The organism is Methylomonas aurea (assembly GCF_024505045.1).
In the GTDB taxonomy this organism is placed as follows: Bacteria; Pseudomonadota; Gammaproteobacteria; order Methylococcales; family Methylomonadaceae; genus Methylomonas; species Methylomonas aurea.
Genome location: NZ_JANIBM010000013.1, coordinates 57,672 through 106,918, shown reverse-complemented (window position 1 = coordinate 106,918; position 49,247 = coordinate 57,672). Strand labels below are relative to the sequence as shown.

Here is a 49,247-nt window from a genome sequence, read left to right as displayed (position 1 = left end):
GCCGTGCCGGCAAGCGGCTTACCGGCACGGCCGCAGCGATTATGCCACGTTATCGGCCGGTTTCGCCGTAACGGTTCAAACGCCGGAACTATTCCGACCGGACGTCTTGGCGACATCCGTTGCCGCCGGCAAGCCTCGCCCGATAAGACCTGCCAGCCGGACCAGCACCAGTTGCGGCGCTTGCGCCGCGAAGTTCGCAGCCTAGCCGCCCGCGCCCGCTACCCGCCGCAGAGGGTGCGATCCGTGCCGGATCAAGCCACCTCCTGCTCCGCCGCCCGGCGCTGGCCGTTCGGCAGCATGCCGTACAGTCCCAGTTTATGCCGCAGCACGTTGCGGCTGATATCCAGCATCCGCGCGGTCTGCACCTGGTTCTGTTCGCAGTATTCGAAAGCGGAACGGATTACCGTCTCTTCGATGATTTCGAATAACTTGGCCGGCGCCTGGTCGAACAGCCGCTGTAACGAAGTTTCCAGAGACACGGTCGATACCGCCTGGCTTTGCTCCGCTACCCGGACTCCGGACAATTTGAAGTCCTCCGGACGCAGGCAATTGCCGGGGCATACCAACAAGGCGCGGTGCACCGCGTTTTCCAGCTCGCGGATATTGCCCGGCCAATCGTAATTCAACAGCGCCAGTTCGGTGGCCGGCGACATTTTCACGTCGCCGTAACCGAGGCGGTCGGCATAAATTTTCAGGAAATGCCGGGTCAACGGCAGGATATCGCCCGGCCGCTCGCGCAGCGGCGCGAGATGGATCGCCGCGACGTTGAAGCGATAGTACAAGTCGGCGCGGAAATGTTGCGCGGCGACGGCTTCCTCCAGATTGACGTTGGTAGCGGCGATGATGCGGACATCGACCGGCACCGGGTGGCGCGATCCGACTTTGACCACCTCCCGTTCCTGCAACACCCGCAGCAACTTGGCCTGCAGGCCCAACGGCAAATCGCCGACCTCGTCCAGAAACAGGCTGCCTTTGTTCGCGGTTTCGAACCAACCCATTTTGGTCGCCAAGGCGCCGGTAAACGCGCCTTTTTCATGGCCGAACAATTCGCTTTCGATCAGATTTTCGCTCAACGCCGCGCAGTTCAACGCGCCGAACGCTTCCCGGCTGCGCCGGCTCAAGGCATGGATATGCCTGGCCACCAACTCCTTGCCGGTGCCGGTCTCACCGATGATCAGCACCGTGGCGTCGCTGGGCGCGATTCGCTCGATCTGCTCCAACAGGCGGCGGGAAACCGGGTCTTCGAATACCAATGCGCTTGCCCGCACCGACAGCGCCAACGAGCGCGATTGTTGTTCGTCAAAAGCCAATAAGGTCATAACATCCCCTTGATAACGGCGAATAACGATTTAGCCGCTAAGAATTCATACCGAATGGACGGTTTGGCCGAAAAGCCAACGCCCCCAATTACCAACAACTCCCTATTCGATCCGTCAAATCCCGAATGCGACGGACCTCGATCGATTTCAGGCTACCCTGCGCCGCACACTAAAACTGGCTGGACGATAACCGTTTGCCCGGAATAGCCAGCGGAGCGGAATCGCCAATCGAGCCCTGTTCCGCGCCGCTTACTAACGGTAGTGAATGTTACCGTTCCAGCCAGGCAGCGATGAAACGTTAAATTTCGAAAAGCTAATCGAATCTGCCGATAAGATTTCCGCGGTTTTTCCGGTTTACCTCATAACCGGGTTGAACCCGCCCAGCCTTCTTCACCCGCTGTTGCACTGCCAGCAGCCGGTAAACAGTCCCGATTCAAATCTGATGCCAGACGAACACGCCCAACCTGTCCACGCCAACTTGCAACGGGTTGGCGGGCAGCCTGTCAGCCATGCTTTTCCTATTGAGAATCATCGTGTTAGCAAACGCCGCCGCAGAATAACCAGCCAAACCATCCGGTTTGGCACAGCTTGTGCGATACAGCTCACAGTTGCCCCGAATTTCGAAGCGGATCTTGCATCCGCGCCACGAACAGCCGGGACGTTTTTTCTGAACGAGGAACCACGATGAGTACGCCTTTCGCAACAATCAAACATCTGGATGCCGAGAGCTGGACCGACGCCGAAATACCGTCATTGAAACCGGCGGCGAATTCGCTGTTGGATGGCTTGGCACATACCCCGCTGGCCAGCGCCTTGCAAAACTTCAAGTACCAGGGCAATACCCGCGACCACAAGCTAACGGACTTTCTGGCGATCGGCCTGATATCGGTCCTGGTACACACCACGCTGCTGGAACAATTCCAGGGCGCCTCGCTGGAACAGGAGTTCGTCGAACCGGTGAAAGAACCGCCCAAAGTGCAAATCACGCTGAGCCGGCCGCGCCCGGTCGTACCGCCGCCACCGGTCGTGCGCGAACCGCCCAAACCCAAAGTCGTGCCGTTGAAGCCGCCCAAGGTCAAACCCAAACCGGTGAAACAGGAGGCCGAACCGGCGCCGATTCCGGACCCGACGCCGGGCCCGGTCAGCGATTCCGCGCCGCCGGCCCCGCCTGCGCCACCGGCGCCGGTGGTCGAGGAAAAAATTACGCCGCCCACCGCCGGCGCCGACTATCTGCACAACCCGCCGCCGGAATATCCGGATATTGCCCAGGAACGCGGCTGGGAAGGCAAGGTGCTGATGAAGGTGCACGTCCAAGCCGACGGCAAACCCGACAACATCACGGTGATCAAAACCAGCGGCCAAAAAGTGCTGGACGACGCCGCGGTCAAGACCGTTTCCAAATGGTCGTTCGTACCCGCCAAACGCGGGGATACCCCGGTCGCCGGTTACGTGACCGTTCCGATTACTTTCAACTTATCTTGAGGTGTATACATGTCTGATATTGCAACCAACGTCATCGTCGATGGCACATTAAACACGCTGATCGGCGCCTCGGTCGTCACCTGGGCGCTGATTCTGGTCAAAGGAGTGCAACACCTGCGCATCTCCTACCACAACCGCAACTTCAGTAAACGCTTTTGGAGCGCCGCCGATATTCAGGCCGCGTCGCAATTGCCAGACCAGCACGGCCCGGCCGCCCGCGTCGCCGGCATCGGCTTCTCGACCTTGATCGAAACCGATAGCGGCGCCTCGACCCACGATCTGGAACATACCTGGGACCGCCAGGAATTGCTGGACCGCCGCCTGCGCCAGCAAATGCAGAAGGAGCGCGGCTCGTTGGAAAGCGGCCTGGCGGTATTGGCCACCATCGGCAGCATCTCGCCCTTCGTCGGCTTGTTCGGCACGGTCTGGGGCATCATGGGCGCGCTGACCAACATCAGTAAAAGCGGCTCAGCCAGCCTGGAAGTGGTGGCCGGCCCGATCGGCGAAGCCTTGATCGCCACCGCAGTCGGGATCGCGGTCGCGGTGCCCGCCGTCGTCGGCTACAACTTCTTTATCCGCCGTAACAAAGTGATCTGGGCCTTTCTCGACGACTTCGCCATCGACTTCGTGCATCTGGCGTTGAAACACGGCTTCGTCATCGAACGCTCCGGCAGCAAATCCGCCAATGCGGCGGCGGCACGCCTGACCGAAATCAGCGCGGCAAAAAAACCGGCACCGAAGCCGCTGCATGACGAACTGATCGCGAAGGAGGCGCACGCTTAATGGCTTTCAATACTAAAGACGACGGCGGCGACGACGTCATGGGCGAAATCAACGTCACGCCGCTGGTGGACGTAATGCTGGTGCTGTTGGTGGTATTCATCGTCACCGCCCCGCTGCTGACCAACGCGGTACATGTCAACCTGCCGAAAACCGCGGAAACCGCACCGCCGGAAGAAAAGGCCGCCACCTATCTGAGCGTGGATGCCCAAGGCAAGGTGTTTATCGACAAGCAGGAATTCGCCGTCGATGCCGTCGAAACCGAGTTGAAGAACCGCAAGGCGGCCGATCCGGAACTGGCGCTGAATCTGAACGCCGACGACGGCGTGCAATACGGCATCGTCGCCAAAGTGATGGCCGCCATCGAACGGGCCGGCGTCACCAAACTGGCCGTGCTGACCGCACCGTCCAACTAACCCAAGCCAACCCGGCCCGGCAACGAGCCGGGTTTAGTTGTTACCCAATCAAGGAGAACCCAATGGCGCGCAAAACCGCCGACGACTTCCATCCGGAAGCCCTGAAACTATTCGACCAGTACGTGCACGGCGACATTTCCCGGCGCGATTTTTTATCCTCGGTCCCCAAATACGCCCTGCTCGGCCTGACCGCCGAAGCCTTGCTGGAGGCGCTGAATCCGCGCTTCGCCGAAGCCAAACAAATCGCCGACAACGACCCGCGCGTCAAAACCAGTTATCTGGAGATTCCGTCGCCGCACGGTAACGGCAAAGTTCGCGGCTTGCTGGCTGAGCCGGCCAATGCCAAAGGCAAACTGCCCCTAGTGCTGGTAATCCACGAAAACCGCGGCCTGAATCCGCACATAGAAGATATCGCCCGCCGCCTGGCAGTCGACAATTTCATCGCTTTCGCCCCGGACGCGCTATACACGCTGGGCGGCTATCCGGGCGACGAAGACAAGGCCCGCGAATTATTCCAGAAGCTGGATAAAACCAAGACCCAAAACGATTTCCTGGCCGCGGCGCAAGCCCTGAAAAAATTGCCGGCCGGCAACGGCAAACTCGGCGCGGTGGGCTTTTGCTACGGCGGCGGGATCGTCAACTTCCTGGCGACGCGATTACCCGATCTGGCAGCCGGCGTACCGTTCTACGGCGCGCAGCCGCCGGCCGAAGAAGCCGCCAAAATCAAGGCGCCGCTGCTGATCCATTACGCGGGGGTCGACGACCGCATCAACGCCGGTTGGCCGGCCTACGAAGCGGCATTGCAAAAAGCCGGCGTCAATTACGAAGCCCATACCTATCCGGGCGTGCAACACGGCTTCAACAACGACACCACGCCGCGTTACGACGCCGCAACGGCCAAACTGGCTTGGGACCGAACCATAGCTTTCTTCAACGCTTATTTGCGCGACAGCTAACGCGCGGAGGTTAACCGTGAAAGTGGAAGTACATGTCTGGGATTGGCCGTTACGGCTGTTCCATTGGTTGTTGGTGGCGGCCGTGGTCGGCGCCTACTGGACCGGCAAAGTCGGCGGCGAATGGACCGACTGGCACGGCCGTTTCGGCAGCGCGGTACTGGGCTTGGTCGTGTTCCGGCTGGTCTGGGGCTTTGTCGGCAGCACCCACGCCCGCTTCGCCAATTTCTTTCCGACCTTTTCCCGAATCGCCGCCTACATCCGCGGCGAATGGCTCGGTGCCGGCCACAACCCGCTCGGCGCTCTGGCGGTATTTGCCTTGCTGGCGGTGTTGGCCATACTCGCCGGCACCGGCTTGTTCGCCAACGACGATATCGCCTTCGAAGGCCCGTTGTTCGATCTGATCGACAAGGATCTCAGCGACAAGCTCAGCGGCTGGCATTTGCGCAGCGTCAACGTGCTGCTGATCCTGGTCGGCATCCACGTCGCGGCAATTTTGTTTTACCAGCACGTGAAGAAAGCCGGCCTGATCGGCGCGATGCTGACCGGCAAAAAGCAGTTGCCCAGGTCGTTGGCCCCGGCGGACGCCAAACCGGCCGGACCGATCCGCTTGATCGCCAGCATCGCCGTGGCGCTGTCGGTGGTCTGGGGCGTTTGGGGCGGCGAACCGTTGCAGGCCCTGGCCAAACTGGCCGGTGTGCAGAACGTACAGGCCGGCAACAAACTCTGAGCAACCGCGGTTTGCCGGCCACCGGCCGCCGGCGAACCCGCTTGGCAAGCAACCCTGGCCGGACATTTTCATCAATAAAGGAGCAAACCCAATGAAAACCCAATTGGCAATCGCACTGGCGTTAGGCGCGGTTACGACGGCGGCCTTGGCCGGGCCGATCGAGGAACAAATCCGTTTCCGCCAGTCCGCCTATTCCTTCCTGGGCTGGAACACCGCGAAAATCAAAGCCCAAGCCGCCGACCACCCGGAAACCTTCAATAAAGACCAAGTCATCGCCGCCGCGAACGCGATTGCCGCGGTGGCCAATTCCAATTTACTGGAGCTATACGGCCCCGGCACCGACCAAGGCACCGGCTGGAAACCGACCCGCTTGAAACCGGAATACTTTCAAAAACAAGCCGAAGTAAAAGAGCTGGAAGCCACGTTCATTAAAGAAGCCAACGAATTGCAGAAAGTAGCCGAAGACGGCGACGTCGGCGAAATCAAGGCCCAATTCGGCAAACTCTCCGCCAGTTGCAAAGGCTGCCACGATTTGGTCAGAGTCCGCGAATAAGCCGTTTCGAAAAACGACGCAGCCACTCCAACCCAAAAGCCAACCGGTGGCTTGCCGCCGGTTGGCTTTTTTATGCCGGTAGCGCTGGTTTTGATAAAGGCGAATTGCTCACGCCGGTTCGGCGGGTAAAGTCGGTTGCCGATGTTGCTTTACCATTGGCGGTCCTTGCCGGCTGGCTCGACTTTACTAGCCACGAGGTTCTTACGACCCAAAGCCGCCCTTGAGCTTCAGCATCAGTCAATGTCTCGAGGGTGGCTTAAAGCAGTCGTTTAGCTCTAACTTGTGGTGGAAAGCGTACTGAGTTTCCGTAAATTCGATAACCCCAACAGACCGGTGCCGAATAACCAAGCTGCGGCTGGAAGCGGAACTGCCGCAACATCGCCGTCGCGGACGGCCCAGGCATACAATCGAGGTGATTGGAGGTTCTTAAACGAACTCCATTGGCTGCCGTCGTTAAAGTCGAACGTCCACGCGGTACTATTACCCAAGCCGAACAGATATTCTGTCCCGGCCCAATAGTATTGCTGGATATTGCCGAACAAGGCGTAATCGCTGTCGTGCTGGGTGCCGATCGGTTTCAAGGCCATGCCGCCCAGTTCCTCGTAAAACAAGTGTCCCATTTCGCTGCCCAGAATGCCGGTACCACCAGTCGAACCGCTAACGCCCACAGGCAAGCGCCAGTCGTCGTAACCACCGTAATTCAAGCTACCGGCCCAAGCCATCGCGCCGAACCAAGTCATGCCACCGCTACCGGCGTAGAAATCGGCGGCGGATAAGTTGTAAACGCCATCGTTACCGTCGTAGACATTCGGCTTGTTGAGCACGACGCCGTTGTTGGCGGCGATGATGCCTTGCACATAAGCGACGGTATCGCCGGACACATCGACCAGGGTTTTAAACAGATTGGCGTTCGCTACCCAGGTAATGTCGCGGTCGGTGTCGTAAACCATCGTGCCGTTGGCGCGGGATTCGAGGGCGGCTTGCACTGATAATGTTATAGAACCAAAATAAAGCAATTGTGGTTAATCGATATTTGTTAATTGGCATTTTCGTCCTCTCCTCTGCGGAAATGATTTATGAACTTGGTATGACTGTTCTCAAAAGTCTCTGCCCTATTTTACTCCCAGCGATTCAAGCTTATTATTCAAAGTCCCAGTGTTTTTCGACACAAAGCATCGCAACGCTCAAAAAACGTATTCGCGGCAGCCCTACAGGTTTCTACTGCTCCATAGTAGGCACATTGGAAATTAGTACACTGTGTGCCACACATCCCGCTAACGCATTTGGTGGTAATAGATCTTGCGGTGGGATTTTGATCTTCCTTATCAGTCGCGTATTTTGAGTGGGGGCGTTCGGCGTCCGGATATGTAGTAAGATAATAACCCCAGGAGTTATCGCTTGGAATGCTGCATTGCGGATTTGTCGGAGCCTGTAATTCATTAAAATCCTCAGAAAGGGGATTTGCAAAACAATTCTTGATCGCTTCTGCACCCGACGCCTCCCAAGCAGCATTGCCATGGGAGTAAGCATCTTGTAATGTGTGCATCCACCGACCGATTTCCTTAATAGCCCCAGCCCGGTCTCCTACCCTTGCTTGGTTAATAGCGTAGTTAAACGTATGCTGGTAATAGTTATAGCATTTAGTAAACGCGTCCATATGAGACTGTCCATCTAATCGATCACAATGTTTTTTTGGCTCGTAATTGCGATTTCCGAGGTAATTACCCGGCGTATCTCGCCAGTCTATACTTTCGGCAGATACTGCAAGTTCGTTGGCGATTGGAAACAGCCCCGTTTGCTGTACGCATTCCTTGGTGATTGAACCGTGATTTCCATCACCAGCCTTAGATATGGTGGCAACGTCGAATGCAGTAACTCTTTCCGAAAATAGAGCAAAAATTACAATTACGATAAAATTCAACTTGATAATAGTACAACAAAGCAATTTATTAACCATTTTGTTATCCTCTTTATCTAAATATCCTTAGATGAAGTGAGCAGGCGCCCGCGTAATATGAAACTCAGAACACTGGGTTTCATGTCGTTTAAACCAAACTACGGCCTTCTTCGTATGATTACAGTTATTAGAATTGGGTTGGTGCATGGTTAACTTGCGGAGCGTAAGTCCTCTTCACATCCACTTTCTGTAAGCTGAATAACTAGTGTCGTACGTGTGATAATTGCTCGAATCATCTGGCCTTCTTCATCTTTATCCGGGCTACAGTCAAAGTCGTGGTCGTTATCGAAACGAATGCCATTTTCGTTCTTGAACGATACATACCAATGATCGGTATTGGCGTTGATACCGGTTCGATAAATTACTTCCCAAGGCCCAGCCTCTTCATTAGGATTCAATTGTACAATCAATTGAATCCAGTCGCCGTATCCATTGCAATGCTGGAATTGGACGTCACGAATTATTGACCCGTAACTGTTAATAAGCGTTATCATGCACTTTCTTTCAGTGGACATAGTTTTTCCTCATTATGGACACAGCTATTATTCAAGAGCGAATAATCGTTATTAACCAAAAAATCAAATGTATTTTGAATTCGCTGTTTGGTTTTTAGAACTTTGAAAGCCGACCAAGCCAATAGTCTTTCTATTAACCAATGCAGCCACTCCAATACCCATTAAATACAAAAGAAAAATATTGGGTTCAGGAACGGAGTTAACGCCATCAGATGTTATTCCCATTGTTCCTCTTGCAATATTAAAATTGCTTCTCTCCCTTATTTCGGAAGTCGATGACATTGAAACGTTGATTCCATTTGCGCTTGCACCTCCTAATAACAATAATCCATTAACATTATTAAATTGAAGCCATGCTTTGGTCGGCGTAACCAAACTAATATCAGAGTCAAACCACAGATCGGCGGAAACGCCAATTGCTGGTATAAGATTCATTAAGTCACCAGCACTCCAAGAAACTCCGGCGAAGTTGATATTGCTGCTGATTATCCCAGAGGAAGAATAACCATACCATTCATGCGTGGTAATAAGCCCACCTAATGAAGTGCCACTGGCAAAATATTGAGAGTTTGTATCTAGCGCGGTATCGTAAGTAATCTGATAATTGAACGGCACAATGCCAGACTGGCCAAATACCGTGTTTCCTGCCGTATCATAAGTACCTAAAAAATTTAGCGTAACACTGGCCGAATATACCGGAGGTGACATAAATAAAGCAAGAAAACATATTGCGAGTTGATTTTGTTTTACGGATTCACAAAAAGTCATACTATCCTCCGAACGTTATAATTTTTCTAAACCATAACGAAATTATGAATTTCGTTATGGGCTTTAAGCATGCTGAAAACTCTAACCATTTGGTGAATTAACCGCCTCCCCCAAATGCAGGATGACAAGCCGATAAAATCTTGTTAGCCACCAAAGACCTACGCTAGAATCGGTTCGCGCAACACATCCTTCGCAACCCGATAATACGAACAACAAAGGGGGCGGTATGAGCATCGAGACCGAGTACGACAAATTGGTGGGGCTGATTTACGAAGCGGCCCTGGAACCTGAACGCTGGCAGGCGGTTTTATTGGGCTTTTCCGACTGGTTTGGCGCGGCCGGCACCACGTTGTGGGTGCACGATTTTGCTAGCCGGGGTGTGCATACCGAGCTCGGCGGCGAGAGCTTCCGCTTTGTGCGCTTCGATCCCGCTTATCTTGCCAGTTACGCCGACTATTACACACTGACCAACGTCTGGACCGAAAACGAAGCGCTGTTGCGGGAAGGCGCGGTAGTCACGTCGTCAATGCTCTACGACGACAACCGTTTGCCGGAAACCGAGTACTTCGGCGACTGGCTGCGACCGCAAAATTTGTTCTATTCCCTGGGCGGGATTGTCGCCAAAAACGGCACGCTCGCCGTTAAACTTGCCGCGTTGCGTGCTAAATACAAAGGCCCCTATACCAACGAAGACCTGAGTTGGTACGCTCGCCTGCTACCGCATCTAAAACGCGCCTGCGAACTGAACCAGCGCCTGGCCGGCGAGCGGTTGGCGTTCGAAAACCAGCAAACGGTCAACGGCACCGCTCAAGCCGTGTCGGGTTTGTGTATTTTGGGCTTGTCGGCCAACGGTCGCTTGATTTACGTTAATCAGCGCGGCGAATCCTGGTTGCGCGAGGGCAATTGTCTGACCTTGCACCACGGCGGCCTGCACGCCTTGGATGCCGACAAGGACGCTGTTTTACAAGCGGCGTTGAGAAATGCGGTAAGCAGCCGCAAGCCGCAACACCTCAATCTGGGTGCGGGCAACGGTTACGCCCATTGCTGTCTGACGGTGATTCCGGCTCCGAGTTTGGGCAATCCCTTGCTGCACGAACAGCAAGTGGCCTTAATCGTGTTGATAGCGGCCAACGCGCAGCAACGGGTGGCGACGGCACGGCAATTGATTGAACTGTTCGGGCTGACGGCGGCGGAAGCGCGGTTTGCCCGTGCTTTGGCGCAAGGCGAGGACGTCGATACTTACGCCAACGCCGAGGGTTTGAAAAAATCCACGGTACGCAGCCATTTGAAAACGGCGATGGAAAAAACCGGCACCAATTCGCAACGGGATTTATTGCGGCTGGTGTTGTCGGTGCCGGCGATTAGGGATAAAGCGAACATGTAGAAGGCTTCTGACATACCACACAACTGTGACCAACAAGCCACTTGTGTTTTCATGAGGAAAAATTTCGGCGTCGAATACCTGCTCAAGACCAAATTCCAGACATTCGAAATAGATAATTTTAAGGGCACTGAAAGACAGCAAATGGCCGGGTCGAGCCGACGACAATGCAAAGTTGCTTGCCAAAAAGCGGTCGTTCGCTGACGTGAGCGACGAGAAATTAGGCGAGCATCGTCACCGACCGGTTTTGGCCGATACCCGCCCCACTAACCGAAACATCGCGTGAATAGAACCAAGCAAAACGCTAGCCGATCAATCAGCAGTCGTTCCGCGAACCAACCCAATAAATGCCGGGTCAGCCAGTGGTGCATTGCGGAGGTATATTAGCCGCGACAGGATAAACAAGATGCGGGGTATCCGGCCCCGCCGGAGCGATAAACAGCCATCGCCCAGCGAGCAACGACCGTTGGCATAAGGCCGGCGAGCGGCCGCCGAGAAATGTTACTGCTCGGTTTTCGGCAGATTGGCGTCGTTTAGCAAGCGGTCGTTGCCGGCGCCGGCGGCCTCCGCTTCGCCCTCTTGCACCGCTTTGCGGAAGCCCTTGATCGCATCGCCCAAATCTGAACCGACGTCTTTCAGACGCTTGGTGCCGAATACCAGTACCACAATTGCCAGCACTACCAATAAGTGCGGAACGCTAAAACCCATGTCGAATCTCCCATCCAGTTATATCGATTGAGGCGGCATGTCGCCGCCGGCTAATAAGGCCAAGCCGCCGGCGGCAGCCTGGCTGGTTGAATTTAATCCGCCGCTTCGGTTGCCAGCGTTGCCGGCACCGGCCCGGCCGCCCGGACCTTAGCGGTACGGCGTTTTTTCGGGGCGAAGGTCTTTTTCAGCCGTTTCCAGCCGATTACCAGCGAACTGGCGCCCAACACCACACCGAACCCGACCCAGGTCAGCATCCACACGTCCCAAATCGGCCGGTAATACAGCCAACCAAAGTCCCAGTGGTGCAGGCCGGAATACAACCAGCGGTAAAGCCGGCGGCTGCTGTCCAGTTTGGCCAATATGCGGCCGTCTTGCGGATCGAGGTAAACCCGCGTGCCGGCCTTATCTTGGAATTGCGCCAACACTACCGGCAGCGGCTTGTCCACCTGGGTTTGATGGTGGCGCGGGTAGTAATAGCTGTCGTAGTCGTCCAACACCGTCAACTCGACCGAGTCACCGGCACCGTCCAGGCGTTGCAACGCGGCGGCCAGGGTGGCTTCGCTGAAGCGCGGACCGACACCGTCGGGGGTTTGCGGCAGCCGTTGACCGTCGCGGGCGTTGGCCAGCAATACCGTGTCGTTACCGAGGCGGCGCCAGTTGATTTCGACGATATCGGTCCGCCGCGCAGTCTCGGGTAACGGGCCGGGCCGCCAGTCGAACATCACAGTCGGTAACTCGCCGCCCAGGTAACGACTGGCTTCGGCCTTGGCAACCGTGCCTTCCGAGAACAATTTACCGGGATTGGTATCGATGAAACCGCTCACTGCCCAACCCAGCATAAAGCTGCCGCCGATCAAGCCGGTCCAGAAATGCCATTTGAACCAGAATTCCCGGTAGGGTTGGGTTCGGCCTTGGGAATAGGTCGGCTTGCCGCCGAATCCCGGCCGCCAACGCAGCCAGCCGATGATCAGGCCGGTGATGCAGGCGATCGTCGCCGCCAAACCGGACCACAATTGCACGTCGTGGCGGATATGGCCGAGGCCGATCGCTTCCAGCGGTTTGAACAGGTGTATCCAATTGCCGACCCAATACAAGCCGCGATTGAACCGGGTCGAGGCGTGCAACACCTCGCCGGTCCGCGCCGAAATCAGCAATTCTTCGCCGCCGTCGCCGGCTATTTTGTGGAACGGCCGCAACGCACCCTGGTTACGCAGAATGATCGGACTGTCGACGCTTTCCAGATAACTCAACTTGACGTCCCGCTCCGGCTGTTCGGCTGCAAACCAGTGTCGGGCAATTTGCAGTGCCTGTTCGGCGGAGATTTCGCGCAAGGTTCCGTCTACGGCCGAGAACGCAAACCGGTTGCCCTGGGTATCTTCTATCAACCACAGAGGGTCGCCAGCCGCGCGTACCAGCCGCGCATCGGCAATGTTAACCGGCAATTCCTCGGCGGTTTTGGCTTTGGCCGTGGCAGTGCCGGCCTCGCCGCCCGCTGCTGCCGCGGCTTTCAACTTGGCGACCGCCGCCTTGCGCGGCCCGACGCTGTTGGCCCAGACTTCGCCCAGACTCAGCCAGCCCGACTGCGGTTGCAGCGTTTCCGCATGCGCCAGTTGTTGCGCCTTGGTCTGCGTCATCGGCGTCGTATACATAATGGACAGGCCGGACACGAACCAGACGAACATAAACAACGCCAATACCACGCCCAGCCAACGGTGGGTTTCGTATAGCAACCAATTCAACGACTTCTTCATACTGCCTCGCTTATTTGCTTTATCGAAAAATTTCGCCGCCGGCTGCGGCGAAGCGCTGCGGCGGTCGGGTCAGAGGCCGGCTGAACGACATCCTTGTCCAAGGGGGTTGGTGCGCTTCCAGCTCCGGCCTCTGACCGGACGGCCCGACGCCGGCGTTTGGCTCAAGACCGGGCGTTTGCCGCGGCGGCCTTGACGATCTCCAGCGCCTTGGCCACATTCTCGGCCGGCTTCAAATCGCCGACCTTGCCCAGCACCTTGCCGTCCGCGCCGACCACAAACGTGGTGCGGGCGATCGAACCATGGTCGACGACGGTCCCGCGGCTATCCAAGCGACCGACGGTGGATTGGTCCACCGCCAAACCGTAAGCGTTGGCGATTTTGCCGTCCGGGTCGGAGGCCACCGGAAATTTGCCGGCACAGGTGTTCGGGTCGGCGGAAAATTGGTTCAGCCGCTCGATACCGTCCAGCGAGACGCCGACGATGGAGGCGCCGGCCGCGGTAAATTCGGCGTAATGTTCGGCAAAGGCCCGAGCCTGCACGCTGCAACCGCGGCCGAACGCCGTCGGATAGAAATACACCACGACCGGGCCTTTCGCCCGAGCCTGGCGCAGCGAGTAATGCAGCGGTTTGCCGGCATACGAAGCCTGAGCGTCGATATCCGGTGCGAAATCGTGTAGTTCCAAATCGGCCAGGGCCGAAAACGCCGCCGTCAAACACAACAGGCTGGCGCCGATAAAGCGTTTCATGTCCACTCCGTAAAAAGGATGGGCGGGATGCGTCGGCCTAGCCATGGCCTACAATCCCGACACATAGTCGACCAAGGCCTCGATCTCGTCGTCGGCCAGGGCTTTGGCTACTTTGTTCATCACCGCCTCCGTACTATTCTTGCGTTCGCCCAGTTTCCAATTCAGCAATTGCCGGCGCAGATACAATTTGTTCTGGCCGCCGATCACCGGATATACCACCCCGTTTTCCAATCTGCCCTTGCCGTTCCTGCCGTGGCAGGATTCGCAGGACGGCAGTTCCCGGGCCGGATCGCCGCTTTCGAACAAACTCTGCGCGCGCGGGTTCTCATGCTCCATCCGGCCGTGCATGGTCGGCTGCCCGGCGAAATAGGCGGCGATATCCGCCATATCCGCCGGCGTCAAATCGGCGGCCATTTTCACCATGATTTCGTGCCGGCGCGCCCCGCTTTGAAAATCCTGCAACTGTTTGACCAGATATGCGGCAAATTGCCCGGCATGTTTCGGAATCCGCGAATCTTCGGCGTTACCGTCGTGGCCGTGGCATTCCTGGCAACGTTCGCTGTCGGATTTGAGCTTGCCTGCCACCGGATCGCCGGCCCCGGCGTGCTGTGCCGCGGCTTCGGTAGCGCCGTCCGCCGCCAGACCGGGAGCGGCGGCAATCATTGCCAGAGTGCCCAGCGCCAGCCAGGCCCGCTTCCGCCAACACCGTCCTGTACGGCGCCGGCTGCCAACGGCAGACGCCGATTTAGCGCGGCGAACCACCCGCACCCTTGGTAAATAAGCCACCACCGGTTACGGTTTGTGCTCGGCCAGGATCTTTACCACCTCCAAGGCCTTGGCAACGTTTTCCTCGGGTTTCAGGCCGCCGAAACTGGCCGCGATCTTGCCATCCGGCCCGACCACGAAGGTGGTGCGTTCGGCAAAGCCGTGGCCGATTTCGGCGCCGCGCGTATCCTGTTTGCCGGGCGCCGCTTCGCGTACCGACACGTCGTAGGACCGAGCAATGCTGCCGTCGGCATCGGACGCGACCGGAAACTTGCTCGCGCAATAATTCGGATCGGCCGAGAAGTCGTTCAAACGCTCTATGCTGTCCAGCGAGACACCGACGATGGAGGCGCCGGCGGCGGCGAATTTATCGTGGTTTACGGCAAAGGTATGCGCCTGCAGATTGCAGCCGCCGGTATAGGCCGACGGGTAGAAATAGACCACGACCGGACCGTTCCGCAGCGTGTCTTTTAACGAATACGCAAACGCCTTGCCGGCCAAAGAAGCCTGTGCCGAAAAATCCGGCGCCGGATGGCCCTCCGGCAACGCCGCCAGCACCGGCAAGGAAACGGCGAACGGCAACAGCGCCTTGAATACGGTTTTTTTCATCGGTTCAACCTTGTTTACAACGGTTTATATTTATCGTGGCAGGCGCCGCGACATTGTTTGGAAAAGTCGTTCGCAGCCACGGCGGCGCCATCCAGGTCGCCGGCAGCCAAAGCGCTTTGTATCGATTGCGCCTTGCCTTGGTATTCCTGCGAGTTATGTACCGCGTCCGGCGCATCGCCCCGTTTCTGGAAAAAGCCCTCGACCAGTTTGAACTGCTCCTGCAACTCCTTGGCCTGGGTCGCGGCGGTCGCCGCATCCTTGGCGGCGATATTGTTTTGCACGCTTTGAATTTTGGTTTCGACATCGTTCATCAACTCTTCGAAATCGAATTCGGCTTCGGCGTATACCCCACCGCAAATCAAGCTCAGGGCCAGGGCAAAAGCCCACTTTTGGGTTCCCATGCTAAAAATCAGTCTCCTCGTTAATCCTCGAAAAAAATCCGCAACCCGGATTCGGTTTATTTAGGTAAATGCAATGCATGTGCCAGCTTGTGCAAAAAACTCGAATTAGCGCCCGGCCCTATTAACCGTTGTTTTAACGGGATTTTTACCGGGCTTGCCCGGCACATCGCCACACCCGAACTGCCTGCGAGACGGCACCTGGTGGCTGGCCAACATCCCGGCAGCACCCCCTGTTGCTGCGCTAGCAAATGCGAACCGCAACTGAAAATGCGCAAGCGGCCGCCAATACGGCAAAAAAAAAGCGGGCAAGACTTTCGCCTTGCCCGCCCAGTGTCTAACACCACGAGTACGGAGATATCTATAGATCGATTTGCCGGCTCCCCGCGCCGGCAGGCGTCTTACTTTTCAACTGCGCGTCCCTGGGCAACCGTTCCGTCGTTTGCCGGCGGCGCGACCGAGGTTCAAGGAGATAATCCCGCGGCCGCCGCTTGCTTCCCTGCCCAGCGATGAAAAATTTAAAGTCAAAACCCGATAAACCCTGCAATGCCGGGTTATTTGGCCCGCGTCGAGATGCCGCGGGACAACAGCGGAATTTTATAGGCCGATCCGCGGCCGACCACATACAGCACGTTCTTGTTCGGACCGGAGAACGCCAGATTTTGCGGTTTCTTCGGGATCGGAATCACTCCCAGCGCATCGCCTTTGTCGCTGAAAATTTCGACACCGGCATTCGAAGCCACGTACAAACGGCCTTCGTCGTCCAGCGCCAGACCGTCGGCCCCGCCGGACCACTTGCCGTCCTCGCCTTGTTGCCAGCCGGCCAGTTTGGCGAAATTACGCCGATTCTGGATCGTGCCGTCGGCGGCGATATCGTAGGCCAGCACGTGCTCGCCGGCCGTATTGGCGAGGTAAAGCACCTTCTCGTCCTTGCTCAATTGAATCCCGTTCGGCCGTTCGATGTCGTTGGCCAGTTGCTTCAATTCGCCGCCCGGACTGATGTAATACACGCCGGGGCGACTGGGCGGCGGGTTAGGGTTGTCCTTACTGGGCCGGGTGCCGCTATCGGTGAAATAAATCGCGCCGTTATTGGCACGCACCAGATCGTTGGGGCGCTGGAACGGCGTACCTTGATAGTCGGCGGCCAGCGTCTGTTTTTTATCGGCCGGGTAAACCACGCCGACTTGGGTTTTCAGGGTCTGCACCGCAACGATACTGCCGTCCGGCGCCAAGGCCAGGCCGTTGGCGCCGTTGGATTTGTCCAAAAAGGTCGAGACCGTATCGTCCGGCGCAATCCGGATAATCTTGTTGGCGTTGGTTTCGGTAAACAGCAAACTGCCGTCGCTGTATCCGAGCGGCCCTTCCGTGCCGTTGAAGCCGTCCCTGATTTCGTCGACCAGCACGCCGCCGGCCGCCACTCCAAGAATAGGCGGCGTATAAACATTTTCGGTTCCCGCAGCCGCCGAACTCAGCAGCGCGCCGATACTGAACGCCAGCAAACGCTTGGCTAACATATTCGTCTCCTCTTTCCTGCTTAAAACGTGTCGGTAAATTCGTTATCGAAACGGCCCTCACCTCCCCGGTCCGACCGGGAAGATGAGGCACGCGCCGCAGAGCTGTTACGCGATCAGCTCTTTGATCACCTTGCCGTACACCACGGTCGGACGCTCGGAGCGGCCGTTGTGGAAGTAAGTGGTTTTCAGATGGTCCAGGCCCATCAGTTGCAACACCGTAGCATGCAGGTCGTAGGTATCGACCGCTTTGCTCTTGTCGGCGACCTGCAAACCGATTTCGTCGGTCTCGCCGTGGGTGTAACCGGCATTGACGCCGCCGCCGGCCAGCCATTGGGTGTAACCCCAAGGGTTGTGGTCGCGGCCGTTGCCGCTTTGGCCGTAGGAGGTGCGGCCGAACTCGGAGGTCCACACCACCAGCGTGGTATCGAGCAGCCCTCTTTGTTTCAGGTCGGTCAACAGGCCGGCAATCGGTTTGTCCACCGCATAGGCGTGTTTCTTGTGGTTTTCCTCCAAGTGGGTATGGCCGTCCCAGTTGCGGCTGTCGCCGGCCACTTCCTGCGGGCCGGAAATGACCTGGATGAAACGCACGCCGCGTTCGACCAAGCGCCGCGCCCGCAGCAACACTTCGCCGTAGCTTTTGCTGCCTTCGTCGTTAATGCCATAGAGGGCTTTGGTTGCATCGGATTCCTTTTTCAGATCGACGGCTTCCGGTGCGGTGCGCTGCATCCGGTCGGCCAATTCGTAAGCCTGCAAGCGGGCTTCCAGTTCCGAATCGCCGGGATATCTGGCGTCTTCCAGTTCGTTCAAGCGCTTCAACAAATCCAGGGTTTTGCGCTGTTCGGAGGCCGAAGTCAACTCCGGGCGCTCCAGATACAGAATCGGCGATTCGCCGGGACGGAACGCGGTGCCCTGGTACACGGCCGGCAAGAAACCGGAGCTCCAGTTGATCGAACCGCCGGTCGGTTCCTTCTTGTCGTTGTACAACACGACATAGGCCGGCAAATCCGGATTGGCGGTGCCCAATGCGTATTTGATCCAGGCGCCTAGCGACGGCCGGCCCGGATTCAAGTCGCCGGTGTTCAGTTTCAGAATCGAAATGTTATGGGTCGCGCCTATCGTCACGCTGGACTTGATGAAGGCCAGCTCGTCGGCGTGTTGCGCCAGATTCGGCAACAGGTCGGAGAACCAGGCGCCGCTTTGGCCGTATTGCTTCCAGGTACGGTTGGTGGCGAACAATTTACCGGTACCGCCGCGCACCCCTTCCTTGATGCCTTCCATGAACGATTTCGGAATATCCTGGCCATGCATTTTCACCAATTGCGGTTTGTAATCGTACAGGTCGATGGTGGACGGCGCGCCGTCCATATGCAGCCAGATCACCGATTTCACTTTCGGCGCGAAATGCGGCGCTTTCGGCGCCAGCGGGTCGACGATACCGGCGCCGGCGGCCAGCTCGGAAGCCATCGCGCCGGAAAATCCGTTCAATCCGGGCAGCATGCCGCTCAACGCCAGACCGCCCAGGCCGTAACCGCTCTTGATTAAAAAGTCTCTACGAGATTTGTTGTTCATTGTCTGTTTCCTAATATTCAGTAAGTGTTCGCTTAGAAGCGGTAGACGAATTCGTTGGAGTTCGCCACTGCGTGCACCAGGTCGACGAAGGCCGACGAACGCACCGGGTCCAGTTTCTCCGCATCCTTCACGCCGACCGGCACGCTGGCGGTGAATTTGCCTTCCGCAACTTTCTGCTTGATCACTTTTTCCTGCTCTTCCAGGAAACCTTCCAGGGTTTCTTTCTCCTCGTCGGTCGGGCTGCGGGCGAACAGAATCTGGTACAGGCGTTCCAATTGGTCGGATTCGTCGGCGCCGGCTTCGTTGATTACGCGCCCGGCCAGGGACTGCGACCAACCGAATACGGTATCGCTGTTGAACAGGGCCAACGATTGCAACGGCGTCGTCGTCACGTCGCGCTTGCTGTGGACTTGCTGCGCGGAGGCCATGTCGAAGGTATCCAGCATCGGATACGGCACGCTGCGTTTGGTGAACACGTACAGGCTTCTGCGGTTGGTTTCCTTGGTTGTCTTGTCGACCGGCCATTTATCGCCGGCATTCAAACCTTTAGGGACTTCCGGGAATACCGGCGGTCCGCCGACGGTATCTTCCAGCTTCGCCGCGGCCACCAGCAACGAATCGCGGATTTGCTCGGCTTCCAGGCGTTGGCGCGGGAATACGGCCAGTAACTTGTTGTCCGGATCGGCTTTGGCCACGTCTTCACGCGGTTTGGAGTCCTGGCGGTAGACGCTGGACAGCAGGATTTCCTTATGCAGTTTTTTCACGCTCCAATTTTGTTTGATGAAATTGGACGCCAGATAATCCAGCAATTCCGGGTTGGTCGGTTTGGTGCCGGCTTTACCGAAGTCGCTGACGGTTTCGACGATGCCTTTGCCGAAATACTGGCCCCACACCCGGTTCACGAACACTCTAGCGGTCAACGGGTTGGTCGGGCTGGCGATCCATTTCGCCAACGCGGCGCGGCGGCCGGACGATACGGCGGTCGGCTTGATGTCCGGTTGCTCGCTGGAAATTGCGGCCGGGAAGCCGGGTTGCACTTCCTCCAACGGTTTATCGAACTGGCCGGCGAAGCGGATGTGAGTCGGCGGTTGCTGCGGATGGCCCAGCTCCGACACCGCGGAGATGTAGACGGAACCTTTAACGGGCTTCAATTTTTCCCATTTTTTCAGTTCTTTATTGATTTCCTTAAACTCTTGGGCTTTTTTCTCGTAGCTCGGATCGTAGCTGTAGGCGCCTTTAGCCGAGTTATCCTGATAGAAGGCCAACGCCGCCGCCGCTTCGTCTTCGTTGGAATCGTAACGGTGGTTGATCCAGCGATCTTCCGGGGTCCATTGGCTTTCCGGCTTGTTCAGCGCGGCCTGGGTAGCCAGCGAGAACCGCTCGTAGTTGTATTTCCGCGCCTTGTCCTTGACCGGATCGATCAATGCCTGGCGTTTGGCCTTGATTTCCTTGACCGCCTCTTCCCATTTGGCGTTGGCTTTCACCCATTCTTGTTCGGTTTCGCCTTTGACCGGCACCGGAATCTTGTCCACCGCATTGACGTTGGCGAAGAACGATTGCAGTTGGTAATACTCCTTCATCGAAATCTTGTCGAACTTATGGTTGTGGCAACGGGCGCAACCCACGGTTTGCGCCAGAAACACTTCGCCGACGGTATCGGTGATATCGGTCTGGTTCTGGAATTTTTTCTGGACCAGGTCGCGCGAGTTGCTGTCGTCGGGATAGCTTCTAATGAAGCCGGTGGCGATCAACGCATCGGTATTGCCCGGAAACAGTTCGTCGCCGGCCAATTGTTCCTGTACGAACTGTGCATACGGCTTGTCTTCGTTGAACGACTTGACGACGTAATCGCGGTAACGCCACATATTGTCGCGGTTTTCGTCGTTGGTGAATCCGGAGCTGTCGGCATAGCGGGCCAAATCCAGCCAGCGCCGCGCCTGACGCTCGCCGTATTTCGGCGACGCCAGCAAACGGTCGGCCAGTTTTTCGTAAGCGTTGTCGGATTTGTCGTTGACGAAGGCTTCGACTTCCTCCGGAGTCGGAATCACGCCCCAAGCGTCCAGCGTCGCCCGGCGAATGAAGGCGGCGCGCTCGACTTCCGGCGACGGCGCCAATTCTTTAGCCTCTAACGGCGCCAACACAAAAGCGTCGATCGGGGTTCTGACCCAATCCTTGTTTTTGACGGCTGGCGCTTCCGGCGATTTCAGCGGCTGGTAGGCCCAATGTTTCGACTTCGAAGCGCCGGACTCGGCAGCGCCGGCTTCGGCCTTGGCCGGCTCGGCGGCTTTTTCTTCTGCCGCGAATGCTTGGCTGGGTAACGCTAACGTCACCCCCCAAAGCAGCGCGGAAACCAATTTCAACCTCATAAGATTCCTCCAAAATTTAACAATGTCGCTTCGGCTCCGCACCGGCCGGAAAACTTGGCGTTTTCCGGTCTCTGCCGGGACGGATGCCGCTTGGGTTTCTTCAATCCTTAATTATTTTTTCGGTTCCGGCGGCACGATCTTGGCCAGCTTGCCGCCTTCTTCCTCGTAGTTTTGGGCGCCGACTGCACCGACCACCTTGAAGCCTTTGCTTGCCAACAAATCGGCCGCGGCGCCGGCTCTACCGGCATGGTTGGAAACGGTGACGATGCTTCTGTCCTTAGGAATGAAACCCAGGCTGTTCTCGATTTCGCTGGCTTGAATGCTCAAATACACCGGAAACCCGCCTTTGGCCGTCAATTCGTCCGGCCGGCGTACGTCGATAATGGTTAATTGCTCCGGCTTGGCCAGCAATTGGTCGAATTGGGCACGATTCAATTTCGGCGTTTTATATTTGTATTCGGCCGCGGCTGGCGCCTCCGGCTTTTTTTCATGATGGTCGTGGCTTGCCGCAAACGCGACCGGACCGTTAAGCAACAAGGCCAAAATCGCAAGCTGGATGGTTTTATTCATGTTCTGTTTCTTCCTAATTTATAAATTTCCCGCGCTGACGCACGATTGAACGATTGCTACGCTTTAGAAATTGCAACTTGCGTGCCACGAAAACCGCAAACCGCCGCCCGAAAGATATTTTTATTAGTCATTGATTTATTTATTGTTTTTTGTCAATTGCGGTCAACTTTCCGGTAATGGAACATTGTTTACCGGCAAGCTCGCATTTGGGCTGATGCAAATTCAGCAGCCGCACAACAGGGCCTGCTGTTGGACTAACAGCGGCGGCCGTCTGGCGAAGCGCGCTTGCTCAATCGAAGAACTCTGGCGCGGGACGCAAAAAAAACGGGCCTGGTTTTACCCAGGCCCGTACGGAGGCACCACGAGAAATCGGTTTAGAACTTACCGTTCAGAGTCAGGCCGAACCATTGCGGAATACCCGGCTGCCAACTGTTCCAGGTTTTGGCGAACGGCGTCTGGTTGTTGAAGATGTTTTTCGCCACCAGCGACACGTCGAACGCGCGGTCCTTGCGGCCGATACCGATCGACAAGTCGGTCGTGGTGTTGGCCGGAATCACGCTGTAATCCGACAACAAGGTATCGGATTTGTAGCTACTGGTGAACGCGGTGGTAAAGCTGGTGTGAAACTCCTGGTTGCTGCCCAAAATTTCCACCGGATACCTGAATTCCGGACTGACGCTAAACGTGAACTTGGCCGCACCGGGCAACGTTTGTCCGGTCAGATCCCGGTAAGGGGCCGCCAAATTGTTCCACTCCGCGGCTTTACCGGCATTTTTGAAATCGGTATAGAAGGCTTCGTTATACGAACCGGAGAAATTGACCGTCGTGAACGGAATGGTATCGACCAACGAACCGTCCACCTCGACGCCGTAGGCACGGACGCCTTTGGCGTTGCCGGTAATCGAGGTATAGGTGTCCTGGCCCAACGCCGCGGTCTGGTAGATATCGATAACCTGAACCGCTTGCTGGTAATTGCTGATTTCGGTCCAGAAAAAGTCGGTGTTCAAGGTCAATGCCCGGTTGAACAAGAGCGATTTCAAACCGATTTCGAACGAGTTGGTTTTTTCCGGCTCGACCAGGTAAGCCACGCTGTTGACGGTCTGCGACAGGCCGGCCTTTTCGTTGTAACCCCAGGACAGGTAACCGGTATAGTCCTCGTTGAATTTATAGGTCGGCCGTACTTGATAGCTGGGCTGGGTGGATTTAAAGATTCGACCCGGCTCGCGCGCCCACAACAAGCCCATCTGGCCGGCCCGCAAGCCTTTCGCATCGCCGACCTGGCGCCGCTGCGCCGCCGTCAGACCGGCATAAGTCGCGACGCCGAAGTATTTCAAGGCCACCGCATCGGCGCGCGCCACTTGTACCGGGTCCAGCGCGGCACTGGCGGTCAACGCGCCGGTCGCGGTCACGGTATCGAAACCGCCCAGGTTGATGCCATTGACCGAGTACGGATTCAGTGCGGCACCGGAACCTTGGTTGGTAATGAACTTATCGGTCTCCTGGCGCCGGTTTTCGATGTTGAAACGCACCCCGGTTTCCAGCGTCAGCGGCTCGGTAATGTGCCACTTGGCATTCAGGAAGGCGGATGCGGTCTTGTTATGGATGTAATAAGGGTTATCGGTATGCAACTCGTTCAACGAATCCATCATCAACTGCCGGCCGGCCGAATCGGCATCCAGCCGGCCGTAAGCGCCGGCTCCGGCCAGCCAGGCGCCGGCGTCGCGGCCGAAACCGACCCGGTTGCCCTTGATCATTTTCCGGTCGTTGAAATAGGCGCCGGCGACGTAATCGACCAGATTGCCCCAGTTGGAAGTAAATTTGATCTCCTGGCTCAATTGCCGGAATTCGGGCACCGCGCCGCCGCCGTTTTTCTGCACGTCGAATGGGGTCGAATCGCCGTCGTTACGAGCCTGGAATTCGAAATCGCGGTAAGCGGTGATCGACGTGAACTTACCGATCCCGGCGTCCCAGTTGGCTTCCACCGAGCCGCCCTTGCTGGCGGTGATCAAGGCGTATTGCGCATCCTGGTTGAACGCGTTCTCGCCGTTGCCGAACAGGTAGTTATTTTGGTAGCTATATTCGGGCTTACCCTCTCGGAACCAGCGCCGTGCCAAACGGGTGCCGGCGTCGTTGTTCAGGTTGGTCGGCAGGCCGTTGGCCGAGATGCGCGGCGTCGGCGTAAAGAAGTTGTTGCCGTTATTGAATTCCTCGCCGCGCGGATTGGCGTCGAAACGGATCAGGGTACTGAAGGTCTCGGTCGGCGTCAGCAAAAACTGGATCCGGCCGGACACGCGGTCGCGGTTGTACCAGGTCTGGTCGGTGTTATACAGGTTTTTGGTCGCGCCCTCGCCTTTGTTGACGTGGAATGCGCCGCGCCAGGCCAGAAAGTTGTCGATTACCGCCCCGCCCAAGGCGGCGTCGCCGATGTAGGTATTGAACTGGCCGTAGGTGGCCGAATAGGTCGCTTCCCGGTTGAAGGTGGGCCGCCGGGTGTTGATATTGACCCGGCCCAAGCTGACGTTCTTGCCGCCGTCGGTGCCTTGCGGACCGCGTTCGACCTGAATCGAATCGATGTCGTAATGGTCGAAGCTGGATAGCGGGTTATAGGCGTACGGCACGTTGTCAACGATGGTGCCGACGCTGGGGTCCATCGCGTCGGTTTGCGCCTGCTGGCCGACGCCGCGCATCGACAAGCTGCTGGTGCGGGCGTTGCCGTAGTTCCATTTGACGTTGCCGGCGCGTTTCAAAATATCGCCCAAATCCATCGCCAATTCCTTATGCAACTCCTCGCCGGTCCGGACCGAAGTCGAGTTCGGGATGTCCTTCAGCTTTTGCAGGCGGGGCCGGGCCTTAACCACCACCTCGCCCAAATCTTTGGCCTTGTCATCTTCTTTCTCGGCCACCTGCAATTCGGCGTCCGCGGCTTCCGCGCCGGGTTCGGCCGCTGCCGCGCCGCCCGCCGCTACGGCAGCGCCGGCACCCGCCGCCGTGCCTTTCCTGATCAATTCCAATTCCCTGGCTTTTGCCGCCGCCAATTCCTGGCGCAAACGTTGGTTCTCGAGCTCCAAATCGCTGGCCACCTTGCTATTGCCGGCGCTTCGTTTGCTAGTTTTCTTGGCCGGCGCCGCCTGGGCGTCGGCCGCCGCTAGCAGCGAAGCGCCGGCGATTGCCACCGCCACGCAGGCCGATAGGGTTCTGCGCCGGCTGACGGTTTTCGGAACGCCCGCATCCGCTCCGAGCGTTTGCGGCTCTGCGCTTGTCGAATAATCTTTCACTGTTTCACCCGATTTAATTGTCCAAATTAGAGATAGGCATCCATGCAGCAACGGCCGCGATGAAATGTGCCCTGCATCACCTTTTGCAATGCACATGCCATCGTTCGGCCAACCAACGGATGGGTAATGGCCAGCGGTACCGCAATCGGGATGCAACCTCGCTGTTTATAAGCGTTTAACGCGGATTTACCTTTTTTAACCGGCGGCAGGCTAACGCGCGCACTGGCGCCGCTTTTTTTGCGGAAAATTGTTGAAGCAGGGGCAGCCGGTGTTGACGCCATGCTGGTCGTGCAGCAGCGCCGCACGGCAAAATTTTCGCGGCAAACCGACCCGAAGCGGCGAGCCTCACCTTAGATGGGCTGCACCTGGGATTGCCCGGCACTAACCGATTGGCTTGCAAATTGCTGGACCGGTAACGAACACTCAAACCACTCCACCAGGCAAACCATTAGGCTTATGACTAAACACCCCGTTGCCCAACATCAGGCACCCAAATTCCGCCGCCTTCGGCAGCGCCAACGAAACGCGGTATTGGCGCTGGCCGGCACGCTTTACGCGTCCGGCGCCCTGGCCGCACCCAGCGTCTATCCGACCGGCGTCACCCGCTACGATCCGGCCAAGGCCTACAATAGCTACGTGTTGTTCACCGGCGGCGACAACGTCGCGCATTTGATCGACATGAACGGCAACTCGGTACACGAATGGAAAGACGCCGCCAGCCACAGCACGCTGCTCGATCCGGCTTTAACCGGAGGCAAACTCGGCCATGTTCTGGTCACATTGGAATTGACCGACGGCAAAGGCACCGATTTGATCCCCGGCCAGATCAACCGCCGCGTCAGCAAAACCATAGGCGAGCTCGATTGGGACGGCAACGTGGTCTGGCGTTTCGGCGACAAGGCGCCGGGCGGCGCGGCGCAGCAACACCACGATTGGGCGCGGCTGCCGAACGGTAATACCGCGGTACTGGCGAACTGGGTGCATCCGGTCAAAGGCTTCAAACCGACACCGGTGATCGACGATGTGGTTTACGAGGTGAATCCGGCCGGCGAAGTGGTTTGGAAATGGGTGGCATCGGCGCATCTGAACGAGTTCGGCTTCAGCCCGGCGGAATTGAAACTGGTGCGCAATTCGGCGATCGCCGACGTATTCCACACCAACAATCTGAAACCGGTCGGGCCCAACCGTTGGTACGCCGCCGGCGACAAACGCTTCGCGCCGGACAACCTGCTGTTCGACGCCCGCAACGCCAATTTCATCGCCATCATCGACCGCCACAGCGGCAAAATCGTTTGGCGCCTGGGTCCGCACTATCCGGCGACCAGCGAAGAAAACCATCCGCGCAACGTGCCGAGGCCGGTCGATCAAATCAGCGGCCAGCACGACGCCCACATCATCCCGGAAGGTTTGCCGGGCGCCGGTAACCTGCTGCTATTCGACAACCAGGGCGTGGCCGGTTATCCGCCGGCGGTGGTACCCAGAACCGGCGGCTCCCGGATTCTGGAGATCGATCCGATCCAAAACCAAATCGTCTGGCAATACACCGCGGAAGATTCGGGCAGTCCGGCTTGGTCGTTCCGCAGCACCAATATCAGCTCGGCGCGGAGGCTGCCGAACGGCAATACCTTGATCGACGAAGGTCAGAGCGGTCGTTTTTTTCAAGTCAGCAAGGACGGCGAAATCGTCTGGGAATACGTCAACCCGTATCCGAAACCCGGCAAGGACAGCCTAACCGGCAAACCGACCAGCAGTCCGGCGGTTTACCGGGCACAGCCGGTGCCGTATGCCTGGGTGCCGGCCGGGACGCCGCATAGCGAAAACCCGGTCACGCTGCCGGAAGCAGCCAAGGCCAAACCGGCCGCTTGATAACAACTGGTGGATTTCGGAGTGTTCGGTCGGGTTTTTTGGCGGCTGGGTTCCCGCCAATCGATCCACGGAACGGAGAGCCCTAGACCGAACACTCCGAAATCCACCCTCAACCCGCATTATTTTTGGAGAACACATGTTGCACACGATCCGCAAACCGCACGCCCCGGTACTGGCTATCCTGCTGGGCTTAAGTTCGGCCGTAACCGGCGCCGCCGAACTGGACCCGAAAGCGATCTCGATCAAACTGCCCGAGCAAATCAATTGGGTTGCCAATCCCAGCGGTTCCGAGACGGCCGTGCTGGTCGGCGACCCGGCCAAACCCGGTCTGTACGTGGTATTGAACAAATGGAAGGCCCACCACAACAGCAAGCCGCATTCGCATCCTAACGACCGCTTCATTACCGTCATTTCCGGCACCTGGTGGGTGGGGACCGGCAGCGATTACAACCCGGACGATCTGAAGCCGGTGCCGGCCGGCAGCTTCGTCACCCATTACGGCAACGAAATCCACTACGACGGCGCCAAAGACGAAGACACCATCCTGCAAATCGTCGGCATAGGCCCGGCAACATCGGTGCCGGCGCCGGCCAAATAGTTGCTTCGGCAGCATTCGCAAGCGCCGCCGAGAATGAATCAACCTGCGCCGCCATCGACAAGCTCGAACTGCTGCCTCGCCAGCAACGCCGCAACAGAATATGCGCCGACAAAAACATATTCCGAGCACTGTTATTTAAATAACCAATAAAATCAGACCATTAGCCCTGGCATGCAATTTGTGTATTGCATTAAGACGCTAACGCAACGGTCTGGCTTACTTTTGGCAAACCGGTACGTTATCGACGTCGAATTCACTTAATGCTATCCAATCGAATAACGGGGGACTTTCCTATGAAAAAAATCGCGATTATCAGCGCCTTACTATTAACCAGCACCGGCGTATTTGCCGAACAGCATGCCGCCGAAGCGTTGAAACATTCCGAACACGCCGTGACTCACGGCCAGGCCGGCCACGCCGACCAGTTGGTGGAACACGCCGGCAAGGCGTTGGACCACGCCAAACAAGCCGAAGGTGTAGCCAGCGGTGCGGCGAAAAGCCATGTATCGGCCGGCATCAAATCGCTGGAAGAATCCATCGCCCACGGTAAACAAAACCACGCCGACGTCGCCACCAAACACGCCGAGGAAGCGGTAGGCCATTTCAAAGCCAGCAACGGTTAAAGCGATTGCGCAAGCCGAACGCCGGGGCGTTTTTGCCGCTCCGGCCTTCGGCCGCCCGGTTCAGGAGTTGCCGCGACGCAAAACTTAAACCTCACCTCGGCGCGGATTGCGCCATATATCCCCTCGCCGAAGCAACACCCGCTCAGAAAATCGGCAGACTGACCTCCAGACTACGCTCGGCCAGCCAAACGCAGGCCAGCGCCGCTATCGCCGCCGAACCCCAGCGCAGCGCCGACTGCGAATAAACCGCAAAGCGGCCGGCATAAACCACCAGCGGCAAAACCGCCGCCACCGCGGCCAATTGCCCGGCTTCGACGCCAAGGTTGAAACCCAACAGCGCGACCAGTTGCGAGCCGCGTGCGCTACCCATATCCAACAGCACGCTGGCGATACCCATGCCGTGAATCCAACCGAAGCCGAATGCCAGCCAGGCCCGACGCCGAGACAGCAGCGGATAGATATTGTTCAGCGCCGCCAACGCCACCGATGCGGCGATGGCGGATTCCACCCAACGCGCCGGCAAGGCGATGACGTGCAATGCGGTCAGGCTCAAGGTCAAAGAATGCGCCAGCGTAAATGCGGTCACCACGGTGGCGGCGTCCCAGGCCGCCATGCGCCAACTGCCGACGGCGCGCCAGCCGGTGCGATCCCAGGCCAGTCCGGCCGGCAGCAACAAGCTTAATAGAAACAACAGATGGTCGTAGCCGATCAGGATATGCCGCATCCCCTCGCCGGCAAAATTCGCCAACACCGGCCAAATGCCGGTTTGGCCAGCCATATCGAAATCGATGCGGTGTGCGTCCGGCCCGAACACGGCCGGCCGCTCGCTGCCGGCCCAACTGAACAGGCTGCGGTGCTGGGCGTCCAGATCGAAAAACAAGCGGTAATCCACTGACCAGGGCCCGGCCGGGTCCGGGCAGGCCAGCGCAAAATTCAGCACGGCATAGTTGCCGTCGCTATGGCTATCGACCTGCAATGACCCCGGCTGCAACGTGCAGGGCTGGCCGGCGCTGGCGACGGTCAGACGCTGCAAGGCGTAAGCGAACACGGCATCGCCCAGCTCGCGCAATTCGCCCCAGGTGATGGCGCCGTCGCCGTTCGCATCCAGGCCCAAGGCATAATCCAGGTCGCGCAAGGCAATATCCCAGCGGCCTTGCCAGTGCCCACTGTCCAGACTCAAATAACTGTCGCTGGCTTTATGAGCCATGGCCGGGGCGCAGCAGCACAACCATAAGCAGAGTGCGGCCCAGTGCTTCATACCCCCTCCTCGCCGAAACGGGCGATCAACGGTTGCAAACGGCTGTCCTGCACACCGCTGGCGGCCAGGAAATCCAACACCGGCCGCAACTCGGTCCGGCTTTTGCCGGCGGCTAGCGCCGCTTCCAGCAAGATCCTGGCGTCGCGCGGCTCGCGTTGAATCCGCCAATTGGCTTGCGCCAAGTTGTACGCCGCCTCGGCCTCATTGCACAGCTGCAATCGGAAGCGGGCTTCGTCGGCTTGGTGGCGGTTGTCGCCGCGCAGCCGCAACGCGGCAAACCGGGCCTGCAACGCTTCGCTATGGGCATCGCTATCCCACTGCGGCAAATGGCGTTCGGCCAGCGCCAGCCGTAATAACAAAGGGTCGGCGCGGGTGCGGTCGGCTAATAAGCCGACCACCTCGGCGTAACGCTGCCGATCCAACAGAAAATCGGCATAAGCGGCCAGCAGATAGCCGTCAGCCGCAGCCGCCGCCAACGCTTGCCGGTAATGGCGCTCGGCGGCGGCGACATCGCCGCGGCGTTCGGCGATTTCGGCCAACGTTACCAAAGCCCATTGCCGGTCGGTTGCGGCAGCCCCGGAAGCATGCTCGAGCGCCTGCTGCAACTGCCGGTAGGCCGTCTCGCTCTGCCCGGCCAGACTCAACACCGAATTGATGCAAACGGCGCCGACCAGCGCTGCGGCGGTTTTTGCCAACGGCAGACAACTGCCGGCGGCCGCGGCATAGTCGCCCTGCACTTCCAGAATCGCCGCCCGGGTCAACCAGGCCTGCGCCAGACGCGGCTGGACCGCCAAGGCCCGCTGCAACAACGCCAGCGCCGGCGCGAATTCGTGCCGGTTTTGCAGCAAGGTGGCTTGCAGCGTCAACACTTCGGGATCGGCAGCTGGCCGCAGCAGCCAAGGCTGCAGGGCCGCTTCAGCGTAGCCGAAATAGCGCGGATCGGCTTCGGCCCGGCCCAACTCGATATAACGCCGGACCAGTTGCAGCACCGGCGGCAACGCCTGCGGCTCGGCGGCAGCTTGCTGGCGCAAGGTGCGCAGTTCCAGCCAGTGGCTGCCGCGCGCCGGCAAGGTCTCGATCACCTGGCCGGCGTCGGCCGGCAGGTAGGCTTCAGCCCAAGCGGCCGGCAGCGCCGACGCCAATCCGATAAACAAAGTTACCCATCTCCAACTATTTGCCATGATTGATCTCCGGATCGATGCGGCGGCGGCCAGGCCGCCACCGCAGTTGCAGCTAAGGCTCAGTTGCTCGGACAATTGCCGGGTAAGTCAGTAACTGCATTGAAGCAGCCGGCCTCGCCCGGATCGACATGCCGGCTTTGCCGGCCGCTGTTGGCGAAGGCGACGTAAGGAAAGCTTTCCTGGTAGATGCGGTCGTTGCCGTTGACGCCGTCGGCGATGCGGTTGTTGGGAAAGCTGTTGAAGGACGGATTCAATACTCCGGCCACGGCCTGGGCGGCGATGTCGGTGACGTCATCCGAGACCCGGCGGCCGTTGGGGAAACCGGCATTGTCGCCGGCCAGAAAGCCCATGCGTTGCCGTGCCGCGGCGACGGTCGGGCCGATGCCGGTGTTCAGCCGCAACAGGTCGGCCAAGGGTCCGCTCTGCCCGGCCGCACAGCCGGGGCAAATCGGCGCGGCATAGAACACCAGCGGCGCCAGATCCAGCCGCGGCGGCGCCGGAATCGGTACCGCGCCGGCATAGGCTGCGTTCAGCACCCGCGCCAATAGCGGATCGAGCAGGTAATTGGCGAATGCCGCGTCGTTTTTCGGATCGCTCATGCTGAATTTGTCTTTGTCGCCGGTGCCGATCAACAATTCGTTGATCAACGGGTTACCCATGCGCTGGATCTGGGTATAGGCGTTCGCCAACTTGGGTTTGCCGCCCGGCTTGTCGGCATAGGCCTTGGTGCGCGGCCGCGATGTGGTGGCATAGGTACCGATCACGGCCAGCGCATCGCCGGCGGCATGCAGCTTGCCGTCCTGGGTCAGAAGCGCGATCGGCAGTTCGATCGCAATCGAGTTGACATTGAAGCCGGCCACGTCGTCCGGGGCGTAATTCTTGCCGTTGTCGGCCGCCTGCGCGTCGGAGAACACGCCGGGAATGCCGGAGCCGAAGGCATCGCCGCGAAAATTGAAAGTATCGAACGCCGCACCCAGGTCGATGTAGAACGGATCGTCCACCGTGCCGGCAAACACCCGGACGCCGCCGGCCAAATCGTAGATGCCCTGCCGGGCCAGGTCGGTGTAATTCGGCATCGTCCGCGGCCCGACGTTGGACGGCACCGCAAACAGTTTCTGCTGCCGGCTCAGATCGATGACCTGGCGGTTGGCGCCCTTGCCTTTGATCAAGGTCACGCTGTAGCTTTGGCGCAAGCCCAGGCCCTCGGAACCGGGACCGTCCAACGCGGTGATCGCCGGCGGCACCAGCGGACTGCCCGGCGCCACCGGAGCCGGCGAATTGGCCGGCGCGAAAATGCCGTTGCCGGCACCGACGAAGCCGGTGAACACGCCGGGCAACCGGTTTTCGGATTTAAAACGAAATTGCAGCGTGACGTCTTCTTCGGCATCGAAGTTGTTGTCGACTTTCATCTCGTAGAGAATTTCCGGATCGAACGGAAAGTAATTCGGGCCGTTGCTGGGCTCCAGCAGCGGATCGACGTTGAGTATCATCGTCACTTTGCTCGGATCGTCGTAGCTGACGAAAGCGTACCAGTCGGTAATGTCGGCCTTGCTGTCCAGCGCCGTTAACGGCGCCTCGCGGTGGTTGGCGCTTTCGGCAGCCGGCAATCCGGCTAGATTGAGAATGGCGCCGGCAAGTAAGGCCAGCGGCCAGCGCTTGCTGGGGGCTGTCGGTTGGATAGGCTGTTTCATAATCGGTCTCCTGTCGGATAAGTAAGCGGTTACAAACTCCGCATCAGGCAATACGCGCCGGCACGCGATTCGGATGCAACGCGGCGGAAATTTTTTCGGCGCCGGCGTCCGGCTGGCCGCACAGGTAGCCCGGCCCGCGTTTCGGTTTGGCGTAGCGGCCGCCCAGCAAAAACAGGCCGGACAACGCCAGCAGCATCAGGGTCGGCGGTTCCGGAACCGTGGCCGCCTGCGCAGTATCGACGTTCACAACATGGAATTCCCAGGCGGCGGTGCGGTTGGCTTCGACCGGATCGTTGTTGCTGTCGAACAGGCTGCCTGCGCAGAACCGTCCGTTGGAACAGCCGAAAGCAGCGGTGAAGTTCGGGTCGGCGTCGCGCAAGAAGCCGTCGGCCAACGCCGTGCTGACCGAGAAATTGTCGTATTGGGTCAAGGTCGCGAGGTAGTCGCCGGCGGCAAGATTCAAGGCCAGGTAACTGTCGAACTCGCCGTAGTTAAAAAGGGTGCCGTTGGAAACCTGGCTGTCTCCGGGGAAACCGTCGTCCTGTTCCGCCAATTGGTTGCCGGCGCTGTCCCACAGACTCAGGATCGGATCGAAGCCGCCGCCGAGCCAGGACGAGGTGAATAAGGTGACGACGCCCGGTGCGCCGACCGTGAAGTTGAACCGCAACACGTCGTTGTCGTTGACGAAACTGCCGTTGAAGTCGAAGTCGGCGGCAGCGGCAGGCCCGGCGCTCAGACTCGCGGCGATCGCCGCCGCGCAAAGAATTGTTTTCATGATTTGGCACTCCAGAATTAGTGGTTGGCAAGCGCAAGCCCCAACAGCGGCACGGCGTGCGACGGCCGTTCGAATGGCTTGCAATCACCAATACGCAGCAAATCCGGCCGCGGATGCAGCTCGGCGAAAAAAAACTTCAGCCACAATCCGGAAACGACCGGCTCCGCGCTGCGACTATTTTTGGAAGCCCTTGTCTTTCAACAGCTTGAGCCGACAGGACCAAGCAGCGGGTTTGCCAGGCAAACGGAACCTGCTTTATAGTGGCCGACAAAAACCCGACCGCTCCCCATAGCCTTGTGCCCTAACCGCCCACTCCCAGTTGCCGACCGCATCGGTTGAATATGCTCACCAGTTCGCACATTTCAGCGCCAATCCACTCCTGCCCTGCATCCGCGGCGGCGTTTGCCGCGTATTTACCGTAACGGAGCAAGCGGCGATGGCGGACAGCGATTGGAACCCAGCAGACGAAGACCAGCCGGCGCAGGCGTCGCGCCGAACGACAGCGGCCGACGAAGCGCAATTGCAGGGCTGGGTCGCCGCCATCGTCGATCAAGACCAGTCGGCATTGGAACGACTCTACGATTGCCTGGTCGATCAGGTCTACGGATTGGCGTTGCGGATAACCGGACGGGTGCAGTGCGCGGAGGAAGTGGCGCAGGATACGTTCTGGCAGGTCTGGCGGCAGGCGCCGCGTTTCGACCCGACGCGCGGTTCGGTCAAGGCCTGGGTCATGACCATGGCCCGCAGCCGGGCGCTGGATGCGTTAAGGCAACGCGATACCCAGCAGACCGAATTGGCGGAAGAAGCCCTGGCCGCCGTCGCCGCGCCGGCGGGACAAATGCCGACCGATCTGCTCGGTGCGGTGCAACAAGGGCACATCTTGCACGCGGCCTTGGCGCAGTTGGAACCGGTGCCGCGGCAGTTGCTGGCGTTGGCGTTCTTTAGAGGGCTGAGCCACGACGAAATCGCCGAGAACTGCGGTTTGCCGTTGGGCACGGTCAAATCGCATATCCGGCGCGGATTACAGAGCATGCAGCATTTACTGACAGCCGATTTCGGCGAGGTTGATCGAACCGATGATTGAACAACAACCGCCTGTACCGGGCCCGGAAGACGACGAGCTGGCGCCGCTAACAAACCTGTTGGCGGAACATATCGCGCCGATTGCGCCGGCCGGCGAGCGCCGCAGCGCGATGCGCCGCGGGCTGCTGGCGCAAGTGGCGGCATCCGTCGCCAAACAGGCCGGCCTGACCACGGTACGGGCCAAGGACGGCGTCTGGCAAACCTTGAAAACCGGCATCCGGGTCAAACCGTTGTGGGACGGCGGCAGCCTGGGCCGCTCCGTGTTGATCGAGTTTGCCGCCGGCGCCAGCCTGATCCCGCACCGGCATAACAGTCTGGAGGAAGGCATCGTGCTGCGCGGCGATTTGGCGATGGGCGATTTGCGGCTGGGGCCGCTGGATTACCATGCCGCCGCGGCCGGCAGCCGCCACGGCGCGATCCGCTCCGAGCAAGGCGCACTGGCCTATCTGCGCGGCACCTCGCTAGGCGATAGCCGCGAGGTGTTGAAAGAAGTGTTGAGCGGTTTGCTGCCGTTCGGCCCCGGCCCGTCGCTGACGGCCCATGCTGCCGATATGCAGGATTGGCCGGAAATCCTGCCCGGCGTCCGCAAGAAAACCTTGTGGATCGAGGGCGGACGCGAGTCGTGCTTTTACCGGCTGGAGGCCGGCGCCCGCTGTCCGGAGCACGGCCACGATACCGAAGAGGAATGCATGATGCTGGCCGGCGATTTGTTTATCGACGACCTGCTGCTGCGCGCCGGCGACTACCAACTGGCCCCGGCCGGCAGCGTCCACCGCGAGGTTTACACCGATGTCGGCGCTACGTTGTTCGTGCGCGGCGCCCGCAGCGATTGATCCGGGCTTAGCCGATATTCTGGCTGTTCAGATAATCTTCGTAACTGCCGCTGAAATCGACGATGCCGGTCGGGGTTAACTCGATGATCCGGGTTGCCAGCGACGAGACGAATTCGCGGTCGTGGCTGACGAAAATCAAGGTGCCGGGATAGTTTTCCAAAGCCGCATTCAAGGATTCGATCGATTCCATATCCAAATGGTTGGTCGGCTCGTCCAGCACCATCACATTGTTTTTTTGCAGGATCAATTTGCCGAACAGCATCCGGCCCTGTTCGCCGCCGGAAATCACTTTCACGGATTTGTTGATCTCATCGTTGGAAAACAACAAGCGCCCCAGCGTGCCGCGAATCGTTTGGTCGTCGTCGGATTCCTTGCGCCACTGGCCCATCCATTCGATCAGCGACATGTCCTCGGCAAAATCCTCGGCGTGGTCTTGGGCGAAATAACCCACTTCGGCGTTCTCGGACCATTTCACTTCACCGCTGTCAGGCGTCAAATCGCCGACCAAGGTCTTCAATAAAGTGGATTTACCGATACCGTTCGGCCCGATCACCGCCACCCGTTCGCCGACCGCGATCATCATGTTCAGATTTTTGAACAATGGCTCTTCGCCATAACCCTTGGCCAAATCCTTGACTTCCAGTGCCAATCGGTACAACTTTTTGGCCTGATCGAAGCGAATAAACGGATTGACCCGGCTGGACGGCTTGACTTCGTCGAGTTTGATTTTCTCCAATTGCCGAGCCCTTGAGGTGGCCTGCTTGGCTTTGGAGGCATTGGCCGAAAAGCGGGCGACGAAGGTTTGCAATTCGGCGATCTGGGCTTTTTTCTTGGCATTGCTGGCCAGCAATTGCTCGCGCACCTGGGTCACCGCAGTCATGTAATCGTCGTAATTACCCGGGTACACCCGCAATTCGCCGTAATCCATATCGGCCATATGGGTGCAGACGCTGTTCAAGAAGTGGCGGTCGTGGGAAATGATCACCATGGTGCAGTCGCGCTGGTTCAGGATGTTCTCCAGCCAGCGGATGGTGTTGATGTCCAGGTTGTTGGTCGGCTCGTCCAACAGCATGATGTCGGGATTGGAGAACAAGGCTTGCGCCAGCAACACCCGCAATTTCCAACCCGGCGCCACCGCGCTCATCGGGCCGTTGTGCTGTTCCAGCGGAATATCCAGGCCCAGCAGCAACTCGCCGGCCCTGGCTTCCGCGGTGTAGCCGTTGTATTCGGCAAACACCGCTTCCAGCTCGGCGGCGCGCATGTAGTCGTCTTCGCTGGCTTCCAGGTTGGCATAGATCGCATCGCGCTCGGACATCGCCGCCCACATTTCGGCGTGGCCCATCATCACCACATCCAGCACGCGTTGGTCTTCGTAGGCGAACTGGTTCTGGCGCAAGATGCCGAGGCGCTCGTTGGCGTCGATGCTGACGTTGCCGGACGATGGTTCCAGATCGCCGCTCAGGATTTTCATGAATGTCGACTTGCCGCAGCCGTTGGCGCCGATCAGGCCGTAGCGGTTGCCGTTGCCGAACTTGACGGAAACGTTTTCGAACAGGGGCTTGGCCCCGAATTGCATGGTGATATTGGCTGTAGAAATCAAGGGAATGTCCGTAAATGGTCAACAGAATGGCGACTGAGCGCCAGAGATGCGCTTGCGCGCCGGCAGCGGCAAAACAAAGCGGCGATTTTACCAGAGTTTGGCTGAGACCGATTTGCAATGGCCGCGAAACGACGGCCCGGCGCCTGTTACAATCGACGCCCAACATTAAGCCGCAATCCGCTTTAACAACCTGCAACAGCCCAACCCGGCGAGGCCATGACCGAATCCAGCTACCCCATTCTGTACAGTTTTCGCCGCTGCCCGTATGCGATGCGCGCCCGCTTGGCGATCGCCGCAACCGGCATTTGCGTTGTGATCCGCGAAATCGAACTGCGCGCCAAACCGGCGGAAATGCTGGCGATCTCGGCCAAGGGCACGGTACCGGTGTTGCTGCTGCCGGACGGCCAGGTCATCGACGAAAGCCTGGACATCATGCAGTGGGCCTTGGCGCAGAACGATCCGCTAGGCTGGTTGCCCGCTTCGGATAAACCCGACGCCGAGCGGCTGATCGCAAGCAACGACGGCGATTTCAAATACTGGCTGGACCGCTACAAATACGCCGACCGTTATCCAGAACATCCGGTCGAGTACTATCGGCAACAGGGCGAACGTTTCCTGGTCGAACTGGAGCAGCGCCTGCAACGCAACGCCGGTTTCTGCGGCGAGGGTTTCGGTCTGGCCGACGCCGCAATCCTACCGTTCATCAGACAGTTCGCCGCGGTGGACGCCGCCTGGTTCGCCGCGTCGCCCTACCCGGCGTTGCGCGCAGCGTTACAACAATTCGTCGAATCCGAGCTATTCGGCAAGGCCATGGAAAAATACCCGGTCTGGCAAGCAACGGATGCGGCCAACTTTTTCGGAGCCCATCCCGACAGGAGCAGCCTATGCTGAAAATCTATAGAAAAGTCGTCGTCATCGATTCGAATCCGACCGACCCGCGGCTACCGCCGCCGCCCAAATCGTTATCGCAGCGACTGACCGGATTATTGGCGATTCCGGCCATGGTCGCCGGTGCCATCGTCGGCACCTTGGTATTTTCGGCGCTGTTTGCCATTCTGCTGATTCCGTTGTCGATCTTGGGCTTCAAAGTCTGGCGCGCCTGGCGCACTGCCCAACGCCAGCAGGCCGAGCAAACCCTGGACGCCGAGTACACCGTCATCTCCAGCGAGCGCGACGACAACCGCCCCGGCCGCTAACCATCCCGCAAAAAAAGGCCTCTAACCTTGCGGGAAGAGGCCACGTAAGATGCAGAGCATTTACAACGAGGAGGTACTACGAAAATCGGGAAACGCTTAAATCCGGACCGGTTTGGCAACGCTCAGGTTGCTGGCCAACGATGCCGCGCCGAACAGCAATGTCGACAGCACGAACTCGCCCGACATGAAGCTGAAAATACCGGTGGTGAAAAACAGACCGGTAACGATGTCTTTGAATTTTGACTGGTTCATTTTTCCGCCTTGACTGAATTAAGTCGAATCGTTGAAGTTGGGTTAACTATAAACTTTTAATTTTTATTTACAATAAGCCTGTTTATAGATGATTTGTTTCTTTATGAGAAACAAAAGTCAGCACCGAACCGCCCGCCACGATATCGGGCGGAAAATGACTGAGAATTTTTCAGGCAATCCTTTAGCCACAACATTCAGGAGTACGCCGTCATGAGCCACCATTTAAACCTGCTCCGCGCGATATTTCAGGACCCGGTCAGCGGCAACTTGCACTGGCGCGATATCGAATCGCTGCTGCGCCACTTGGGCGCCAGCGTCCAACCCAGCCACGGCGCGCGCTTCCATGTGGTGTTGAACAAAGTCGAAGGTTTTCTGCACCACCCGCACCATAGCGGCGTTTGCAGCAAACAAGAGATCAAACACCTGCGCGAATACCTGAGCCATGCCGGCATCAGCGTGGCACAATACGAAGCGGACCGGCACAAATCCGGTTAAGCGTCGGTTGCCGCGTTCATTTCAAGGATGCCTCCACTAACAGCGCGTAAGCGATGAGACTATTCGGAAAGTTGTGCCGGCTGGCGCTATTCCTGACGCCGGTGTTAATCGCGCTGGCGATTTACGCTGCACTGGACGCCAAACCGCTGTTGCAAAGCCGCGCCGAATTGACGCCGGAGCAAATCGGCCGCGCCCGGCAATTGTTCCACCAGAACGATCCGCGCCGATTGCGCTCCGGCACGGTGGCCCGCCTCAGCCTGGAGCAAGCCGATCTGGACCTGGCTTTGAACTATTGGGCCAACCAATTCGCCGGCGCCAGCGCCAGCTTGCAGCTGGAACAAAATCGGGCCCGGATCGACGCTACCTGGCCATTGCCGGCCAATCCGTTCGGCGGCTACTTGAATCTGCGGCTGCAACTGCGACAGAAAATAGGCTTGCCGCAGATCGAATCGGCTCGCCTCGGCTCGCTCAGGATACCGGGGCCGCTCGCCGAACTGGCGGTCAAAGCCGCAGTCGCCGGACTGCCGTTGCCGATCGACCTGAAACTCGTCGCCGGCGTCGTTCAACATGTGCAGTTCCTGCCGCAACGCGCCAGCGTGTATTACCGCTGGCAAGCCGATTTGCCGGGCAAATTGCGCCGCGCCCTGCTGGCCGACGCCGAAGCCCAAATCCTGGAGCCGTACCAACGCCGACTGGCCGAACTGAGCCGAAACACACCGGACCGCGCCAGCCTGACGGCATTGACCCAGCCGCTGTTTCAACTGGCGCAACGTCAAAGCCGGACCGGCGACCCTATCGCCGAAAACCGCGCGGCAATTCTGGTGCTGACGCTTTATGTCAACGGCATTCCGTTAGCCAAAGCGGTACCTCAGGCAGCACTTTGGCCGCGTCCGGTCCGACACACGCTACTGCTGAACGGCCGCGACGATTTGACCAAGCACTATTTGGTGTCGGCGATGCTGGCGGCCTACTCCGGCACGCCGCTGGCCGATGCGGTGGGTCTATACAAAGAAATCCAGGACTCGCGCGGCGGCAGCGGCTTTTCGTTTCCCGACCTGGCCGCCGACCGCGCCGGCACCCGAATGGGCGAAGCGGCCGTGGCCGACCGCAGCCAAGCCGTGCGCCTGCAGCAACGTCTGGCCCAGGCCGGCGAAGCGGAGCTGATGCCAGCCACCGCCGACTTGGTCGAATCGATGACCGAAGCCGAGTTCACGCAGCGCTTCGGCGGCGTCGACGGCGCCGTCTACCGGCAAACCCTGGAAACCATCGAACGCCGCATCGCCGAACTGGCGCTGTTCCGGGATTGAAGTGGGAACAATTCGGGCAACAAAAAAGGCGGGCCCTTACGGCACCCGCCTTTAACTAGAGTTTAAGCCGATTCGGCTTTGCCGCCCGGACTTAAACCCTAGGCATCGCCCGCAGTTTTTCGACGACTTTGTCGCCGAATTCCTGAGTGCTGATCATCGTCACGCCACTGCCCGGCTTGGACAGGTCGGCGGTGGAATAACCGTCGCCGAACACGCCCTGCATCGCCGCCCAGACGTTTTTGGCTTCGTCGGCCATATCGAAGCTGTTTTCCAGCATCATCGCCACCGAACCGATCATCGAATACGGGTTGGCGATGTTCTTGCCGGCAATGTCCGGCGCCGAACCGTGCGACGGCTCGTAATAGGCTTTGTCCGGACCGATACAGGCCGACGGCATTAAGCCCAGCGAGCCCAAAATACCGCCGCCCTGGTCGCTCAAAATGTCGCCGAACATGTTTTCCATCACCATCACGTCGAACTGGGTCGGTTTCAGGCACAACGCGGTGGCGGCGGCGTCGACCAGGTAGTTGACGACCTGCACGTCCGGATAGTCCTTCGCCACTTCTTCCATCACCTCGTTCCACAATACGCTGGACATCAGCACGTTACTTTTATGGATGTTGTGCAGCAATTTGCGGCGTTTTTGCGCCAGTTTGAAGGCCTCGTGCATGATGCGGCGAATTTGCTCTTCGTCGTATTCCAGGGTTTCGCGGACATAGCGCTGGCCTTGCTCGTTAACCCCGCGCTCCTTGTTACCGAAATACAAGCCGCCGACCAGTTCGCGCACCATGATCAAATCGATGCCTTCGCCGATCACTTCCGGTTTCAACGGCGAGAAATGCGCCAGCGATTTGGGCAAGGACACCGGGCGGAAGTTGGCGTAGGTGTTGTAACGGCGGCGCATCGGCAGCAAGGCGCCGCGCTCGGGTTGTTTTTCGACCGGGATTTTTTTCGATTCCTCATGGCTCAAGCCGATCGGGCCTTTCAGAATCGCGTCGGCCTGATCGCAGATGTCGATGGTGGCTTGCGGGAATGCGTCGCCGGTTGCGAAGTAAGCGCAGGCGCCGAACAGGGCCGGCAGCAATTCGAATTTGACGTCGTTGCGTTCTTCGATGACTTTCAAGACTTTGATAGCTTCCGCGGTGATTTCAGGGCCGATACCGTCGCCGGCCAGGACTGCGATTTTGTAGTTTTTCATGGGATGGTGAGTGTGAGTGGTTAAAGCTTTAAAACGGGAATTTTCGATCGGTCAATAAACGGCGGATTTTATCAGATCAGCAGCGCCGCTTCCCCCGAAAACAGTCTTTCCCACGAAATCTGGGGGCGAAGAAGATATACGATTTCGATTAAGCCTTAGCTGCGCGTCCTTAATATGGTCGAAAGACTAATTTGCAGTAACATAAGTTAAAAACATTATTCACGACGTTTGCGTCGGGGACGTTCTATCGGTTCTGTCGGTTGGTAGGCTTTCAGGCCAGTATCACCGGTCAATATTTCAACCCGAAAACTCATCGTCGCATAAAATTCGGCAACGTCTTTGATCGTTGCATCCCCCAATGACATTTTCTGACTGGCTAAATCTGGCCAATTTTCAGCCAAACCGATCAATTTTTCGGGTGCCCATAATTCTGATTGCTGGGAAAACGCTGCCCAGGGTGTTTCCTCGTTAGCGCTCTTTTTAATCAAATCCGCTAACGCAACAGCGCGGTCTCTTCGGCTATGTTGGGCTTGTGCAATGTGGTTGCCCGTTTCGATAATCGTTGCCAACGGTAAAACAAAAATCGTTTTGTCCTGTTCTTCTAATTTTATTTTTTCCGCTACGCGATTTTTATCCCATTTGTCGCAATCCGGGCCGCAATCGGCCATGCCGGGAACGTCGAGCCAGACGCAGAGAATGCTGGTATCCAAGATTAATACTTTTCTCATCCTTGGGTTCCTTGCTTGAGTGCAGCCTCGATTTTTCCGGCAGTCGAAAGCTGGCCCAACGAACCGCTGGCCATTAACTTTGGCAATTGCTGAATATCCTCAAGTTGGCTCAACAGGCTCGCCCCAGTTTGCATATCACGGTGAGCAACTGTAATAAAGGGCACCATACGAGTCCCAGCGGCGTCCAATAAAGCTGGGTTGTGGGTGGTAACGATAACGTCAATTTCGCGCGACTTACCCAGAGTTCGTAACATCCCGATCAAAACATGCGCGCGCGAGGGATGAAGACCATTATCAACTTCTTCAATTACCAATAAACTCCCTGGCGAACGGGTCAACATGGCCGTCACAATAGCCAAATACCGCAATGTACCATCCGACATTCCTCGTGCATCGACTGTATGCGAAACGTTGCCTGACCAACCTTCCTCACAATAAAGCATCGCGTCGGTCTGGAATTTTCCTACCGGTTCGGTCCAGATTCTCTGGATATCGCGTTCTGGTAAAGCTCTAAGGTAGTTGGTCAGCGTCTGCTCAACTTCTGCTTTACGCCGATCATCAAGAGCGGCTAACACTCCAGCGATATTGGCTCCATCAGCTTTTAACTTTTCCGAGAAAGGCGTGTAATCACGCATATGGCTGGGAACCGGATCAAAAACGAAAATTTGTTGTAATTGTGTCAAGACCTGCCTGACACCGTCTTGCACTTCTTTGCGAAGATTGAATACATCAGCTTGCAACAATACTGCGTGCGATCGATTGACATCAATGCGTTTGCCGCGGCCCTGACTGCCCGTGGAGAAATAAGCGGGAATACCCGGTGCGAGAGGTTCAGGCGGTTGGGTATAAAACAACTTTGTTTCTTTCGGCACATTACTGCGTGCGCCATACTTCAAGGACACTAATTCTTCATGCACCACTTCGGCCTTGATACCGTTGACTTGTACTTCGATTTGATAACGGTAATCCTGAGTTTTAATCTCGCCTTCTAATGTGACCGACAATAAAAAGTTTTTGGCCGACTTATGGCAAATCCACTCGATGCCACCTCGAATTGGCGGTAAATTGACATCACCGTTAATTGCCTGAAAAATTCCGACTCCAGAAGCGATACGCTGTAGAAACAACAGAGCGTCCAAAGTGTTTGATTTGCCACTGGCATTCGCTCCAATAATGATGGTCAGAGGATCTATATAAAGTGTGCTTTCAACAAAGCTTTTCCAGCCTACTAATTTGATTTCTTTAAGCAAGTCAGACTCCCAAAATTTCTTGCCAATATTTAACTTACCGATTGGTCGAGCAGTATAACGACAGTGGTGGACGGTATCATTTCATTTCATCATTCCGACGGGCTCCTGCGCTCGTCGTTATACACATCTCCCCCGACATCCTGTTGGACATCCAAAGCAATGACGAAGTCGCGCAGGCGCTGTAAGCGAATTCACATGATCTTGGCTCACGCTGGACCATCGTGTTTGTGGGCGAAATAGCTTCCTAAACAGGCTACTCCTCGCCCAACCGGGGTGGCGAGGGCTGCATGCCGCAGGTTGATTCGGCAACGATCAGCCGGTGAATCAACGCCGAATCGGAAAGAAGCAAGCTAACCAATTCTTGGTTACGATTTTTTGAAATTGCTGACCCAAACCGAGGTGTCGACCAATTATCATGCAGACGGTTCGGTTTGGCTGCGTTCCCCGGGAATATCGGCCATCTCAGGCAGCCCACATAGCATTTAATCAACCTGCTACCGAATCTTCATCGTTCCCGCGCTCAAACCGACGATAACGGCGATTTAACCGACCGAACCGAACCTTGGCGGACAAGGATTGCGCAATTCACATCGCGGCCGGGAGGAGTAGAATTAGACCGACCAGCAACGGAGGATCGAACCATGGCAGTTGCCGAAAAGTTGAAGTTGAGCTGTGCCGAGTATCTGCAAGGCGAAGAGACCGCGACGGTAAAACACGAATATTTGGACGGCGAGGTCTGGGCCATGGTCGGCGCCAGCGATGCGCATGTTTCCATTGCTATGAACCTGGCCTTCCTACTGAAACAAGCGCTGAAACAGTCGCCTTGCCGGACTTATATTTCCGACATGAAAGTCAACGTCGCCGCGGCCAACGCCTTCTTTTACCCGGACGTACTGGTGAGTTGCAATCCCAAAGACCGGGACAACCGTTTGTTCAAACAACACCCGGTATTCATCGCCGAGGTATTGTCGCCCGCCACCGAAGCTTTCGACCGCGGCGCCAAGTTTGCCGCTTACCGCCAACTCGACAGCCTGCAGAGCTATTGGTTGATCGACAGCCGGACTCAGGCCATCGATTGCTTCCGGCGCACCGCAGACAACGCCTGGCTGCTGCACAGCCATACCGGACCTTGCGATAAACTGGCAATTCCGGAGCTGAATTTGGTATTGGATTTTGCCGAAATATACGCCGACGTCGCGTTGGATTCCGAGCCGCCGCTGACGGCACCCCTCGGTTAAGCCGCTAAGGCAAGCCCGCCCTAACCCGCAAACACCGACAACACCTGCAAAAAACTGTCCTCCAATTCCGCCCGCAAATGCAATCTCTCGCCGGTCGCCGGATGCGTAAAAACCATCTCGGTCGCGGCCAGCATCAAACGGCCCTGGCCGAAGCGTTCGGCAAAATAACGGTTATGGCGGCCGCGGCCGTGGTTGGCGTCGCCGATGATCGGATGGCTGATGTGCTTCATGTGCCGACGCAGTTGGTGTTTGCGGCCGGTTTCCGGGTAGAGCTCGACCAGGCTGTAGCGGCTGGTGGCGTGGCCTTCGATAGCGACCGGGATTTCCGTTGTCGCCAGCCGCCGGTAGCGGGTGCGGGCCTCGCGTTCCGCTTGCGGTTCGCCTTTCCGGCGGCGGTCTTCGGGTTCGTCGCGTAACGGATGGTCGATCAGGCCTTGTTCCGGCGTCCAGCCGCGGACCATGGCTTGGTAGGTTTTGCGCACGTCGCCGGCCATCAGCGCTTTGCCCAGGCTACTGGCGGTTTGCGGGTCGCGGGCGAACACCAGCAAGCCGGAAGTGGGTCGGTCCAGCCGGTGCACCGGGTAGACGTGTTCGCCGCCGTTCAAGGCCCGGGCGTATTGCAGAGCGAATTCGGTTTCGTGTTTATCGATCGGGCTGCGGTGCACCAGCAAGCCGGCCGGCTTGTGCACCGCCAGCAACCACGGGTCGCGGTAGATTTCGGTGAGCGGGTTGTTTAAGTACACAGAGTTAGGCTGTCAGGTACGCAATGCGTTGCCCTACGCCTTTGGGCTGGCAGCCATCTCGTGTAATTGAATGTTGATCAATTTGATCGTCGCCAAAATGCCGGCAAACACTTGGTTGACGTGGACGCCGCGGGTCTTGCGCAACTCGTTGCCGCAGTCCCAGGTGATTACGCACTCGGTCAGCGCGCTGGTATGGCCGCCTTTCGGGATGCGGATTTCGAAATCGGCCAGCGTCGGCAGCCGATACTCGTAATGTTCCAGTACCTTGCCGATGGCGTCAATAAAAGCGTCGAAACCGCCGCTACCGGCACCGGTGGCCTGGTGCTTGTCGCCTTTGACATCGACCCGGATACTCACCGTGGACGGCAAATCCAGCCCGCTGTTGATCGAGCAAGCCAGTAATTTGATGTGCTGGTAGCTCTTGCTTTCCAGCACGTCGGCGATGATGAACGGCAGATCATCGGTGGTGATGGTCTGCTTGGAATCGCCGATGCTGACAATGCGCGCCAGCACTTTCTTTTGATCTTCCTCGGAAAGATCGAGCTCCAGTTGCTCGAGATTTTTCTTCAGCGAGGCTTTGCCGCTCATTTTGCCCAGTGCGTAACTGCGGGTGCGCGAGAAGCGTTCCGGACCGAGTTTGGTTTTGTACAAACCGCCCTTCTGGTCGCCGTCGGCGTGGATGCCGGCGGTCTGAGTAAAAACGTCGGCGCCGACGATGGGTGCGTTGGCCGCGACCCGCTTGCCGGAAAAGTTTTCCACCATGTCGCTGATCCGCACCAGATGGTTTTCGTCGATTGCCAATTCCAGCCCCATCTTGTCGCGCAACACCACGGCCACTTCCGCCAGCGAGGCGTTACCTGCCCGCTCGCCCAGGCAATTGACGGTGCAGTGCACCGCGCTGACGCCGGCCCGCACCGCCGCCATCACGTTGGCTGTCGCCAAACCGTAATCGTTGTGCGGATGGAAATCGAATTGCACTTCCGGATAACGCTGGCACATATCGCTGAAGCTGGCGAACACTTCGTCCGGCGCCATCACGCCCAAGGTATCCGGCAGCATGAAATGGCTGACCGGGCTTTGCCGCAGCCGGTCCATCAGACCATAGACATAATCCGGGCTGTCCTTGTAGCCGTTGGACCAATCCTCCAGATAGACGTTGACCTTCAAACCTTGCTCATGGGCATAGCCGATGGTTTGCAACACGTCGGCGCTGTGTTGGTCCAGGGTCTTGCCGAGTTGCTCGCGGCAATGTTTCTCGCTGCCCTTGGCCAGCAGATTGATAACTTGGCCGCCGGTGGATTTGATCCAATCCACGCTGCGGGTGTGGTCGACAAAACCCAGCACTTCGACGCGCTCGGCAAAACCTTCCTGCCGCGCCCACTGGTTGATCAGCGTCACCGCTTCCTTCTCGCCTTCCGACACCCTGGCCGACGCCACCTCGATCCGGTCGACGCGCAGGTTTTGCAACAAGGCTTTGGCAATGCTGACTTTCTCCATCGGCGTGAAAGCCACGCCCTGGGTTTGCTCGCCGTCGCGCAGCGTCGTATCCATCAATTGAATGTGTCTGGCCGATGTAGACATGGTTTTCGTCGGTGTTGGTCGAGGTATTGCGCCCGGCGGCGAAACGCAATTGCGCGCCTATCGCCGCCGGGCTTGACCGGTTATTGTCCCTCAACCGGCACCCGCTTTGCAATTTGCGGCCGGATTCGCCGCCTGCCCCCGGCCGTCAACGCCGGGTATAACGATGTTTGACGCCGACCGGGAAATATTCGGCATCGCCGAAGCCGTGCAGCGTGATCTGCGGTAACTGGCGTTCGGTTGGCGTGTAATGGGCGAACTCGCTGTTCAAGCGCAGCAATTGGGCTTTGACCGATTCGGCGATGGCCGGCACCATTTCCGCGGTCGGCTCCACGCCGGGCAACAGTTCCACCGCAATCTGCAGTTCCTTGTCGCCGTCGGCGGTTTCCCGGGTCTGCAACACGAACTTGCCGGTGGCCCAGGCCGCGATCTGCGGCTGCTCCAAACCGACCGTCACGTTCTCCGGATAAATATTGGCGCCGTAATAAGACACCGTGAAATCGGCCCGGCCGAACACGAACACGAACGGCAACTCCCGCGGCCGAAAGTCGGCCGGCAAGCCCAGATCGGTAGGCGATGTTACGCCGTATCGGCTTAAAAAATCCCGCATCTCGGCGAACGCGACCAAGCCGCCCTTGTCGGCGATGTGGTAGCGCAGCAGCGGTACGCTGGATGCGCCGGATACCACCAGGGTACCGTCGTGCAATTCAAAAAAGCGGCTGGCCGGATCGTATTGCACCAGGGTCGGTAGGCGCGACTCGCCGAACAAGGCCCGGGCCGCATCCGGCCGGTCGGCCAGCCAACGCCGGATCGCGACGCTGTAAGGGGTTTCGTTACCCAGCACGCCGCCGTCGGCGGTGCCGTACAACGACGCACTGTCGCAGCAAATATCTGGAGAGCCGGTGCGTCGGGCCAGCAAGCTGCGCCATTCCTCGCTGAACACTTCGCCGGCGAATACCAGCTTGGGCCGGTACTTTGCCCACTCCATGCCTTCGGCGATGCCGGCGTCGATCACGTCCTTGACGAACGGCGGATAGCCCAGCAACACGGTTTGTGCGAAGTGCGGCGCCAATTCGCGCACCACCCGCAGAATCTCAGCCTTGTTGTTGCCCGGCGTCGCCACCATCAGCGGATAGCCCTTGCGCGCCAGATGCCAGCAGCAGGAGGTGGTAAAGATGCCGCCGACCCAATTGCCCAAGGCAAAACACACCACCGCCAAAGTGCTACGCCGATCAGCTTGAAAGCTGTCGGCAAACACTTGCTCGAAACGCAGCGCTACCTCCAATTCGTCGGCGGCGGCGCGCGGCCAGAAGGTCGGCTTGCCGGTGGAACCGGACGACACCGCCACCCGGTCCGCGCCGTGCAAGCTGCCACCGAAGCAGCGTTGCGGTAGCGGATAGGCCTGCATGTAATCGGCCTTGCCCATCAACGGCAGATTGTTGAACGCCGCATAATCGTTGACCTGCGCTGGGTCGACCTGTCGCGCGGCCAGAAAATCGCGGTAGGCTGGCACCTCGGCGGCGCAGCGTTTGAACAATTGCAAAAACTTGTGCCGGACATCCAGCTCGGCGTTTTCGGCCAGCAAGCGATCGAGCGGCGTATTGACGAACCGATCGAACGATTCGGCGGCGGGCGGCAGCGGAAAATCGGACATGGCAATCCCCACGGAAAAAGTCGAAGCCAGATTGTAGCGCCATCCCGGCTCAACCCGCCCCGCATTTGCGCGATAATCGGCTTTTCCTCGTCCGGCGTACCGATCATGCAAGCACTGGTTTTATCCGACACCTTGGCCTACCGTACCGACTTTGCCGAGCCGGTGCCGGCAGCGGACGCCGCCTTGATCGAACTGCGTCTGGCCGGCATCTGCGCCACCGATCTGGAATTGGCGCAAGGTTATGCCGGCTTCCGCGGCATTCCCGGCCACGAATTCGTCGGCCGCGTGGTGGCAGTCGGCAACCCGCAACACGACGCTTGGCTGCAACAACGAGTGGTCGGCAGCATCAACATCGGTTGCCAAACTTGCCAGGAATGTCTGCAACACGGCCCGGAACATTGCCCGAACCGGCGCGTGCTGGGCATCCGCGGCCAACACGGCGCCTTCGCCGACTATCTGACCCTGCCGATTCGCAACCTGCAGCGCATTCCCGACGCGGTACCGGATCGGGCGGCTGTGTTCACCGAACCGCTGGCGGCGGCGTTACGCGTAGCCAAGCAACTGCCGCAGTGGCCGGCCGGCGAAATCGCCGTGGTTGGTCCGGGCCGGCTCGGCCTGTTGATCGGCAAAGTGCTGGCCCTGGCCGGCCACGACGTCGTGATGCTGGGCCGGACGCCGGCTTCGCTGGCTTTACCGGCGGCTTGGGGCTTGCAGACCGGTCTGGCCGCCGATTGCCCGGACAACCGTTTCGATTGCGTGGTCGATGCCAGCGGCAACGCCGCCGGCTTTACGGCAGCGCTGCGCCTGACCCGACCGCGCGGCACGCTGGTATTGAAAAGCACCTTCGCCGCCGGCGCGGCGCTGGATTTAAGCAAAATCGTCGTCGCCGAAATTACGCTACTCGGCTCGCGCTGCGGGCCGTTCGCTGAGGCGGTGGCGTTATTGGCGAAAGGCGCCGTGCCGGTGGAGACTTTG

At 58.3% G+C, this 49,247-nt stretch carries 48 protein-coding genes (1 of these 48 only partly in view); 20 read left to right on the top strand and 28 right to left on the bottom strand.

The features are described from left to right. Positions 1-205, top strand: a 205-nt coding sequence (locus NP603_RS12580; protein ID WP_256611230.1) for a hypothetical protein, incomplete at its 5' end; no start/stop codon positions are given. 46 nt (positions 206-251) lie between these two features. On the opposite strand, the gene NP603_RS12575 is transcribed toward NP603_RS12580, so the two are convergent. Next, positions 252-1,319 (bottom strand): sigma-54 interaction domain-containing protein, encoded by a 1,068-nt coding sequence (locus tag NP603_RS12575; protein WP_054763655.1) that lies wholly within the window; start codon positions 1,317-1,319, stop codon positions 252-254. 265 nt (positions 1,320-1,584) lie between these two features. On the opposite strand from NP603_RS12575, the gene NP603_RS12570 reads away from it, so the two are divergent. The 7 genes from NP603_RS12570 (at position 1,585) to NP603_RS12540 (ending at position 6,233) form a co-directional block, all read left to right on the top strand. Then, the gene (locus NP603_RS12570) at positions 1,585-2,007 is read left to right on the top strand and encodes a hypothetical protein (RefSeq protein ID WP_256611229.1); all 423 of its coding nucleotides are present in this window, start codon (positions 1,585-1,587) and stop codon (positions 2,005-2,007) included. Next, positions 2,004-2,801, top strand: coding sequence for an energy transducer TonB (locus tag NP603_RS12565; RefSeq protein ID WP_256611228.1), 798 nt, complete (start codon positions 2,004-2,006; stop codon positions 2,799-2,801). The genes NP603_RS12570 and NP603_RS12565 overlap by 4 nt, the downstream gene beginning before the upstream one ends. A 9-nt stretch (positions 2,802-2,810) precedes the next feature. Then, positions 2,811-3,584 (top strand): MotA/TolQ/ExbB proton channel family protein, encoded by a 774-nt coding sequence (locus tag NP603_RS12560; RefSeq protein WP_256611227.1) that lies wholly within the window; start codon positions 2,811-2,813, stop codon positions 3,582-3,584. Beyond that, the gene (locus NP603_RS12555) at positions 3,584-3,997 is read left to right on the top strand and encodes an ExbD/TolR family protein (RefSeq protein WP_054763817.1); all 414 of its coding nucleotides are present in this window, start codon (positions 3,584-3,586) and stop codon (positions 3,995-3,997) included. Before NP603_RS12560 ends, NP603_RS12555 begins: the two co-directional genes overlap by 1 nt. Positions 3,998-4,059: 62 nt before the next feature. Beyond that, a complete protein-coding gene (locus NP603_RS12550; RefSeq protein WP_256611226.1) occupies positions 4,060-4,953 on the top strand; it encodes a dienelactone hydrolase family protein in 894 nt (297 codons plus the stop codon). A gap of 16 nt (positions 4,954-4,969) precedes the next feature. Next, positions 4,970-5,680 (top strand): cytochrome b/b6 domain-containing protein, encoded by a 711-nt coding sequence (locus NP603_RS12545; RefSeq protein ID WP_256611225.1) that lies wholly within the window; start codon positions 4,970-4,972, stop codon positions 5,678-5,680. Between the two features lie 91 nt (positions 5,681-5,771). After that, the gene (locus tag NP603_RS12540) at positions 5,772-6,233 is read left to right on the top strand and encodes a c-type cytochrome (protein ID WP_064024338.1); all 462 of its coding nucleotides are present in this window, start codon (positions 5,772-5,774) and stop codon (positions 6,231-6,233) included. A gap of 275 nt (positions 6,234-6,508) precedes the next feature. On the opposite strand, the gene NP603_RS12535 is transcribed toward NP603_RS12540, so the two are convergent. The 4 genes from NP603_RS12535 to NP603_RS12520 all read right to left on the bottom strand — a co-directional run bounded on the left by NP603_RS12535 (position 6,509) and on the right by NP603_RS12520 (position 9,473). Then, entirely contained in the window at positions 6,509-7,219 is a 711-nt protein-coding gene (locus tag NP603_RS12535; protein WP_256611224.1) for an Lcl C-terminal domain-containing protein, read from the bottom strand. 158 nt (positions 7,220-7,377) lie between these two features. Beyond that, positions 7,378-8,190, bottom strand: coding sequence for a hypothetical protein (locus tag NP603_RS12530; RefSeq protein ID WP_256611223.1), 813 nt, complete (start codon positions 8,188-8,190; stop codon positions 7,378-7,380). A 149-nt stretch (positions 8,191-8,339) separates the two neighbouring features. Further along, entirely contained in the window at positions 8,340-8,705 is a 366-nt protein-coding gene (locus tag NP603_RS12525; protein ID WP_256611222.1) for a hypothetical protein, read from the bottom strand. A 63-nt stretch (positions 8,706-8,768) separates the two neighbouring features. Next, positions 8,769-9,473 (bottom strand): hypothetical protein, encoded by a 705-nt coding sequence (locus tag NP603_RS12520; RefSeq protein ID WP_256611221.1) that lies wholly within the window; start codon positions 9,471-9,473, stop codon positions 8,769-8,771. Between the two features lie 226 nt (positions 9,474-9,699). Here NP603_RS12520 and NP603_RS12515 point away from each other — a divergent pair, with 226 nt between their 5' ends. After that, a complete protein-coding gene (locus tag NP603_RS12515; RefSeq protein WP_256611220.1) occupies positions 9,700-10,857 on the top strand; it encodes a helix-turn-helix transcriptional regulator in 1,158 nt (385 codons plus the stop codon). A 498-nt stretch (positions 10,858-11,355) separates the two neighbouring features. Here NP603_RS12515 and tatA read toward each other — a convergent pair whose 3' ends face one another. From tatA to NP603_RS12460, 11 genes are all read right to left on the bottom strand, one after another. Continuing rightward, positions 11,356-11,562 (bottom strand): twin-arginine translocase TatA/TatE family subunit, encoded by a 207-nt coding sequence (gene tatA / locus NP603_RS12510; protein WP_256611219.1) that lies wholly within the window; start codon positions 11,560-11,562, stop codon positions 11,356-11,358. Between the two features lie 92 nt (positions 11,563-11,654). After that, positions 11,655-13,313 carry a PepSY domain-containing protein gene (locus NP603_RS12505; RefSeq protein WP_256611218.1) on the bottom strand — a complete coding sequence of 553 codons (1,659 nt, stop codon included), beginning with the start codon at positions 13,311-13,313 and terminating at the stop codon, positions 11,655-11,657. Positions 13,314-13,474: 161 nt separating this feature from the next. After that, positions 13,475-14,059, bottom strand: a complete 585-nt coding sequence (locus NP603_RS12500; protein WP_256611217.1) for a peroxiredoxin — start codon at positions 14,057-14,059, stop codon at positions 13,475-13,477. A 48-nt stretch (positions 14,060-14,107) separates the two neighbouring features. Beyond that, positions 14,108-14,722, bottom strand: coding sequence for a c-type cytochrome (locus tag NP603_RS12495; RefSeq protein ID WP_256611216.1), 615 nt, complete (start codon positions 14,720-14,722; stop codon positions 14,108-14,110). 129 nt (positions 14,723-14,851) lie between these two features. Next, entirely contained in the window at positions 14,852-15,433 is a 582-nt protein-coding gene (locus tag NP603_RS12490) for a peroxiredoxin (RefSeq protein ID WP_256611215.1), read from the bottom strand. A gap of 14 nt (positions 15,434-15,447) precedes the next feature. Continuing rightward, on the bottom strand, positions 15,448-15,834 hold the full coding sequence (locus tag NP603_RS12485) for a hypothetical protein (RefSeq protein ID WP_256611214.1): 387 nt from the start codon (positions 15,832-15,834) through the stop codon (positions 15,448-15,450). 551 nt (positions 15,835-16,385) lie between these two features. Further along, a complete protein-coding gene (locus NP603_RS12480; RefSeq protein WP_256611213.1) occupies positions 16,386-17,345 on the bottom strand; it encodes an SMP-30/gluconolactonase/LRE family protein in 960 nt (319 codons plus the stop codon). Positions 17,346-17,450: 105 nt separating this feature from the next. Then, a complete protein-coding gene (locus NP603_RS12475; RefSeq protein ID WP_256611212.1) occupies positions 17,451-18,914 on the bottom strand; it encodes a DUF1501 domain-containing protein in 1,464 nt (487 codons plus the stop codon). Between the two features lie 32 nt (positions 18,915-18,946). Then, positions 18,947-21,280 (bottom strand): DUF1549 and DUF1553 domain-containing protein, encoded by a 2,334-nt coding sequence (locus NP603_RS12470; RefSeq protein ID WP_256611211.1) that lies wholly within the window; start codon positions 21,278-21,280, stop codon positions 18,947-18,949. Positions 21,281-21,391: 111 nt separating this feature from the next. Then, positions 21,392-21,850 carry a rhodanese-like domain-containing protein gene (locus tag NP603_RS12465; protein ID WP_256611210.1) on the bottom strand — a complete coding sequence of 153 codons (459 nt, stop codon included), beginning with the start codon at positions 21,848-21,850 and terminating at the stop codon, positions 21,392-21,394. Between the two features lie 374 nt (positions 21,851-22,224). Beyond that, the gene (locus tag NP603_RS12460) at positions 22,225-25,125 is read right to left on the bottom strand and encodes a TonB-dependent receptor (protein WP_256611209.1); all 2,901 of its coding nucleotides are present in this window, start codon (positions 25,123-25,125) and stop codon (positions 22,225-22,227) included. Between the two features lie 456 nt (positions 25,126-25,581). On the opposite strand from NP603_RS12460, the gene NP603_RS12455 reads away from it, so the two are divergent. From NP603_RS12455 to smbP, 3 genes are all read left to right on the top strand, one after another. Next, the gene (locus NP603_RS12455) at positions 25,582-26,991 is read left to right on the top strand and encodes an arylsulfotransferase family protein (RefSeq protein WP_256611208.1); all 1,410 of its coding nucleotides are present in this window, start codon (positions 25,582-25,584) and stop codon (positions 26,989-26,991) included. Between the two features lie 136 nt (positions 26,992-27,127). Further along, the gene (locus tag NP603_RS12450) at positions 27,128-27,589 is read left to right on the top strand and encodes a cupin domain-containing protein (RefSeq protein WP_256611207.1); all 462 of its coding nucleotides are present in this window, start codon (positions 27,128-27,130) and stop codon (positions 27,587-27,589) included. 293 nt (positions 27,590-27,882) lie between these two features. After that, positions 27,883-28,212 (top strand): small metal-binding protein SmbP, encoded by a 330-nt coding sequence (smbP, locus tag NP603_RS12445; RefSeq protein WP_256611206.1) that lies wholly within the window; start codon positions 27,883-27,885, stop codon positions 28,210-28,212. 142 nt (positions 28,213-28,354) lie between these two features. On the opposite strand, the gene NP603_RS12440 is transcribed toward smbP, so the two are convergent. Genes NP603_RS12440 through NP603_RS12425 form a run of 4 tightly spaced genes read right to left on the bottom strand, consistent with a single transcriptional unit; the run spans position 28,355 to position 33,117 of the window. After that, positions 28,355-29,470, bottom strand: a complete 1,116-nt coding sequence (locus NP603_RS12440; RefSeq protein ID WP_256611205.1) for a HupE/UreJ family protein — start codon at positions 29,468-29,470, stop codon at positions 28,355-28,357. Further along, positions 29,467-30,651: a tetratricopeptide repeat protein gene (locus tag NP603_RS12435; protein WP_256611204.1), complete on the bottom strand. Its 1,185-nt coding sequence runs from the start codon at positions 30,649-30,651 to the stop codon at positions 29,467-29,469. The genes NP603_RS12440 and NP603_RS12435 overlap by 4 nt, the downstream gene beginning before the upstream one ends. Before the next feature lie 59 nt (positions 30,652-30,710). Beyond that, positions 30,711-32,342, bottom strand: a complete 1,632-nt coding sequence (locus tag NP603_RS12430; RefSeq protein WP_256611203.1) for a DUF4331 domain-containing protein — start codon at positions 32,340-32,342, stop codon at positions 30,711-30,713. A 43-nt stretch (positions 32,343-32,385) separates the two neighbouring features. Further along, positions 32,386-33,117, bottom strand: a complete 732-nt coding sequence (locus tag NP603_RS12425) for a DVUA0089 family protein (protein ID WP_256611202.1) — start codon at positions 33,115-33,117, stop codon at positions 32,386-32,388. A 436-nt stretch (positions 33,118-33,553) separates the two neighbouring features. On the opposite strand from NP603_RS12425, the gene NP603_RS12420 reads away from it, so the two are divergent. After that, positions 33,554-34,201, top strand: coding sequence for a sigma-70 family RNA polymerase sigma factor (locus NP603_RS12420; protein ID WP_256611201.1), 648 nt, complete (start codon positions 33,554-33,556; stop codon positions 34,199-34,201). Beyond that, positions 34,194-35,033 carry a cupin domain-containing protein gene (locus NP603_RS12415; protein ID WP_256611200.1) on the top strand — a complete coding sequence of 280 codons (840 nt, stop codon included), beginning with the start codon at positions 34,194-34,196 and terminating at the stop codon, positions 35,031-35,033. Before NP603_RS12420 ends, NP603_RS12415 begins: the two co-directional genes overlap by 8 nt. 7 nt (positions 35,034-35,040) lie before the next feature. On the opposite strand, the gene NP603_RS12410 is transcribed toward NP603_RS12415, so the two are convergent. Continuing rightward, entirely contained in the window at positions 35,041-36,633 is a 1,593-nt protein-coding gene (locus NP603_RS12410; RefSeq protein WP_256611199.1) for an ABC-F family ATPase, read from the bottom strand. Positions 36,634-36,849: 216 nt separating this feature from the next. On the opposite strand from NP603_RS12410, the gene NP603_RS12405 reads away from it, so the two are divergent. Then, positions 36,850-37,524: a glutathione S-transferase gene (locus tag NP603_RS12405; protein WP_256611198.1), complete on the top strand. Its 675-nt coding sequence runs from the start codon at positions 36,850-36,852 to the stop codon at positions 37,522-37,524. Continuing rightward, on the top strand, positions 37,518-37,829 hold the full coding sequence (locus NP603_RS12400) for a hypothetical protein (RefSeq protein ID WP_256611197.1): 312 nt from the start codon (positions 37,518-37,520) through the stop codon (positions 37,827-37,829). The genes NP603_RS12405 and NP603_RS12400 overlap by 7 nt, the downstream gene beginning before the upstream one ends. A gap of 96 nt (positions 37,830-37,925) precedes the next feature. Here the strand turns inward: NP603_RS12400 and NP603_RS12395 are convergent, their stop codons facing one another. After that, on the bottom strand, positions 37,926-38,081 hold the full coding sequence (locus NP603_RS12395) for a hypothetical protein (RefSeq protein ID WP_186289564.1): 156 nt from the start codon (positions 38,079-38,081) through the stop codon (positions 37,926-37,928). 210 nt (positions 38,082-38,291) lie between these two features. Between NP603_RS12395 and NP603_RS12390 the strand changes: the two genes are divergently transcribed. Together NP603_RS12390 and NP603_RS12385 are read left to right on the top strand one after the other, a co-directional pair. Continuing rightward, positions 38,292-38,576, top strand: coding sequence for a type II toxin-antitoxin system HicA family toxin (locus NP603_RS12390; protein ID WP_256611196.1), 285 nt, complete (start codon positions 38,292-38,294; stop codon positions 38,574-38,576). Positions 38,577-38,629: 53 nt separating this feature from the next. Then, positions 38,630-39,883: a YfiM family lipoprotein gene (locus NP603_RS12385; protein ID WP_256611195.1), complete on the top strand. Its 1,254-nt coding sequence runs from the start codon at positions 38,630-38,632 to the stop codon at positions 39,881-39,883. A gap of 91 nt (positions 39,884-39,974) precedes the next feature. On the opposite strand, the gene leuB is transcribed toward NP603_RS12385, so the two are convergent. From leuB to NP603_RS12370, 3 genes are all read right to left on the bottom strand, one after another. Then, positions 39,975-41,081 (bottom strand): 3-isopropylmalate dehydrogenase, encoded by a 1,107-nt coding sequence (gene leuB / locus NP603_RS12380; RefSeq protein WP_256611194.1) that lies wholly within the window; start codon positions 41,079-41,081, stop codon positions 39,975-39,977. Positions 41,082-41,296: 215 nt separating this feature from the next. Beyond that, on the bottom strand, positions 41,297-41,809 hold the full coding sequence (locus NP603_RS12375) for a hypothetical protein (protein ID WP_256611193.1): 513 nt from the start codon (positions 41,807-41,809) through the stop codon (positions 41,297-41,299). Beyond that, positions 41,806-43,059, bottom strand: a complete 1,254-nt coding sequence (locus tag NP603_RS12370; protein ID WP_256611192.1) for an AAA family ATPase — start codon at positions 43,057-43,059, stop codon at positions 41,806-41,808. The genes NP603_RS12375 and NP603_RS12370 overlap by 4 nt, the downstream gene beginning before the upstream one ends. 641 nt (positions 43,060-43,700) lie before the next feature. Here NP603_RS12370 and NP603_RS12365 point away from each other — a divergent pair. After that, positions 43,701-44,297 (top strand): Uma2 family endonuclease, encoded by a 597-nt coding sequence (locus NP603_RS12365; RefSeq protein ID WP_256611191.1) that lies wholly within the window; start codon positions 43,701-43,703, stop codon positions 44,295-44,297. Between the two features lie 20 nt (positions 44,298-44,317). On the opposite strand, the gene NP603_RS12360 is transcribed toward NP603_RS12365, so the two are convergent. From NP603_RS12360 to NP603_RS12350, 3 genes are all read right to left on the bottom strand, one after another. Next, complete coding sequence (locus NP603_RS12360) at positions 44,318-45,040, bottom strand: pseudouridine synthase (protein WP_256611190.1); 723 nt, start codon at positions 45,038-45,040, stop codon at positions 44,318-44,320. A gap of 33 nt (positions 45,041-45,073) precedes the next feature. Next, positions 45,074-46,621: a hydroxymethylglutaryl-CoA lyase-like TIM-barrel protein gene (locus NP603_RS12355; RefSeq protein WP_256611189.1), complete on the bottom strand. Its 1,548-nt coding sequence runs from the start codon at positions 46,619-46,621 to the stop codon at positions 45,074-45,076. A gap of 145 nt (positions 46,622-46,766) precedes the next feature. Next, complete coding sequence (locus NP603_RS12350; RefSeq protein WP_256611188.1) at positions 46,767-48,272, bottom strand: phenylacetate--CoA ligase family protein; 1,506 nt, start codon at positions 48,270-48,272, stop codon at positions 46,767-46,769. A gap of 105 nt (positions 48,273-48,377) precedes the next feature. Here NP603_RS12350 and NP603_RS12345 point away from each other — a divergent pair, with 105 nt between their 5' ends. After that, positions 48,378-49,247, top strand: the 5' portion of a protein-coding gene (locus NP603_RS12345; RefSeq protein ID WP_256611187.1) for an alcohol dehydrogenase catalytic domain-containing protein. Its footprint extends 90 nt past the window's final position; only the first 870 of its 960 coding nucleotides appear in the window; its start codon is at positions 48,378-48,380; the stop codon falls past the right edge of the window.

Bases quoted from the DNA above. Each gene is read 5' to 3' on its own strand.
- NP603_RS12575 (WP_054763655.1), bottom strand. From the start codon at position 1,319: ATGACCTTATTGGCTTTTGACGAACAACAATCGCGCTCGTTGGCGCTG.
- NP603_RS12550 (WP_256611226.1), top strand. From the start codon at position 4,060: ATGGCGCGCAAAACCGCCGACGACTTCCATCCGGAAGCCCTGAAACTA.
- NP603_RS12390 (WP_256611196.1), top strand. From the start codon at position 38,292: ATGAGCCACCATTTAAACCTGCTCCGCGCGATATTTCAGGACCCGGTC.
- NP603_RS12430 (WP_256611203.1), bottom strand. From the start codon at position 32,342: ATGAAACAGCCTATCCAACCGACAGCCCCCAGCAAGCGCTGGCCGCTG.
- NP603_RS12465 (WP_256611210.1), bottom strand. From the start codon at position 21,850: ATGAATAAAACCATCCAGCTTGCGATTTTGGCCTTGTTGCTTAACGGT.
- NP603_RS12480 (WP_256611213.1), bottom strand. From the start codon at position 17,345: ATGTTAGCCAAGCGTTTGCTGGCGTTCAGTATCGGCGCGCTGCTGAGT.
- NP603_RS12500 (WP_256611217.1), bottom strand. From the start codon at position 14,059: ATGAAACGCTTTATCGGCGCCAGCCTGTTGTGTTTGACGGCGGCGTTT.
- NP603_RS12570 (WP_256611229.1), top strand. From the start codon at position 1,585: ATGTTACCGTTCCAGCCAGGCAGCGATGAAACGTTAAATTTCGAAAAG.
- NP603_RS12440 (WP_256611205.1), bottom strand. From the start codon at position 29,470: ATGAAGCACTGGGCCGCACTCTGCTTATGGTTGTGCTGCTGCGCCCCG.
- NP603_RS12365 (WP_256611191.1), top strand. From the start codon at position 43,701: ATGGCAGTTGCCGAAAAGTTGAAGTTGAGCTGTGCCGAGTATCTGCAA.
- NP603_RS12530 (WP_256611223.1), bottom strand. From the start codon at position 8,190: ATGGTTAATAAATTGCTTTGTTGTACTATTATCAAGTTGAATTTTATC.
- NP603_RS12560 (WP_256611227.1), top strand. From the start codon at position 2,811: ATGTCTGATATTGCAACCAACGTCATCGTCGATGGCACATTAAACACG.
- NP603_RS12420 (WP_256611201.1), top strand. From the start codon at position 33,554: ATGGCGGACAGCGATTGGAACCCAGCAGACGAAGACCAGCCGGCGCAG.
- leuB (WP_256611194.1), bottom strand. From the start codon at position 41,081: ATGAAAAACTACAAAATCGCAGTCCTGGCCGGCGACGGTATCGGCCCT.
- NP603_RS12490 (WP_256611215.1), bottom strand. From the start codon at position 15,433: ATGAAAAAAACCGTATTCAAGGCGCTGTTGCCGTTCGCCGTTTCCTTG.
- NP603_RS12450 (WP_256611207.1), top strand. From the start codon at position 27,128: ATGTTGCACACGATCCGCAAACCGCACGCCCCGGTACTGGCTATCCTG.
- NP603_RS12455 (WP_256611208.1), top strand. From the start codon at position 25,582: ATGACTAAACACCCCGTTGCCCAACATCAGGCACCCAAATTCCGCCGC.
- NP603_RS12540 (WP_064024338.1), top strand. From the start codon at position 5,772: ATGAAAACCCAATTGGCAATCGCACTGGCGTTAGGCGCGGTTACGACG.
- NP603_RS12565 (WP_256611228.1), top strand. From the start codon at position 2,004: ATGAGTACGCCTTTCGCAACAATCAAACATCTGGATGCCGAGAGCTGG.
- NP603_RS12350 (WP_256611188.1), bottom strand. From the start codon at position 48,272: ATGTCCGATTTTCCGCTGCCGCCCGCCGCCGAATCGTTCGATCGGTTC.
- NP603_RS12520 (WP_256611221.1), bottom strand. From the start codon at position 9,473: ATGACTTTTTGTGAATCCGTAAAACAAAATCAACTCGCAATATGTTTT.
- NP603_RS12395 (WP_186289564.1), bottom strand. From the start codon at position 38,081: ATGAACCAGTCAAAATTCAAAGACATCGTTACCGGTCTGTTTTTCACC.
- NP603_RS12495 (WP_256611216.1), bottom strand. From the start codon at position 14,722: ATGATTGCCGCCGCTCCCGGTCTGGCGGCGGACGGCGCTACCGAAGCC.
- NP603_RS12555 (WP_054763817.1), top strand. From the start codon at position 3,584: ATGGCTTTCAATACTAAAGACGACGGCGGCGACGACGTCATGGGCGAA.
- NP603_RS12505 (WP_256611218.1), bottom strand. From the start codon at position 13,313: ATGAAGAAGTCGTTGAATTGGTTGCTATACGAAACCCACCGTTGGCTG.
- NP603_RS12400 (WP_256611197.1), top strand. From the start codon at position 37,518: ATGCTGAAAATCTATAGAAAAGTCGTCGTCATCGATTCGAATCCGACC.
- NP603_RS12375 (WP_256611193.1), bottom strand. From the start codon at position 41,809: ATGAGAAAAGTATTAATCTTGGATACCAGCATTCTCTGCGTCTGGCTC.
- NP603_RS12435 (WP_256611204.1), bottom strand. From the start codon at position 30,651: ATGGCAAATAGTTGGAGATGGGTAACTTTGTTTATCGGATTGGCGTCG.
- NP603_RS12470 (WP_256611211.1), bottom strand. From the start codon at position 21,280: ATGAGGTTGAAATTGGTTTCCGCGCTGCTTTGGGGGGTGACGTTAGCG.
- smbP (WP_256611206.1), top strand. From the start codon at position 27,883: ATGAAAAAAATCGCGATTATCAGCGCCTTACTATTAACCAGCACCGGC.
- tatA (WP_256611219.1), bottom strand. From the start codon at position 11,562: ATGGGTTTTAGCGTTCCGCACTTATTGGTAGTGCTGGCAATTGTGGTA.
- NP603_RS12425 (WP_256611202.1), bottom strand. From the start codon at position 33,117: ATGAAAACAATTCTTTGCGCGGCGGCGATCGCCGCGAGTCTGAGCGCC.
- NP603_RS12525 (WP_256611222.1), bottom strand. From the start codon at position 8,705: ATGTCCACTGAAAGAAAGTGCATGATAACGCTTATTAACAGTTACGGG.
- NP603_RS12355 (WP_256611189.1), bottom strand. From the start codon at position 46,621: ATGTCTACATCGGCCAGACACATTCAATTGATGGATACGACGCTGCGC.
- NP603_RS12385 (WP_256611195.1), top strand. From the start codon at position 38,630: ATGAGACTATTCGGAAAGTTGTGCCGGCTGGCGCTATTCCTGACGCCG.
- NP603_RS12405 (WP_256611198.1), top strand. From the start codon at position 36,850: ATGACCGAATCCAGCTACCCCATTCTGTACAGTTTTCGCCGCTGCCCG.
- NP603_RS12475 (WP_256611212.1), bottom strand. From the start codon at position 18,914: ATGAACAACAAATCTCGTAGAGACTTTTTAATCAAGAGCGGTTACGGC.
- NP603_RS12415 (WP_256611200.1), top strand. From the start codon at position 34,194: ATGATTGAACAACAACCGCCTGTACCGGGCCCGGAAGACGACGAGCTG.
- NP603_RS12515 (WP_256611220.1), top strand. From the start codon at position 9,700: ATGAGCATCGAGACCGAGTACGACAAATTGGTGGGGCTGATTTACGAA.
- NP603_RS12485 (WP_256611214.1), bottom strand. From the start codon at position 15,834: ATGGGAACCCAAAAGTGGGCTTTTGCCCTGGCCCTGAGCTTGATTTGC.